Annotated in this window: 56 protein-coding genes and 1 pseudogene (1 of these 57 cut by a window edge); 16 read left to right on the top strand and 41 right to left on the bottom strand. The window is 60.0% G+C overall.

The features are described 5' to 3' along the window. The 4 genes in view from F4036_11030 to F4036_11015 are tightly spaced (at most 54 nt apart) and all read right to left on the bottom strand, a layout consistent with a single transcriptional unit that may run on beyond the window. Positions 1–2,215 carry the 5' portion of an AAA family ATPase gene (locus tag F4036_11030; GenBank protein ID MYK38272.1) on the bottom strand. It extends 515 nt beyond the left edge of the window, so the window shows 2,215 of its 2,730 coding nt (coding positions 1–2,215); the start codon lies at positions 2,213–2,215; its stop codon lies beyond the left edge, outside the window. Positions 2,216–2,265: 50 nt separating this feature from the next. Next, positions 2,266–3,528 carry a hypothetical protein gene (locus F4036_11025; protein ID MYK38271.1) on the bottom strand — a complete coding sequence of 421 codons (1,263 nt, stop codon included), beginning with the start codon at positions 3,526–3,528 and terminating at the stop codon, positions 2,266–2,268. 54 nt (positions 3,529–3,582) lie between these two features. Next, a complete protein-coding gene (locus tag F4036_11020) occupies positions 3,583–5,256 on the bottom strand; it encodes a hydantoinase B/oxoprolinase family protein (GenBank protein ID MYK38270.1) in 1,674 nt (557 codons plus the stop codon). After that, positions 5,253–7,361, bottom strand: a complete 2,109-nt coding sequence (locus tag F4036_11015) for a hydantoinase/oxoprolinase family protein (protein MYK38269.1) — start codon at positions 7,359–7,361, stop codon at positions 5,253–5,255. Before F4036_11015 ends, F4036_11020 begins: the two co-directional genes overlap by 4 nt. A gap of 129 nt (positions 7,362–7,490) precedes the next feature. Between F4036_11015 and pepQ the strand changes: the two genes are divergently transcribed. Next, positions 7,491–8,828 (top strand): Xaa-Pro dipeptidase, encoded by a 1,338-nt coding sequence (pepQ, locus tag F4036_11010; GenBank protein ID MYK38268.1) that lies wholly within the window; start codon positions 7,491–7,493, stop codon positions 8,826–8,828. A gap of 58 nt (positions 8,829–8,886) precedes the next feature. Here the strand turns inward: pepQ and F4036_11005 are convergent, their stop codons facing one another. From F4036_11005 to F4036_10995, 3 genes are all read right to left on the bottom strand, one after another. Next, positions 8,887–11,274 (bottom strand): TonB-dependent receptor, encoded by a 2,388-nt coding sequence (locus F4036_11005; GenBank protein MYK38267.1) that lies wholly within the window; start codon positions 11,272–11,274, stop codon positions 8,887–8,889. A 79-nt stretch (positions 11,275–11,353) separates the two neighbouring features. After that, positions 11,354–11,923 carry a nuclear transport factor 2 family protein gene (locus F4036_11000; protein ID MYK38266.1) on the bottom strand — a complete coding sequence of 190 codons (570 nt, stop codon included), beginning with the start codon at positions 11,921–11,923 and terminating at the stop codon, positions 11,354–11,356. A gap of 122 nt (positions 11,924–12,045) precedes the next feature. Then, positions 12,046–12,780: a class I SAM-dependent methyltransferase gene (locus tag F4036_10995; protein ID MYK38265.1), complete on the bottom strand. Its 735-nt coding sequence runs from the start codon at positions 12,778–12,780 to the stop codon at positions 12,046–12,048. Positions 12,781–12,891: 111 nt separating this feature from the next. Between F4036_10995 and F4036_10990 the strand changes: the two genes are divergently transcribed. The 3 genes from F4036_10990 to F4036_10980 are packed head-to-tail and all read left to right on the top strand — an operon-like array spanning position 12,892 to position 14,584. Beyond that, positions 12,892–13,239, top strand: a complete 348-nt coding sequence (locus F4036_10990; protein MYK38264.1) for a helix-turn-helix transcriptional regulator — start codon at positions 12,892–12,894, stop codon at positions 13,237–13,239. Then, the gene (locus tag F4036_10985; GenBank protein MYK38263.1) at positions 13,236–13,694 is read left to right on the top strand and encodes an SRPBCC domain-containing protein; all 459 of its coding nucleotides are present in this window, start codon (positions 13,236–13,238) and stop codon (positions 13,692–13,694) included. The genes F4036_10990 and F4036_10985 overlap by 4 nt, the downstream gene beginning before the upstream one ends. Continuing rightward, positions 13,691–14,584 (top strand): alpha/beta fold hydrolase, encoded by an 894-nt coding sequence (locus tag F4036_10980; protein ID MYK38262.1) that lies wholly within the window; start codon positions 13,691–13,693, stop codon positions 14,582–14,584. The genes F4036_10985 and F4036_10980 overlap by 4 nt, the downstream gene beginning before the upstream one ends. Before the next feature lie 24 nt (positions 14,585–14,608). Here the strand turns inward: F4036_10980 and F4036_10975 are convergent, their stop codons facing one another. Further along, positions 14,609–14,938: a TfoX/Sxy family protein gene (locus tag F4036_10975; GenBank protein ID MYK38261.1), complete on the bottom strand. Its 330-nt coding sequence runs from the start codon at positions 14,936–14,938 to the stop codon at positions 14,609–14,611. A 151-nt stretch (positions 14,939–15,089) separates the two neighbouring features. Between F4036_10975 and F4036_10970 the strand changes: the two genes are divergently transcribed. Continuing rightward, a complete protein-coding gene (locus tag F4036_10970) occupies positions 15,090–16,178 on the top strand; it encodes a Fic family protein (GenBank protein ID MYK38260.1) in 1,089 nt (362 codons plus the stop codon). Here F4036_10970 and F4036_10965 read toward each other — a convergent pair. The 7 genes from F4036_10965 to F4036_10935 all read right to left on the bottom strand — a co-directional run bounded on the left by F4036_10965 (position 16,154) and on the right by F4036_10935 (position 22,892). Beyond that, positions 16,154–17,296, bottom strand: coding sequence for an aromatic ring-hydroxylating dioxygenase subunit alpha (locus tag F4036_10965; GenBank protein ID MYK38259.1), 1,143 nt, complete (start codon positions 17,294–17,296; stop codon positions 16,154–16,156). The two genes, F4036_10970 and F4036_10965, sit on opposite strands and share 25 nt — an antisense overlap. Before the next feature lie 31 nt (positions 17,297–17,327). After that, on the bottom strand, positions 17,328–18,608 hold the full coding sequence (locus tag F4036_10960; protein MYK38258.1) for an MFS transporter: 1,281 nt from the start codon (positions 18,606–18,608) through the stop codon (positions 17,328–17,330). 451 nt (positions 18,609–19,059) lie between these two features. Then, complete coding sequence (locus F4036_10955) at positions 19,060–19,794, bottom strand: hypothetical protein (protein ID MYK38257.1); 735 nt, start codon at positions 19,792–19,794, stop codon at positions 19,060–19,062. A gap of 27 nt (positions 19,795–19,821) precedes the next feature. Then, positions 19,822–20,544 carry a hypothetical protein gene (locus F4036_10950; GenBank protein MYK38256.1) on the bottom strand — a complete coding sequence of 241 codons (723 nt, stop codon included), beginning with the start codon at positions 20,542–20,544 and terminating at the stop codon, positions 19,822–19,824. A gap of 148 nt (positions 20,545–20,692) precedes the next feature. Beyond that, the gene (locus F4036_10945; GenBank protein ID MYK38255.1) at positions 20,693–21,850 is read right to left on the bottom strand and encodes a Fic family protein; all 1,158 of its coding nucleotides are present in this window, start codon (positions 21,848–21,850) and stop codon (positions 20,693–20,695) included. A gap of 117 nt (positions 21,851–21,967) precedes the next feature. After that, positions 21,968–22,237: a hypothetical protein gene (locus tag F4036_10940; protein MYK38254.1), complete on the bottom strand. Its 270-nt coding sequence runs from the start codon at positions 22,235–22,237 to the stop codon at positions 21,968–21,970. A gap of 34 nt (positions 22,238–22,271) precedes the next feature. Beyond that, positions 22,272–22,892: a hypothetical protein gene (locus F4036_10935; GenBank protein ID MYK38253.1), complete on the bottom strand. Its 621-nt coding sequence runs from the start codon at positions 22,890–22,892 to the stop codon at positions 22,272–22,274. Between the two features lie 127 nt (positions 22,893–23,019). Between F4036_10935 and F4036_10930 the strand changes: the two are divergent. Together F4036_10930 and F4036_10925 are read left to right on the top strand one after the other, a co-directional pair. Beyond that, positions 23,020–23,211 (top strand): annotated as a pseudogene (locus F4036_10930) (cupin). A 73-nt stretch (positions 23,212–23,284) separates the two neighbouring features. Further along, complete coding sequence (locus F4036_10925) at positions 23,285–23,584, top strand: hypothetical protein (protein MYK38252.1); 300 nt, start codon at positions 23,285–23,287, stop codon at positions 23,582–23,584. A 24-nt stretch (positions 23,585–23,608) separates the two neighbouring features. Here the strand turns inward: F4036_10925 and F4036_10920 are convergent, their stop codons facing one another. Both F4036_10920 and F4036_10915 read right to left on the bottom strand, forming a co-directional pair. Then, positions 23,609–24,211 (bottom strand): LysE family translocator, encoded by a 603-nt coding sequence (locus F4036_10920; protein MYK38251.1) that lies wholly within the window; start codon positions 24,209–24,211, stop codon positions 23,609–23,611. Between the two features lie 83 nt (positions 24,212–24,294). Continuing rightward, the gene (locus F4036_10915; protein MYK38250.1) at positions 24,295–24,849 is read right to left on the bottom strand and encodes a hypothetical protein; all 555 of its coding nucleotides are present in this window, start codon (positions 24,847–24,849) and stop codon (positions 24,295–24,297) included. Positions 24,850–25,012: 163 nt separating this feature from the next. Between F4036_10915 and F4036_10910 the strand changes: the two genes are divergently transcribed. The 3 genes from F4036_10910 to F4036_10900 all read left to right on the top strand — a co-directional run bounded on the left by F4036_10910 (position 25,013) and on the right by F4036_10900 (position 26,839). Next, entirely contained in the window at positions 25,013–25,870 is an 858-nt protein-coding gene (locus tag F4036_10910; protein MYK38249.1) for a HEPN domain-containing protein, read from the top strand. A 258-nt stretch (positions 25,871–26,128) separates the two neighbouring features. Further along, positions 26,129–26,383: a hypothetical protein gene (locus tag F4036_10905; GenBank protein ID MYK38248.1), complete on the top strand. Its 255-nt coding sequence runs from the start codon at positions 26,129–26,131 to the stop codon at positions 26,381–26,383. Between the two features lie 51 nt (positions 26,384–26,434). After that, complete coding sequence (locus tag F4036_10900) at positions 26,435–26,839, top strand: hypothetical protein (protein MYK38247.1); 405 nt, start codon at positions 26,435–26,437, stop codon at positions 26,837–26,839. Between the two features lie 78 nt (positions 26,840–26,917). Here the strand turns inward: F4036_10900 and F4036_10895 are convergent, their stop codons facing one another. Next, positions 26,918–27,931 (bottom strand): LysM peptidoglycan-binding domain-containing protein, encoded by a 1,014-nt coding sequence (locus tag F4036_10895; protein MYK38246.1) that lies wholly within the window; start codon positions 27,929–27,931, stop codon positions 26,918–26,920. Between the two features lie 60 nt (positions 27,932–27,991). Continuing rightward, the gene (locus F4036_10890) at positions 27,992–29,152 is read right to left on the bottom strand and encodes a DUF4268 domain-containing protein (GenBank protein ID MYK38245.1); all 1,161 of its coding nucleotides are present in this window, start codon (positions 29,150–29,152) and stop codon (positions 27,992–27,994) included. Positions 29,153–29,295: 143 nt separating this feature from the next. Here F4036_10890 and F4036_10885 point away from each other — a divergent pair, with 143 nt between their 5' ends. Further along, positions 29,296–30,471, top strand: coding sequence for a hypothetical protein (locus tag F4036_10885; protein MYK38244.1), 1,176 nt, complete (start codon positions 29,296–29,298; stop codon positions 30,469–30,471). Positions 30,472–30,680: 209 nt separating this feature from the next. Here F4036_10885 and F4036_10880 read toward each other — a convergent pair whose 3' ends face one another. The 4 genes from F4036_10880 to F4036_10865 form a co-directional block, all read right to left on the bottom strand. Beyond that, positions 30,681–31,448 carry a hypothetical protein gene (locus F4036_10880; protein MYK38243.1) on the bottom strand — a complete coding sequence of 256 codons (768 nt, stop codon included), beginning with the start codon at positions 31,446–31,448 and terminating at the stop codon, positions 30,681–30,683. After that, positions 31,448–32,461 (bottom strand): DNA adenine methylase, encoded by a 1,014-nt coding sequence (locus F4036_10875; GenBank protein MYK38242.1) that lies wholly within the window; start codon positions 32,459–32,461, stop codon positions 31,448–31,450. Before F4036_10875 ends, F4036_10880 begins: the two co-directional genes overlap by 1 nt. 841 nt (positions 32,462–33,302) lie before the next feature. After that, positions 33,303–35,762 (bottom strand): hypothetical protein, encoded by a 2,460-nt coding sequence (locus F4036_10870; protein MYK38241.1) that lies wholly within the window; start codon positions 35,760–35,762, stop codon positions 33,303–33,305. An 80-nt stretch (positions 35,763–35,842) separates the two neighbouring features. Then, on the bottom strand, positions 35,843–36,316 hold the full coding sequence (locus tag F4036_10865; GenBank protein MYK38240.1) for a hypothetical protein: 474 nt from the start codon (positions 36,314–36,316) through the stop codon (positions 35,843–35,845). Positions 36,317–36,504: 188 nt separating this feature from the next. On the opposite strand from F4036_10865, the gene F4036_10860 reads away from it, so the two are divergent. After that, the gene (locus F4036_10860) at positions 36,505–37,746 is read left to right on the top strand and encodes a tyrosine-type recombinase/integrase (GenBank protein ID MYK38239.1); all 1,242 of its coding nucleotides are present in this window, start codon (positions 36,505–36,507) and stop codon (positions 37,744–37,746) included. Between the two features lie 420 nt (positions 37,747–38,166). On the opposite strand, the gene F4036_10855 is transcribed toward F4036_10860, so the two are convergent. From F4036_10855 to F4036_10845, 3 genes are read right to left on the bottom strand one after another with little or no spacing between them, the layout of a single operon-like run. Further along, positions 38,167–39,525 carry a hypothetical protein gene (locus F4036_10855; GenBank protein ID MYK38238.1) on the bottom strand — a complete coding sequence of 453 codons (1,359 nt, stop codon included), beginning with the start codon at positions 39,523–39,525 and terminating at the stop codon, positions 38,167–38,169. Continuing rightward, positions 39,522–39,764 carry a hypothetical protein gene (locus F4036_10850; protein MYK38237.1) on the bottom strand — a complete coding sequence of 81 codons (243 nt, stop codon included), beginning with the start codon at positions 39,762–39,764 and terminating at the stop codon, positions 39,522–39,524. Before F4036_10850 ends, F4036_10855 begins: the two co-directional genes overlap by 4 nt. A gap of 17 nt (positions 39,765–39,781) precedes the next feature. Beyond that, a complete protein-coding gene (locus F4036_10845; GenBank protein ID MYK38236.1) occupies positions 39,782–40,081 on the bottom strand; it encodes an AlpA family phage regulatory protein in 300 nt (99 codons plus the stop codon). 508 nt (positions 40,082–40,589) lie between these two features. On the opposite strand from F4036_10845, the gene F4036_10840 reads away from it, so the two are divergent. Next, positions 40,590–40,856, top strand: coding sequence for a hypothetical protein (locus tag F4036_10840; protein ID MYK38235.1), 267 nt, complete (start codon positions 40,590–40,592; stop codon positions 40,854–40,856). 116 nt (positions 40,857–40,972) lie between these two features. Here the strand turns inward: F4036_10840 and F4036_10835 are convergent, their stop codons facing one another. Further along, entirely contained in the window at positions 40,973–42,028 is a 1,056-nt protein-coding gene (locus tag F4036_10835; GenBank protein ID MYK38234.1) for a hypothetical protein, read from the bottom strand. On the opposite strand from F4036_10835, the gene F4036_10830 reads away from it, so the two are divergent. Beyond that, positions 41,890–42,423 (top strand): DUF433 domain-containing protein, encoded by a 534-nt coding sequence (locus F4036_10830; GenBank protein MYK38233.1) that lies wholly within the window; start codon positions 41,890–41,892, stop codon positions 42,421–42,423. The genes F4036_10835 and F4036_10830 overlap by 139 nt on opposite strands. Before the next feature lie 5 nt (positions 42,424–42,428). On the opposite strand, the gene F4036_10825 is transcribed toward F4036_10830, so the two are convergent. The 7 genes from F4036_10825 to F4036_10795 all read right to left on the bottom strand — a co-directional run bounded on the left by F4036_10825 (position 42,429) and on the right by F4036_10795 (position 47,314). After that, the gene (locus tag F4036_10825) at positions 42,429–42,668 is read right to left on the bottom strand and encodes a DUF433 domain-containing protein (protein ID MYK38232.1); all 240 of its coding nucleotides are present in this window, start codon (positions 42,666–42,668) and stop codon (positions 42,429–42,431) included. Positions 42,669–43,075: 407 nt separating this feature from the next. Continuing rightward, the gene (locus F4036_10820; protein ID MYK38231.1) at positions 43,076–43,393 is read right to left on the bottom strand and encodes a hypothetical protein; all 318 of its coding nucleotides are present in this window, start codon (positions 43,391–43,393) and stop codon (positions 43,076–43,078) included. Between the two features lie 9 nt (positions 43,394–43,402). Further along, entirely contained in the window at positions 43,403–43,840 is a 438-nt protein-coding gene (locus F4036_10815) for a hypothetical protein (protein MYK38230.1), read from the bottom strand. Further along, on the bottom strand, positions 43,822–44,187 hold the full coding sequence (locus F4036_10810; GenBank protein ID MYK38229.1) for a DUF4325 domain-containing protein: 366 nt from the start codon (positions 44,185–44,187) through the stop codon (positions 43,822–43,824). The genes F4036_10815 and F4036_10810 overlap by 19 nt, the downstream gene beginning before the upstream one ends. A gap of 8 nt (positions 44,188–44,195) precedes the next feature. Then, positions 44,196–45,251 carry an ATP-binding protein gene (locus F4036_10805; protein ID MYK38228.1) on the bottom strand — a complete coding sequence of 352 codons (1,056 nt, stop codon included), beginning with the start codon at positions 45,249–45,251 and terminating at the stop codon, positions 44,196–44,198. 193 nt (positions 45,252–45,444) lie between these two features. Beyond that, positions 45,445–46,233: a hypothetical protein gene (locus F4036_10800; protein ID MYK38227.1), complete on the bottom strand. Its 789-nt coding sequence runs from the start codon at positions 46,231–46,233 to the stop codon at positions 45,445–45,447. Positions 46,234–46,639: 406 nt separating this feature from the next. Next, complete coding sequence (locus F4036_10795; protein ID MYK38226.1) at positions 46,640–47,314, bottom strand: serine/threonine-protein phosphatase; 675 nt, start codon at positions 47,312–47,314, stop codon at positions 46,640–46,642. An 87-nt stretch (positions 47,315–47,401) separates the two neighbouring features. Here F4036_10795 and F4036_10790 point away from each other — a divergent pair, with 87 nt between their 5' ends. Beyond that, positions 47,402–47,827: a hypothetical protein gene (locus tag F4036_10790; GenBank protein MYK38225.1), complete on the top strand. Its 426-nt coding sequence runs from the start codon at positions 47,402–47,404 to the stop codon at positions 47,825–47,827. Here F4036_10790 and F4036_10785 read toward each other — a convergent pair. From F4036_10785 to F4036_10755, 7 genes are all read right to left on the bottom strand, one after another. Beyond that, positions 47,808–48,203 (bottom strand): hypothetical protein, encoded by a 396-nt coding sequence (locus F4036_10785; protein MYK38224.1) that lies wholly within the window; start codon positions 48,201–48,203, stop codon positions 47,808–47,810. The two genes, F4036_10790 and F4036_10785, sit on opposite strands and share 20 nt — an antisense overlap. A gap of 795 nt (positions 48,204–48,998) precedes the next feature. Further along, entirely contained in the window at positions 48,999–49,469 is a 471-nt protein-coding gene (locus tag F4036_10780) for a hypothetical protein (protein ID MYK38223.1), read from the bottom strand. A gap of 387 nt (positions 49,470–49,856) precedes the next feature. After that, the gene (locus F4036_10775; protein MYK38222.1) at positions 49,857–50,561 is read right to left on the bottom strand and encodes a hypothetical protein; all 705 of its coding nucleotides are present in this window, start codon (positions 50,559–50,561) and stop codon (positions 49,857–49,859) included. Next, on the bottom strand, positions 50,558–51,445 hold the full coding sequence (locus tag F4036_10770) for a hypothetical protein (GenBank protein ID MYK38221.1): 888 nt from the start codon (positions 51,443–51,445) through the stop codon (positions 50,558–50,560). The genes F4036_10775 and F4036_10770 overlap by 4 nt, the downstream gene beginning before the upstream one ends. Positions 51,446–51,511: 66 nt before the next feature. Continuing rightward, the gene (locus tag F4036_10765) at positions 51,512–52,039 is read right to left on the bottom strand and encodes a hypothetical protein (protein MYK38220.1); all 528 of its coding nucleotides are present in this window, start codon (positions 52,037–52,039) and stop codon (positions 51,512–51,514) included. Positions 52,040–52,116: 77 nt separating this feature from the next. Then, entirely contained in the window at positions 52,117–52,485 is a 369-nt protein-coding gene (locus tag F4036_10760) for a hypothetical protein (protein ID MYK38219.1), read from the bottom strand. Positions 52,486–52,525: 40 nt separating this feature from the next. After that, positions 52,526–54,280, bottom strand: coding sequence for a hypothetical protein (locus tag F4036_10755; protein ID MYK38218.1), 1,755 nt, complete (start codon positions 54,278–54,280; stop codon positions 52,526–52,528). A 1,960-nt stretch (positions 54,281–56,240) separates the two neighbouring features. Between F4036_10755 and F4036_10750 the strand changes: the two genes are divergently transcribed. Next, positions 56,241–56,663, top strand: coding sequence for a hypothetical protein (locus tag F4036_10750; protein ID MYK38217.1), 423 nt, complete (start codon positions 56,241–56,243; stop codon positions 56,661–56,663). Positions 56,664–56,866: the final 203 nt, after the last annotated feature.

Below are 56,866 nucleotides of genomic sequence, written 5' to 3'. Positions count from 1 at the left end.
AGGCCTCGCCATCGGCGCGGTCCTTTTCTCCGCAATGGTTGGCAAGCGCCAGCATCGCGTGTACATGGTTGCGCCACCAGAAACGTTTCTCCCGCCACAACCCCGGGGGATGCCTGTCGCGCAGCTTCCGGGCAATCAGTCCGGCCGCCAGGCGGTCGCCTTTTTCGACCGCCACGTGCAATGCCATGGAATCCGCGTGCCGGTCGAGGCGCTCCATGGACCGCTCCCGCGCCAGGCGCCTTGTCCGTTCAATGATGCCGTTTGCCGCTTCGATGTCCCCATGGAGGAGCGCGCGGTCAACCGTGGTTTCCAGTCCCATCGCATAGATTTCGAACCACCCGTCGTAGCGCGCCGTGTGTTCGAGAGCCAACTCGAACCTTCGCCAGTCGTCTTCGGTGAGTTCGTTTCGCCAGAAAAGCAGCGCGCCCAGGGCCACGTCCGACAGCGACTTGAGCCCGCTGTCGCTGCCGAAGTTGTCCGACGCCATCGAACTGCTTTCACGGGCATCGGCGAGCGCCTGGTTGATTCGGCCCACGTGAAAATTGTTGACCGCGGCATGCACGTAGCAGTAATTGAGGCCGAGCACTGAGTTGGCTTGGCGCATGTAGCGCATGGCGGCACGCAGGGTTGTTTCGGCGGTCCGGAAGCGTCCGCAGTAGATGTGCGTCACCACTCTCTGGCAGGCAAGCACGCCGTCGGTCACGCGGTCGGGTTCGCCATTGGGCAACGCGACCTGCTTCTGCCCGATCGCGTCGTTAAGGGCGGTCTCATCGTCCTCGTAGGCGGAGAGCAGCGAGCCGATATTGAGCGCGTCGCGCGCAAACCACTTGCCCCATTCCGGGTCGCCATCGGTTTGTTCGCGCTGTGCGCAGGCGCGGTCGAAGTGGCCCCGGGCCGACGCCACGTTGCCCATCTTCAACAGCAGATAGGATTTTGCGATTTCAAGCCGCGGGAACAGCGTGACCTGGTCCTCGGGAATGAGGTTCAGGAGGTTGCGCAGGTAGCCGATCCCGCCGAACAGGATGAGTTCCCAGCCGCCCGCCGACTCGATAAGGTGCGCCGCCCTCGGCATGTCCCCGGCCAGGACGGCATGCCGCACGGCGTGCTGCGTATCGCCATCGTGCTCGAACCACAGCGACGCCCGCGCATGCAGTTCCTCCACGTGGTCGGCTTCGCGCTCTCCCAGCAAACCCGTCAGAAACTCCGCGAACAGGTGGTGGTAGCGATACCATTCGCCCTCTTCGTCGAGCCGCACGATCAGGGCGCTGAGGTCGCTCAGCGAGTGGAGTATCTTCGAGGCGTCGGCGCCGCCATACACTGCGTTGGCGAGCTCAACGTTGAACTGGTCCAGAATGGCCGTGCGGGTGAGCAACTGCTGGTGTTTCTCCTCCAGGCCACGCACGACCTGCTCGGAGAAGAAGTGCGCGATGTGTCCCTCGCTTCCGGTCATGGCGCGCATGTCGAACGAGCCGCCGCCCACGTAGGCCAGGCGGGCAAGCTGCACGGCCACCGGCCATCCCTCGGTTGTGGACTGAATGGTCCCCAGCACTTCTTCGTTGCGGATGTTGCCCAGGGCCTGCTGCATTTCGGCATCGGAAAAACGCAGCATCTCGGCGCCGATTTCAATTCCCCGCCCGGTAAGGCAGAGCTGCGCAACATTGAAAGCGGGCCGGTGACGGGAGCTGATGATCAGATGGAGGTTGCCGGGGGCATTGTCGATCAGCTTGTCCAACAATTGGTCGATCGATTCGGATTCCAGCCGGTGGTAATCGTCGAGGATCAGAACCACGGGTTTGCCGGCCGCCTCGACCGAAGACAGGAAACGGACCAGAGCCGACTCCAGCGGCAGTTCGGTAAGCCCCTGTTCCGCGAACATCTCGAGCTGGCCCAGGTCCACGCCCGCTTCCGCGAGCGCGAAGATGGAATAGCAGAGAAAGCGGTAGGTGTCCGCATCCTGTCCGTCGAGGGTCAGCCAGCCGGCTCTGCATCCGTCCGCTGACAGCCGCTCGCGCCACTGCGTCAGGAGCGTGGTCTTGCCGTAGCCGGCCGGAGCAATGACGATGGACGCCTGGTAGTTCAAAAGATCGTCGAGCGAGGCGACCAGGTCGGACCGCTCAAGCAGGGAATGATGTCCCAGAGGCGGTCTCAACTTGCCGCGCAGCACCCAGGGACCGGTGCCTTTCGCGCTATTGCCTGATGTTGTTTTAACGCCCATGTGCAAGGGACGACCGAACGGGGGTCGCAGGGAGAATTCAGGTTATCAAATCATGTGGAACGCACCAAGACGCCCGCACGACGAAAACCACCACCCGCAATCACGCTCAGCGCAGCCGCAACGACAATGGAATCGAGCGCGGCGACGGTGGTCAGCGTAAACAAGCCGAAATGGGAGCAGGCTCCTACACTCACTGCCGCGATCCAGGTTACCAGGGCCTTCAGCGCGAGGCGGGGACGCTTGCTCAATTCCACTTCGTCGAAGCGTTTGCGGAACAGCAGGGTGTCGACCAGGTAGATGCTTGAGATCGGCGGAATCGTGATCCCCAGCAGTACCAGGTACTCGATCAGGTAGTCGCCGGCCCCGGCCAGGGCCAGAAACGTACCGAGCGTCCCCACTGCCACAATGAGCACTCGCAGATCCAGGCGTCGAAAGACTGTTGCCAACGCCAGCGCCCCGGAATAGACCGACAGCACGTTCGAGGACCAGGCGGCCAGTATCAGCAGCAGAAAAGCCGGAATGCCGATACCCAGCGCAATCATCACATTCAGCAGGTCCGGTTCGTTATAGGCGATGGACGGAATGGCGGTGCAGAACAGGAGAATCGGAAACGAAATGGCCAGCGCCACGAAGGCCGAGCCCAGCGCGGCGCGCCTGGACCGCGCGAACCGGGCGTAGTCGGGCTGGATCGTCACTCCGGCGATGTAGCTGCCCACGATGGCCGAGATGGCGGTGGTGAGCGTCATCGGAGTTCCTCCGGTCGGTTCGGTCCATTGCTCCAGTTGCGGCAGTGACATCCAGGCCGCCATCATCAGGAAACCCAGCATTACGGGAACCAGTGCCAGGGCCAGTTTGTCTATGCCCTTGAACCCGGTAACGGTGACGGCCACGATCAGTCCGCCACCAAGGACCATGTAGAGCTCTACCGGCCAGTCGATGCCGAATACGCTGCGGCCCATCAGGTTGGCGGCTCTGCCGAACAGCGCGCTGGTTACGCCGAACCAGCCGATCAGGGTCATGGAAACGACCGTGCTGGCGATTCTTCCGCCCCAGCGTCCGAACGCGAATTCGTTGAGCATGTAGGCCGACAGCCCGGACTTCTGACCGCAGAGTCCGGTAAGCGCGGCCATCGAGCCGAGAATGAAACAGCCGCAACCGAACGCGATTGCCGCATCGCGCAAGCCGAGGCTGGCGCCGAGATTGGCCGCCATCAGGAACGCCGGCACCGCGATGGTGCCGCCCACGATCACGAACGCGATGTGCCAGCCCGTATAGGTGGCCGAGGCGGGGACCTGAGACTTGGAAAAATCCATCCGCCGGCGTTTTCGACTCCTGGGGTCAGAAAATCCGCGGAGCTGCGCGGCGCCTCATCCACTGAACCCGAACACGTCAGCCGCCCGCTCGCAGGTCAGATAGCCGTTCTTGATGTCCTGTTCGATGTGCGCGCGCTCGCGTTGCCTGGGATCGCCGTAGCCACCGCCCGTCGCCGACACCAGCCGAATGCAATCGCCTTGCTCCGCGCGCACCATCGTGCACATGGAGTAGCGCTCCTCTTCCCCGGACTTGCGCAGGACCTTGGCGTAGTTGGTGGATCCCTCAAGACCCTCCTCTATCGACCACGGACGCGCTTCCGTGCGGCTGGCGGCATAGGTGAGAAACACTTCCGGCGAGACTACGCGGTAATCGAGAACGACGCCCTTGCCGCCCCGGTACTGTCCTTCGCCGCCGGCTTCGTTGTGGAACGCGTATTGCTCCACCTGCAGCCCGTAGCGGGTTTCGAACAGCTCCACGGGCACGTTGTAGGTTTCGCCGTTTCCGCAGCAGAACTGTCCGCTGTCGCCGTCGACGCCGGCCGAGGCGCCCCAGCCGCCCACCAGCGGCTGACCCATGACGAACAACTCGCCGGTGTCCGGATGCATGCCGGAAATGAAATTGGCCCCCACCGTGCGCTGGTGTCCCGCCGACAGCCGGTCCGACATGGCCGGAGCAAGGGCCTTCCACATCACGTCGATGGCGGCGATCAGGGACTCGTAATACAGCGACACCGGCGCCGGCGAGGTTGCACTGATGACCGTGCCCTCCGGACAGATCACTTCGAGTGGCCGGAAGCAGCCGCCGTTAGCCGGGATTTCGGTGTTGGTGACGGCCTTGAACAGACAGCGCGCGCCGGTGATCAGGCCTGTGTAGGCGCAATTGATCGGCCCCTGGGCCTGCTTGCTGGTGCCGGTGAAGTCCGCGGTGATCCGGTCGTTTCCGATAGTCACCGTGCACTGAATTTCGAAGGGGCCGTTACCGAGGCCGTCGCCTTCCACAATGTCCGTCGCCTTGAAGGAGCCGGCCGGCAGCTTGCGGATCTCTTCGATGGTCATCCGTTCGCCGTAGTCGAGAAGGTCCTCCATCGCTTCCAGGACGGACTCCACCCCGTACTTGGCGGCCAGTTCCCGGATTCGGGCCGCGCCGACGCGCGCCGCCGCCACGCCCGAATGCATGTCGCCAATGGTGGATTCGGGAAGGCGGACATTGTCCCGAATGATCTGCACCAGGGCATTGTTCAGCTCGCCTCCGGAGTAGAGCTTGAGGAACCGGAAATGCAGCCCTTCCTGGTAAATCTCCGTCGATTCCGTCGATACGCTGCCGGGCTGGGCGCCTCCCACCTCGGTCCAGTGCGCCTTGTTGACCGTGAAGGCGATGAGCCTCCCCTCGTGGAACACCGGAACGATGATCACGACGTCCGAGAGATGCGTCCCGCCGCCGCAATAGGGGCTGTTGGTAATAAAAGCGTCGCCTTCGGCGATGTCTCCTGGTTCCGGATAGTGGTTCAACAGGTCCTGAACGGCCGTATCCAGCGTGGCCAGAAAGGCGGTGACCCCGTTGCCCTGGGCCAGGAGATTGCCCCTGGCATCCGTGGCGCCCACTGCGAAATCGGTGGTTTCATAGATGATGGGGCTCATGCTGGTGCGGATGACCGCCTCGAACATTTCGTCTCCCACCGCCACGATGCAGTCCTTGATGACTTCCCGATCGAATGACGTGGAACTCATGCTCGTTCTCCTGTTTCCTTGCCCGGTTGTTTCAGCTCGATGTGGTAGTTGCCGTGACGGTCCAGGGTTACCTTTCGGCCGGGAGGCACCGGAAGCGTCACCGAGGCCTCCTGGATGACTGCCGGTCCGGCCACACTCATGGTCGAGTCGAGCAGCCCCCCGTCGTAGATTCGCGCCTCGTGACGCCCATGCGGATGAAAGTCCACCTCGCGCGTGCCCAGCAGCGCCTCTTCGAGCGTTTTCCCCGAAGGCTTGCGTTCCGCAAGTTCCGGCTTGTCCACTTCCACCGTCGCCACCAGGTGAAAGTTGACGATCTGGACCGGGTTATCGAGCCGGTACGTGTAGCGTTGCTCGTGGGCCTGATGAAAATCTTCGGTCGCCGCCTCCAACTCCTGCTCCAGCACTTGCCCGCTCAGCTTCAGGGGCACCTTGACCGTATGCTCCTGGCCCTCGTAGCGCATGTCGCCATGCTGTTCGAAGGTCAGTTCCCGAGCGGTGGAAATGACTCCGTCGCTTACGTAGTCGTCTTCGGCCTTGTCCCGGAGCTGCGCGAACGTGTCGAGAACCTGCGGGTGGTTTTCGGCGTTGAAGTAAAGGGGCCGGGTCTGTACATAGTCGCGGCGCAGATCGGTCAGCAGCATGCCCCATGCGGAAAACACCGACGAATTCACGGGCACGATCACTTTGCGCACCTTCAGCTCTTCCGCCAGGGGCAGGGCGTGCATCGCTCCGCCCCCGCCGAATGCGATGAGCGCAAATTCGCGCGGATCGTGGCCCTTGTTGGTGGACACCAGCCGCAGGGCATTGACCATGTTGGCGTTTGCGATCTGCACAACGCCGCGGGCGATTTCCTCGCGGGTGAGCGACAGAACGTCCTCCAGGGATGCGAAGGCGCGATTCACCGACGACCAGTCGGGATCGACTTCCCCGCCTACGAAGCTGTCGGGATCGATACGGGCAAGAACCAGGTTGGCGTCGGTGGTGGTGACGCGCGTGCCACCCCGGCCATACGCGGCCGGTCCGGGGTCCGCGCCCGCCGACTGGGGGCCCACATGGAGTTTGCCTCCCGCATCCACCCAGGCTATCGACCCGCCGCCCGTGCCGATTTCGACGATTTCGGACACCGGCGTCTGGATCGGGTAGCCGGGGGACTTCCGGGTCTTCTCGATGTGATACTCGGTGGTTACGCGGACCCTGCCGTTTTCGACCAGTGCGCACTTGGCCGTGGTGCCGCCGATATCGAGCACGATCAGGTTGGGTTCGCCGATCAGCTGGCCCAGGTACGCGGCCGCAAATATGCCGCTGGCCGGCCCGGACTCGACCATCGCGATGGGGTTGTGCTTGGCGGCCTCCGCTGTTGTGATGCCGCCGTTGGATTGCATCATGTAGGGGCTGCGTCGGAAACCGCCCTGCTCAAGGCTCGCCTGCAGCCGCTCGATATAGGCTTCGGCTATGGGATGCACGTAGGCCGCCAGCACGGTGGTGTTGGTGCGCTCGTACTCTCGCCATTCGCGCGATACTTCGTGGGAAGCGATGACCGAAGCCTCCGGCCACAGGCGCCGGATTTCCTCGGCGGCGCGCTGTTCGTTGGAAGGGTTGATGTAGGCATGAAGAAAGGCGACCGCGATCGCTTCCACGCCTTCGCTCTTGAGGTAGTCGATCTGCTCGGGAAGCGAACTCAAGTCCACGGGCTCTTGAATTTCGCCGTGATAGGTCGTTCTCTCCGGAATCTCCAGCCTCAGGTATCGGTCCACGAAGGGCTTGGGTTTGCGGAAATTGAAGTTGAACAGATCCGGCCGGTTGCCCCGTGCTATTTCCAGCACGTCCCGAAAGCCCCGGGTCGTGATCAGTGCGGTCTTTGCTCCCTTGCGCTCCGTGAGCGCGTTGATGACCACCGTGCATCCGTGGGCAAAGAAATCAAGCTCGGAAGGTTCCAGGTCCAGCTTTTCGAGGCTCGACATGACCCCGACCTCGAAGTCCGGTGGCGTGGTGTCAACCTTCGAGCAACGGACCTCACCGCCATCCTTCCCGACGCGGTAGAGCACGAGGTCGGTAAATGTGCCGCCCACGTCGCTGGCCGCGCGCGCAATAGGCCTAACCTTCATTAGAACTAGGTTAGCGATCAATGCCCGCGAGGAAACCCACCCGTTTGGGCAGGTTGATCGATGCGGTCAACGATGCAATCTTCGGTAGACTCCGGCAAGTGCGCAAGTCAGCGCTGATGGAGGCCGCAAATGCCTGAAGGCTCCGCACCCGGTTCCTGGGCGTCCCTGTATCGCGACCATATCGCGGAGTGGGACAAGCGGGTCGCCAGCGCGTGCGGCGCATGCGGAGTTGACGGGGTCGTCGTGTTCTCGGGCGCAGCGAAGTATCGCCACCGGGACGATCTCGAGTATCCGTTCTTCGCCGAACCCTACTTCAAGGCCTGGGCGCCGAACGCGTATCCCGACTCCGCCCTCAAGATCGTTCCGGGCGAAACCCCGGTGCTGGTCTGGTTGCAGCATGAAGACTTCTGGCACATGCCGGCGCCCGAGCCTTCCGGATTCTGGGCCCAATACCTGGAGATTCGCAGCGTTTCGGAAAAGGGAGACCTGCTGAAGGAATTGGGCGGGGTGTCGCGGTTGGCCGGCATCGGCGAGGAAGCGCACGGAGCAATGGGATTGGCGAGCGTCAACGACAAGAAGCTGCTTACGCACCTGGATTACCACCGCGCCTGCAAGACGCGTTACGAGGTCGCATGCTTGGAGGAAGCAAACCGCGTGGCGGCGCCGGGACATGCCGCCACCAGCGAAGCGCTGACGGGACAGCCGTCGGAGTTCGAACTCAACGGCATCTATTGCCGCTCGTCGGGACAGCGCGAGTCGTCGCTGCCGTATCAGAGCATTGTGGCCCTGAACGAACACGCCGCGGTCCTGCACTATCAGAACCTCGACACGCAGCCGCCCGAGCAGTTCCGCTCATTCCTGATCGACGCCGGGGCCAATCACAACGGCTATGCGTCGGACATCACCCGCACCTGGACGTCCCCGGGCGATCCTTTCGCTGACCTGATCGCGTCAATGGATGCCTTGCAGCAGACGATTTGCGAGGAGGCCCGTTCCGGAACGAGCTTCATCTCGCTGCACGATCGCACGCATCAGTTGCTGGCCGAAGTGCTGGCGGAACACGGAATCATTCGTTGCGCCGCGGCGGAGGGTTACGAACGAGGCCTTACGCGCACCTTTCTGCCGCACGGACTCGGCCACCTGCTGGGTCTGCAGGTCCACGACGCCGGCGGCCGCCTGGAGTCGCCCGACGGAGCCGAGCGCAATCCCCCGCCCGAGCATCCGTTCCTGCGCCTGACCCGGACCCTGGAGCCCGGGTTCGTCGTGACCATCGAACCGGGCCTGTACTTCATACCCGCCTTGCTGAACGAGATCCGCGACGGGCCCCTCCGCAGTGCGGTCAACTGGGAAAACGTGGAACGGTGGCAGCCCTACGGGGGAATCCGGATTGAGGACGACGTGCTGGTAACCGAGACCGGCAGCCGGAATCTGACCAGGCCCGCATTGGAGCGCTGCGGCATCGCCTAGCGGATACGTGCCTTCGGGAACCGGAGTACCCGCTCCCGATCCTGCCGCTGAGCACGGTTCAGGAGCCGAAGCTGCGCCGCAGAGTCAGCCGCCAGTTTCGCTCCGGCCGCGCCAGCACGACCACATCGCCGAAGATCTGTGGGAAATTGCCCTGGAAATAGAGTTCGTCAAGCGCATTGTTGACTGCCAGGATTACGCTCCACTGGCGGATGGTCCACGAAACCGATGAGTTCGCCAGCGTGTATGCAGGAAGCCGCACGGTGCGCGCCACGCCGGACCAGGCGGGGCCTACACGGCTGACGCTTAACGTGAGCGCCAGGTCGCGCGCCGCCTGCCAGGTTCCACCGGCGCTGACCACGAATTCCGGCAGGGCGCCGCGTTCGCGAAACCGGGTGTCTCCCGCGGGCAGGACGGTCACCACGTGACCGCCGTGCTGGTCTTCGGGGGCCAGGCCGGTGATCGCCGGCGGCGCGAAAATGAACCGCCCGGTAAGCGGTTCGCGATAGATGCGCGAGCGCGTGGCGGAAAACAGCAATCCAAGACGTTCGCTCACGGCGGCGCGCAAATCCAGCTCCAGTCCCCGGCCCAGCACCGCCAGATTGGCGTCGGCGAACGCCGAATAGTCGACGCGTTTCTGCTCATACCAGGCCAGGGCCGCCTGCAGACGCCCGCCCAATCCGGCAAATTTCAGCCCCGCCTCCCGAAGCCTTGAGGTTCCCAGCGGCCCCTCCCTGACGTTGCGCACGGAAATCTCTCCGGATTGTCCGCCCAGGGACAGGGCCTGCTCGGCAACGGTGACGTACGGACGCCAGCCGCCCAGCGTCACGCTGACCGACACGCTCCACGAAAGCTTGCTTTGCACGGTGGACGCCGAGGCGTTCGGCGTGGCCGTCACGAGTGGCCCGGGGCCGTTGGTCGAAGTCAGGTCGTAGCGGTCCCAGCGCGCGCCGGCCAGCACCGACCAGCGCTCCATGAAAGTCACGTCCGCCAGCGCCGCCACGCCCAGGTTCAGCCATTCCGTGGCGACATCCGAAGTGTGGGCTTCCTCGCCTGGACTGGCGAAGGCCGAGTCGCGCAGGTCGAGCGGGGACGGCGGCTTGCTGATGTCCCTGCGGTTGAAGAACTCGTAGGAGAAGTCCTGGCGGGCCCGCGTGTCGTAGTAGCGCAGGTTGGGCGCAAGGACCAGATCCACGGTGAGCGCCCGGCCCAGTTCAAGACCGCGAAACACGGCCTCCAGACGCTCCTCAACCAGCACCGTGCGGTGCTGCTGCGAAAACCCGTAGCTGGCCACGATGTGCCGGTCGGCGTAATCGAGGAACAGCTTCTGGCGCAACGTCACCCGGCCCAATTCCGCGAACACGTCGAAGTAGGCGGCCAGAGACTCGGCCGCGCCGCTGTCCGACGGAGCGCAAAGGCAATGTTCGGCGCCGATCGGCACGCGCCGCAGCGTGTCCGGGTTGAGCCGCAGAGCCTGACGTTCGGCCTCGCTGGCGAACGTCAGGCCGGTCTGCCCGTAGGGCTGGAACACGGCCAGCCGATTGCGCGGGCTGACGGCCAGCACTTCGCGCTGGCTGATCCGTCCGTCGCGGTCGCTGTCCAGGTTCACCAGCGGCTCGCCGGACAGGTACAGGCCCTCGTCGATGAGCTTCTGATCGACGCGGTTCCAGCCGGCGTTCTCCGCGCCGCGCCAGCGCTGATACTGCTGCCCCGCTTCGATCCAGACGTCGCCGCGCAGGTCCACCACCAGGGTTCCCTGCAGCATGAGCTGCCGCTGCCCCGGATGTTCCCGGTAGTAACTTCCGGCGTCCTCCCAGAGGCCGAACACGTGATAGCCTGCCGGTTTTCCGAACAGGCGCGCGGGACCGCCACGCTGTCCTTCGAAGCCATAGCGATTCCAGGAACCGACTCGGACGGCCACGTCGCCTCTGGGCGCCTCGATGAACCGGTCCTCGTCGGCGCGTGCGGTCTTGGGCACCAGGTTGATGTAGCCCGAAATCGATCCCGCACCGTGGATGGGCGTGGCCGGTCCACGTACAACGTCCACCCGGTCGGCGGCCCGAATGAGCGATTGCCATCCTCCGGCGCTGACCAGCCGGCGCATGCCTCGAAAGTGCGTGTCGGCAAGGGCGCCCCGCAGGTCGATGCTGGCCGCCAGCCCGAAGAACGAGGCCGTATGGGCGCCCGGGATGATTTGCGAGAAGTCCTCTACCGTCTCGACGCCATGCCGCACGAGCAGCTCTTCGCTCAGGGACGCGGTGGAACGGGGAGTTTCCCACGCCGTCTTGTCGAGGCCGAAAACCGTATCGCCGATGGCGGCGTCCAGCACCCCGAACGGGTCGGCCGCGCCTTCGGGGAGCCGCTCCCCCTCAACCACCAGTTGCTCGATTTCCGGTTCCGGTTCCGGTTGAGCCGTCAGGGAGGCCGGCGCGAAAAGCGCGGCCGCCACGAAGGCTGTGACAGCGGATGTTCGCGCTTCGACCGCGCTCGGGCCTACTACGCGCATCTGAGCCGTTACGGCCGTCCGGCTATTCGCTGGCGGCTTTTTCTTGTGCCTCGGCCGTCCAGGCTTCCCTTACCGCACGCCCGCGCTCAAGCAGGGGCGTGAATTTCTCATAATCCACCTCCTTCTCCCTGAGCTTGTCGATATAGGCCGTGGGTGTCAGGGGCGACTCCGCCCAATGGATAAACCGCCATCCCTCGGGCTTCTTGCGCAAGACCGCGCTCATCCGGATTTCCTCGCCCAGGGCGCTCCTCCCTCGCATCTTCATTTCGAAATGCATGTACCACACGGCGATGGCCAGATCGTCGGCGATGAGCTTGACCGAAATGTCATACATTTCCTCGCGCAGCGCTTCCAGCACCGGGTTCGGCAGGGGCGGAGCCAGATAGGCCCGGAGCGGCTCCCAACCGAGGAACCAGCGTTCCTGTTCCTCGGCCAGGTAGAAGGGCACCTCTTCGTCCTGGTCCCAGAGGTCCAGCACCTTGCGGAAGTCCTGGGTGTTCCAGACTTCCGCGGTGTGGTGAATAAAGGCCTTTATGGCTTCGATTTCGTCTTGCTCGGCAGCCTGGGCCGAATCGATCGAATGTGCAGTCATGGTCAATGCCACTCCCAATAGAAAAGTCGCCCGCAGCGACGCAAACACAGTGATACGCACAATTTTCCCCTTGCCGACGCCAAAACGGCAATCGTATACGGTTTCCGCGGCCAACAGACGCGTCAGGCGCCGGCTATGAGCAGGCGGTAGCCGATGTCGAGTTCCGTTTCGTTCAGAAGCGCTCCGTACTTGCGTTGCCAGTGCCCGGATTCGAGGTCGGCGCTCAGTTGCGCCAGCCCGGTCTCCGTTTCCGACAGCTTGGAGAACGTGGACATTGCGCCGCGCACCCGCTCGTCGAGATAGCCGTGGGGGCGTCGCCAGCAGGAGCCGAGAAAGCCGTCGGTGCAATCGTGCGGAACGGGGACCGTCTGCACTGTTACGGATCCGAGTTCGCGCTCAATGTCGCGGAACGAAGGAAATATCTGACGGTCGATCTCGAAGAGTTCCGGGAAATAGTCGGTCAACCAGAATCCCCGCGCTTCGGGGTCGCATGTCAGCACAACGACACGGTCGCGCGCAACGCGCCTTAGTTCCCGGAGCCCCTTCGCCTTGTCGCCCCAGTGATGGACGGACAGGATCGCCATCGCCGCGTGGAAACTGTCATTCCCGAACGGCAAGGAGTCCGCCGTAGCCTGGATCGCGGCGGCGCTGCCCTCCGGCCGTTGCGCGATCATCGTCATCGACGGCTCCACCGCAACGACGTGCCGGTCGACCGGCTCATACGAGCCGGCTCCGGCGCCGACGTTGATGACGGACTTCGCGTCACCCAGCGCTCCCCATATCGCCTTCTCGATGCGCGGATCGGGCCTTCTAAAGTCCGCGTATCCGCGCCCGATCCTGTCGTAGAGCGCCGTCATCGCGGCAGGATAACAGGCGCCCTGGGCGGCGGCCCAAGCTATGTTTGCATGAGCCGATCATATTCAACCAAATGGTTGCGTATCGGTTGGGAGGCCAATATACTCAACCACATGGTTGAGTATGATTTGAATCAGGTCTTCCAGGCGCTATCCGATCCAACCCGCCGGGCCATCATTGATCGCCTGGCGAAGGGGGAAGCGACCGTCAGCCACCTTTCCAGACCCTTCTCCCTGTCGCTCGCCGCGGTTTCGAAACATTTGGGCGTTCTTGAGCGCGCGGGCCTGGTGACGCGAGAAGCGCGAGGGCGGGAACGGGTGTGCAGGATCAACCCGGCTGCGCTTGAGGACGCCTGGGGCTGGCTCAGCTTTCACGAGCGCTTCTGGACTGACCGCCTGGATGCGCTCGAGGCCCAGGTCGGACCCAAAAGTGGCGGTTCGGGTTCGGAAGAACCGCAATGACAAAGCCCGAACAAGAGCAACCGCCCGAAACGGAAATCTACCTGACCCTGCATCGGGTGATAGACGCCCCGATAAAGACGGTCTGGGCTGCGTGGACCGATCCATTGGTCCTGAAACGTTGGCTGGCGCCCGGCAACGCCGTTGCGGTTCGCACGGTCGCGGATGCCGTGATCGGAGGGAAGTTTCTTATCGAATTTCGTGGCGCGGACGGACGAAGATGGCTCACCCGCGGCGTGTATCGGGAAGTCGTACCCTACCGGCGGCTGGTGCACACCTGGTGTTGGGAGGGTAGCGATGTCGAGACGCTTCTTGCCGTCGAGTTTGAGCCTGAGTTACCCGGCAAGACGCGCCTTACCCTGACCCATTCCCGGTTTGCGCAGGACGAGGCGCGTGACGAACACGAGCATAGCTGGATCTCGTGCCTCGCCAAGCTGCAAGAGTTGTCGGCCGGATGAACCGGATTGCTTCGATCTCTCGCCCGGACTGGGTTGCGAACGAGATGTACCCGTTCGACAGCAGGTTCTTCACTACCCCGTCCGGACACAGGATGCACTATGTTGACGAAGGCTCGGGCGATCCAATCGTATTCGTTCACGGCAATCCGGCCTGGTCCTTTGAATTTCGGCATCTGATCGCCGGGCTTCGATCCGGATTCCGCTGCATCGCTCCCGACCATATCGGGTTTGGCCTGTCGTCGCGAAGCGACCGGAGTGAAGACCATCACCCCAAGAGGCACGCAAACAGATTCGATTCGCTGATCGACCATCTGGATCTTCGCGACTTGACGTTGTTCGTGAATGACTGGGGCGGCCCGATCGGTCTCGACTTGGCACGCCGGCGTCCGGACAGGGTCAGGCGCCTCGTGATCTCCAACACCTGGTGCTGGCCGGTCGGTGACGACTTCCACTTCAAGTCGTTCAGCTTCCTGATGTCGAGCTGGATCGGACAATACCTGATAAAGCACCACAATATTTTCGTAAACAGGGTCATGCCGATGGCGGTAGGCGACAGCAAAGTCCTGACAGCGGAGGTCAGGGCCCACTACCGCAACGCACTGCCGACACCCGACGCCCGGGCCGCGAATGCCGCTCTGCCCGGTTACATTGTCGAAGCAGGCGAATGGCTTGGTTCGATCTGGCGCGAGCGGGCGACGTTTGCGGACAAGCCCTCACTGGTGCTCTGGGGACTTCGGGACATCGCGTTTCGCAAGAAGGAACTGGATCGGTGGAAGTCGGAGCTCTCCAACGTCGAGGCACATGAATTTCCGGACTGCGGACACTTCCTGGCCGAGGAAGCTCCGGAAAGGATCTTGCCCGTGCTTCGGGCATTCATAAGTCGGACGTAAGTGCCGCGGTCCGGCGCCCGGCGGTTATTTGGCCGGGAGGCTTGCGGCGAACGCGGCTGCTTCTTCCACCCAGATTTTGAGGTCCGGCTCGGACGCTATTCCGGCCGGTTCGACCAGCGCCCATCCCGTCATGACCCGGCCCGTTATGTTGGCGGGCTGGGTGTGCGGCCGGGCAAGCGTTTCCTCGTGCTTGTCCTTCCCCAGACGAACGATCAGCGAACCTTTCCATGTCCCAAGGCACATGTTGCCGTTGATCAGGAAGCAAACGCCCCCAAACATCTTCTTCTCTGAAAAACCCGCATGGCCGTCAAGCAACGGACGGATTCGCTCAATCAATATTTCGTCTTCAGTCACATTTCCTCCTTCAAAGGCTTCTCAACTCTATACCCCTGATGAGAATATGATGCCTATTCGAATCATAATATTGCGATAAATAGCAGATATGTGATCCGAATAGGGGTATTATTCGGATCATTCCCATCAAACCGAAACGGAAAGTTCCGTCATGCCCTACATCTGGGAACTCAAGGACTGGCCGCATTTCACCTGGAATGCGGAGGTTGTCCAGGACAACAGCTATCGCTACGCGCTGGCCGTCAACCGGCTTGCCCGCGAGGTGCAGCCGCTTTCCGAGCAGGAGCGCACCAACTCAATGATCGATCTGATGGTCGTAGAGGCTCAGAAGACGTCGCGGATCGAGGGCGAGATTATTGATCCCGAGGCCATTCGGTCTTCCGTTCTCAAGCAACTGGGTCTGGCCGCAGAGGATCGACGGCAGGATCCTGATGCTCGCGGAATCGCTCGTCTGGTCGTTCAGTCCCGCCAGGAATTCGCCAAGCCGCTGACCATTGAAACCTTGTGCTCCTGGCATCGCGAATTCCTGGGTGAACGGATGCTTAACGCGGGAAGCTGGCGCACGGAGCCGGTCTGGATCGTCTCCGGCGTTGCCGGGAAGGAGAAAGTGCACTTCGAGGGGCCTCCGGCTTCCAGGGTTGCCGGCGAAATGGAAACCTTCGTCGAATGGTTCAATGCCAGCAGTTCATTGCCGGGACCGGTGCGCTCAGGTGTCGCCCATTTGTATTTCGAGTCCATTCATCCGTTTGCGGACGGAAACGGGCGCATGGGCAGGGCGATCGCCGAGATCGCGCTGTCCCAGGAATTGGGCTACCCGGTATTACTGAGCCTGTCCGCCGCCATCGAACGGCAACGCAAGGAGTACTACCGGATGCTTAACCAGGCCAGCCGACAAAGCAGTATGGACATTACCGGCTGGCTGGAGTGGTGGACGCAGTGCGTCCTGAATTCTCAGGAACAGGCCAGGGATCAGATCGCGTTCGTGATTCGCAAGGCCGCGTTCTGGCGTAGCTACGGGAACCGCGTCAACGACCGCCAGGAGAAGGTGTTGGCCCGCATGTTGCGCGAAGGTCCCGAGGGCTTCAAGGGCGGCATGAGTGCGCGCAAGTACGTTGCGCTGACGGGTTGCTCGGGCCCAACGGCCACTCGGGATCTGTCCTATCTCACGAAAATCGGGGCGCTTGAGCGGCTGCCCGCTGGCGGGCGCAGCACGCGCTATGACTTGCGCTTGCCGGGATGATTAGTAACCGATTGGATTAGTGGAACGGTGTCGTGGGTCCAGGCGGTGGGGTTGGTCAGGCGGGCGGGGGACGGAATGGCGCAGTAGCGGTGGCCGCGGTCCAGCTCTTCCAGCGCCGCCAGGTCGATCTCACAACCTCTATCCCGCAGCCGGCCGAGGATCTCCCAATAGCCCTTGAGCATGGTGTCGTCCGGATCGATAAGAAGGTCGCGGTCGCCCGGCGGTGCAGGTCCATTCTTCGGCAACTGGGTCTCGGCAAGTGCGCGATCCTCGTTGACGTTCTTCATGTTGCGCGCCATATACCCTTCGTCGTGCTCGGGTTCGGCCATGAAATTGCGGGTAAACAGGTAGCGCATGGCGGTCGTTTGCGAGTCGATGGGCGTGGACATTTCGTAGAACGTGGCGAATATGCCCGACCCCTCGCCGCCGATCTCCAGATGTCCCTTGAACGTGAATCCGGACACATGGAAGGTAAGCGTCGAGGCGATGTGCTTCTGTTCTTCGCGTATCTCGCTCCAATCACCCTTGGGCTGCTCAAACGGCGTTCGTATGTGCGATGAAATGCTGTAGTCATCCGGACGAGAGATGTTCTCCTTCGGCGTAAAGCTGCCGATGAATTCCTGCCCGTGCACGATGGGAACGTGGGTTAGATCGATGTTCGCGAACTTCGCCCAGTGGTAGTTGGCGTTCCAGACTTCGCCGTATTCAAGCGTCCGCCAGCCGGGAGTTTCGATCTCCGGCATGTCGGGTATGGGCGGGGCGGTGTCCGGGCTGTCCCCCAGGAACGTCCAGATCAACCCGTGCCGTTCCTCGGTCGGGTAGGAATCGACCCTGGCGCCCGGCGGCATTGCAAAATCGTCGCCCTGGGATGGGATGGAAGTGCAGCGGCCATCGCCGCCAAACCGCCAGCCGTGCTGCGGACATTGCAGAGTGCCGTCGTCAAAGCACTTGCCCTGGGCCAGGCTCACCCCCCTGTGCGGGCACACGTTGCTCAGGCAATGCGCTTTTCCGTCGCCGTCCCGGAAGAGCACAAAGTCCCGGTTCAGCATTCGCACTTTCACCGGTTCGTCCTTCAGTTCGCTGCTGAACGACGCGACGTACCAAAGATTGATGTACATGGCTGGAACTCCCTTCGGGTGCGATGCTCGACTAAGGCGCCGAGGCAGCCGTTCTCCTGACAATCAGCGCCCAGGCAATGACGACAAGGTTAGCCAGAATCATCATGACAAAGGGCGCGGTTGCGCCGATACCGTCGAAGATCCGGCCGCCGACGAGGGTCCATGCGGCGATGCCGACGCCCCCGAATACGCCCAGGAATCCAAGCACCGCGCCGCGCGACGGCTCGGGCGCCTGTTCTCCGGCCAGGGCATTGTTGGTGATGACGATGCTGATTTCGCCGGCCGCCAGAACAATCACGCCGGCGAACGCAAGAAGCGCAAACGGATCTCCGACCACCCACAAGGCGCCGTATCCGACCGTGGCCAGCACGAAGGCGAGGACCATTACGCTGACCTTGTGGAACCTGTCGTTCAGGTAACCCGCCACGTAAGCCCAGGCCACGACGGCAACCTGGTGAACGGCCAGCAAGGCGCCGGCCCGGAGAGTTGCGTCTCCCATCGACATTCCGGCGTCCAGCGCGGACCGGGCCACCCACAGCGGAAGGAAAATGCCGATGATGGCCAGGTCGCCGCGGCCGATGAAAGCGGCCCCGTAGGTGAGGGCCAGAGTGCGGTTGCGCAGCCCCAGTTTGAGCGCCGTAACGGCGGAAGCGAGTGGGCCGGCTTCTTGATGTGCGTCTCCCGCTGATTTTTTCTTGAGGCCGAGGCCCAGAACGATGGCCGACAAGAAGCAGAGACCCGCCGTGATCCAGAAAACCGCGCGGCCGGCCGCCGCCCCGTCGAACCCGGCGTTCTCCAACATGGACGGCAGTCGGGACATGACGACGGTCATGATCATCACGCCGATCCCGCTGATGACATTGAGCGCGCCGATCACCTTGCCCCGCGACTCGCCCCGGCTGTAATCGACGGCGACGATCGTGAACATCACCAGCGCCGTGCTGCTGCCGATTGCGAAGACGGCGCGAAAAAGCGTCAGCTGCGTCGTGGAGTCCGCGAGCGGGTAGAGCAGATACCCAAGCCCCATCATGAAAAACCCGGCGGCGTAGAAGGCCCGACGGCCCCACCGGTCGGACAGCCCGCCGATCAGGCACATCGTGACAATCGCCACGCCTTCGTGCACTGCAGCCAGGCGTCCCGTCACCGATCCGATGTCCGACGGCGGCAGCGCCAGGATGTTGATCAACAGATACGGCTGGATGAGATTGATGTAGACCAGAAGACTGAGCGTCGTCAGGCTGGCAAACACGGCCGCCAGCACGTGCCGGCGCGTGACGCCCTGCGCCAGGCGAATAGACCCGATCCGCATCATTCGGCGCGCCGGCAGATGAAGCCGCCCGCGTTCGGCACGTTCTGTTTCGCGACCAGGGCCAGGCCCTGAATGACAATCGCCGCCAGGAGCATTCTTGTCATTGCTTGATCCCTAAAGAAACGATATGAAACCAATTGAATCCATTTAGGACTAGAATCTAGAATCAACTTTCCTGAAGGCGTTGTTCCGGACGAGTTTTTTCTGAAGGAACATTCCCGGGAGGGTTGATTTGATCTCGTCAACAATCCTGATAGTAATCCTATGCGCCCTAGCGCTGGTCGTTATTGCGAAAGTTTTCGGCTACCTGTTTGAGCAGCGCAACCTGAAGCGCCAGCGCGAGCGCAACCGAGACCGCCTGAAGTTCTACAGAAGCCAGGAGTGGGAAGACTAGGAACGGCGAACGACGCTGCCCGGAACCGCCGCACCAGGCTTGCCCCCGGTGGTCGGATCGTTAGAGTCCGTCGCTTAACTCAACCAATTCGTAATGGGTCTGCATGTACCCGTCGACCTGACCCTTGAGAAACACGTAGTCACCGTCGTTTGTGGTCCATACGTTGTAGATCGGGTGTTCTTCGGGCAGGCCCCCGACCGCCACGAATTGAAAGTGATGCGCCGTAAACGAGCCTGCACCCACCGTGATGTCCTCATCCCCGTGATAGATCACCGTAGGCCGGGCTGTCGCAATGGTCGGCCCTGTCGCACCGCGATGATCGGTCGACGACAAAAAATGTTCAAACGTCTGCGGTTCACCGGGTTTGGATAAATCCACACCGGCGCAGACCCAACCGTCATTCTGAATGGCATGACCGCCGAAGACGGGGCAAATACCCGAGTACGGCACACGTTGAGACAACCGGCCTTCCGTGGTTGTGACCGTCTCGCACTCGGCAACCCCATGGGCAAAGCGAAACCAGCCCGAGCCGCGGAATTCATCCCCGATGGTGATGCGGACAAAGGCGTCAACAGGTGAAAAGCCGCTGTCGACGGTGAGCTGGACAAAACGCAATACACTGGGCCGGTCATCGATTTCACCGTGAGACATCAACGACCGGCGGCCATCGGAATGCCGCGTCAGGGTCCACACTTCCCGGCCCCGTTCCTCACCCATGCGGTCCGGCTTCCTGGAGGTGTATAGCAGGCGCCCCTTGCGCGCCACATGGTCGCGCTGGTGGTACTCCTTGATCATAAATGAACCCCCCTGGCCGCCAGTCTTTTATCCAAGTGTCTTTTCATATTCCACCAGTTCGTAATGAGTCTGCATGTACCCGGCGACTCCACCCTTGAGGAAAGTGTATTCCCCGTCTGTCGATGTATACACCTCATAGGGCGGGTGTTCTTCGGGAAGGTCGGTGTTGGTCGGCACCTGGAAGTGATGGGCATCAAACGTGCCGGCGCCGACGGTGATTTTTTCGTCACCCACATACACCAGGTCCAGACGCAGGGGGTAAAGCATCGGGCCGGTCGCACCTCTGTGGTCGGGCGAGCACAGCAGCAACTCGTCAATGCTTTGCTGGCCGGGACCTTTGCTCAGGTCGTAGTGGGAAAAGTGCCAGCTGTCGCAGGCGATGGCATGGTTCTGAAAAGACTTCAATGGGCCGTGTTTGTGGTCCATACGCTGGGACACCCGGCCTTCCAATGCGGTGTACGTTTCACACTCCGTATAGTCGTCATGGAATTTAAACCACCCCGTGCCCATGAACTTGTCGCCGACGGTAAGCCGGACGAAACAATCCTGGGGCATCCAGTTTTCGTCCACCGTGTAAGTGGCATCGCGCATAACGGAGGGGCGGTCGTCGATTTCCGTATGAACGCCAATGGTGCGGCCACCCCAGCCGTATTTGGTGATGGTGAAGAACTCCCGGCCGCGTTCCTGATCCAACCGTTCAGGTTTTTTCGACGTATAGGCGATCACACCCCGGACGACGGTGTGATCGATTTGGGTAACCGGCAGGCCCGTGCTCGCATCGTTCATGTGGGTCCCTCCCGAAACCGGTTCCCGACCGGTTCCTGTCATTGATTGTTGCCCCGCGCCATCATACGCTGGCCGTTGCGGTTGTCTACGGACCCCATGCACGCACGACGTGTCAATCTACCGGGTAGAGTCGTGGAAACCAGCGTTCCACGACATCGAGCGGGAAGCCCAGGCGCACTGGAGCGCGCGGGCCATTGGAAACAAGTAAGCCTTTCTTCAGCAGTGTGGAGAGTATCTGGCGGCTGCGCCGTTCCTGGTAGCCGGTGATTTCCGGCGCCCGTCCGCGTGCGAACTCTCCCATCAGCAGCGCCTCGCGAAGCAGGGACATGGAGCGCGCCGGTAAGCGCCCGGCGGCTTCTTCATCATCGGTGTAGAGTTTCATTCGCCGCAATAGTTCGCCGGGTTGCAGGAGCGAACCCATGAACTCGACCTGGTCTATGCAGGTTCGCAGGAAAAACACGCAGAATTTTTCCAGCTGCGCTGCGGATCTTTTTCCCCGGCCGTCGTAATTGCCTTGCCTGGGCGCGTCGGCGCCCGCGAGCCTGTTCTTGTATTCGGTCACGTTGCGGGCCAGCCCGCGCGATATGGACCAGAGGCTGCTGCCGACGCCGGAGCGCAAAAGCATGGCGTGTGACATCAGTCGAGCCACTCGTCCGTTTCCATCGTAGAAGGGATGGATCCACAGGAATCGATGGTGCGCCGCCCCTGCCGCGATGATGGTCCGCGTCCTGGACAGCCAGTTCCTTGTGTAGGCGGTTTCAAAATGATTCAGAAAGCGCGGCAGGTCGGCTGCGGGCGGGGCGATGTGCCGGCCCACCGCCACTCCACCGTCCCGGATTTTTCCGGGCACAACGCGCACCTCCGCGCCTGTGTCCGGGTTTTCGACCCGGAGCAACTCGTCGGGCAAACGTTGGCAGAATTCGTGGTGGATCCATTGGATATACGCGGTCGATACCGGCAATTCCCGGGGATCGTCACCGTTGTCAATCAATCTTTGCACTTCGATATGCGCGCGGGCTTCCTTCTGCAGAGCGCGCCTTTCAGGGTCCGGCGAGTAGTTGTCCTCCAGCGCTGCCTCGATGTCTCGCGGGTGCGTATCGTGTCCCTCGATGAGATTCGAGTAGTAGCAATTCATGGAGCGCACGAGATCCCCGATGCTCTCTCGCACGGTATGTTGAATCCGCCCTGCAAGTTCGCTTGCCTTCGCCACGAGTTCCACGGCAAGGTCGGTCATGCCCGCCTTGTCGTCGCGGGGCAGCATTGGTTCCATCATTATCGGAAGCACAGTGCCGGTCATTATGCCGGTTGGCGTGCCGGAACGCAATATATATAAATCAGTAACTTAGAGTTTTCAGATGCAGATAATATGGCAATTGAATGCCGGTATCTATGCCGGTATAGTTTTTGCGCTCCATGTGCCGGCGCCTGGCGATGCGGGTTTCTCGCCGATCCGCTTCAGTGCAAAACGACCCAGGCCGAACTTTTCGCAGCCAATGTCGTAAGCATCTCCGCGGTCGTTGTAGGTCGAGACTAATTTTCCGTCATGGAACATTGCGATCCTGCCAAAATGATCGCGTTCCAATTCCTTTTCCATGGACTGATACGCCTTGATGTTCTTTCGAATCTCAGCCATGGCTTCGTCGAAACTGGTCTTCATTTCAAAGCCTCCATGCAGCGCAATCCCCGCAGGATCAGGCGGGCAAAGGGAGTTGGAAGAAAGGTTTGCTGTCTTCTTGGAAGTGGTGGAACAGGCTTTGCAAACGCTCGTTGAGGACAGGATCGTTGAAATTCACGTACGCTTCTGCACTCTCGGTATCGATTTCAACACGCAGAGCCGTATCGTCCATCACCAGGAAATGGTAAGGGAACGCTTCCATCGGATCGTTCCGACTGGCAGCAACCGTCACCGTTCCTTTGACGGCGGCCCCGGCATCCACCAGTGCTTTCAAAAATGGATGACTTTGGGGCTCACCCTCAGTATCCAGCCCGTCCTTGTCCGCGACGACTATTGAGAGCTCGGTGTTTTCTCTGCCCAAGAAGTGGATTGCCGCTCTTGCGAGTACGGGATCTGCGTACGCCAGCACACTACCCGTTTTGCCAGGCAACTCTTGCAGCAACCGGCCGGTGCAAATGCTGATCCTGCGTCTCGCGCAATGGAGAAACTTGTAGAGCAGATAAACGGCATGAGCAGGCTTGCCGTTGCTGATAATTCGAGACTCTTGCTTTCCGGCAATCTCGTCAATCAGTCTGAAATACTCTTGCTCGTCCTTCGTCGTATTTCCGGACAGAAAAATACTGCGTGCTGTCGTCATGATTTGATCCTTCAAAAAGCTGCACCGCGCCCCGGAGGGTGAGTCCAGCTTATAGAGCGGTTTTAGCAATTGCAAGGACATTTTCCATGTCCAATTGGCATGTAATTCAGAATCCGGAGCGCGACCGCTGGCGCCCGGCATGTGCGCCGGTTTCCCGGCGGGAGGTGAGGCGCATCACCTGGTCAACCATACCGACAAGGAAGTTGTTTACCTGGAGATCGGTGACCGGACAACGGCTGACGAGGTGAACTATCCAAATGACGATCTTCTGGCCGTGATGGGCCAGGATGGACGCTGGCGATTCATGCGCAAGGAATAGTCATTCATGATCTCGGCAATGTTAGGATCGAAACAACCATGGACACCGTTGCCGGCGAAGGAGGATTACGCTCATGAATGAACTATTACTTGGCATGTTGGGTGTGTTGCTTGGCTGCAGTTTAGGTCTTGCAGGCATATTCCTCGGCGTGCGTTACAGCAGGGCTCCATCCTTTGGCCGGCTGTTCAAGCGAGTCTATCTGGGCATTGCTTCAGCCGTGATGTTCGTTCTCGTGTTTCCGACATTCATGTTCCGAGTCGTGTTTCCCGATGCGGCCTGGGTAAACACAAGGCTGTGGATCGCGTTAGCTGCCCTCGCAGTAGTATTCCTGATGCCTGTCGGCTTCCATTGGTGGACGTCTCGAAAGAGTTGATCCAAGCAGAAGGAACTGGGCAGGCTACCTGCTGAGCAGAATTCGCAGGCCCAAAGCGCCGAGCACAGCCGCGGCGGCGCGATCAATGTAGATTTTTGCCTGCATGTAACGCTTTGCGACGGCTTGCGTGCTCATGCCGAAGGCGAGTGCCGAATAGAAAGCGATTTCCACCAGGAAGTGGTTTGCGACGATCACGATACTGTCGGTCACACCAATACCGGCAGGGAAGACCGTGACTAGAACAGCGGCGGCGAACAGCACGGATTTCGGATTGAAGAGATTCACCAGAAACCCTTGCCGGAATGCGCGCCTGCCCGGTTTGATTACGGCCTTGGCAGGGTCGCCAGCGCTCCTCCACATCCTGTATGCGATGTACAGAAGATAAGCAGCTCCCGCGACTTTGGCGCCGACGTACAAGAAGGGGAACAGCTCGAAGACCACGCCAAATCCGAGAAGCGCCATCATCGTCCAGATTGCGGCCATCAGACCGAGTCCGGCGCCTACCGCGATTCCGGCGGTGCGTCCTGCGCTCAACGCGGTCTGGGTCGCCATCAGCATCGCTGGCCCGGGACTCGCAATAGCGACTATCAGGACAACGTTGAATGTTACGAGTTGGGCCCAAGTCATGTTTTGTCTGCTCGGCTAGCCACTGTAGCGTTCTGGTCCGAAGGTTGACTTGCGCTGCAACCCGCGGATGCTCTGCCATGCATCTACTTGTCTCCCGCCTTTGGCAACCACTGAAGCTCGGCTTCGATCCGTCTTCGATAGGCCGTATCAATCTGCCGCGGTGCCCGACGAATATATTTTTCTGCAGCGTCTCGTGCGGTCCCGGTCAGCTTCCGAAGGTACCGGAGTACGTCTTCTACGCGAGGTTTCCCATTGTCGCCATCATTGAAATTTGGCGGTAACTTTGTCCAGATAACCGAGTCGACATTTATTGCACGCGCCCACTCATTCAACTCAGGGATCTCGTCGGGAGGCTGTTGTCCCCTCGACCAACTGCCGATGTGATCCGGGTTCTTTGTTCCTTCCCGCTGCTGCAGCTGTTTTATCGCGTCTTCGAGACTATCGCCGTCCATAAGAGCCCATAGCGACCGCACGGGGCGAGTTGCGGGCGAGATTACCAATGTGATTCGACCATCTGCGGATTGTCGCGCGAATTCGACTGGAACCAGCGGGCCGTCATTAAACCAGTACCGCTGGATTGGTAAGTTGCGAGGATCCCAGATTAGAGAACCCCAGCCGAGACATGCGATATTGGTCATTACTCGCTCCTGAATTGACACCAGCAATAGGCCAGGAGATGCGCGGATACGAGATTGTTAAATCCCATCGGGAGTCACCGTTCTTGACCAGGTTCGTATCATATTTTCTAGGCTAAAGTCGGAATTTAATCTTGTCGGTGTGCGCTGAAAGGCAGAAATCATAATGTCGCTAAACAATGCAGACGTATGGGCAGACTTAAGGTATGCCCTCGATGAACTGGAAAGAACGCCGCTCGATATACATGGCCGCTTGAAGGATGCAGCCAACTTGTATGAACAACCAGAAGACGAATTCTCCAAAAGGCTCCTTCAGATTGCACTACTCTCCATAGCATATTCAAATGCTAAGGCAAGGTCGGACGCGCGGAATGCTCACGAAGCAATCGAGAAAGGCCTCAAGGCGATTCTTATAGACGGCGGCCTGTCAGAGAAACAGGTTCGTTCTCGCGGGCACCAGCTACACCAACTGTTGGAGGATGTTCAACAACACAACCCGACGGCATTCAATGAACTAAAGCGATGTTTCGACAGCACTATTCAGTTACTGGAAAGTGTCACACCTCTCAGGCACAGCACAAACATCCTGGACTATTTTCGGGAACATGGAAAATCCGAAATATTTATAGCCAATCGGTACGCGAGTATCGAGGGCGCTAACAACACGCCCGGAGGAATGATCGGCTTTATCTATCGGGAGATGATACGTGCGCTAATGTCGCTCATATTCGGCGGGGTCCCCAAAGACGTAATCCAACGAATCGAGAGAGAGGCAAGTAAAGCGGTATTGACCGAGAGCAAACTTGACCCGGCGTGGGACGCAACGGAATGGTTAAAGCGGGGATCTGTTCGCCCACGACTGGAAGTCATCGAAAACCTAAAGAACAATAGAGTGCTTCGGGCCGCTGTGCGGAGGTGTGCGCGGGAATCCAAGGATAGCTCGATTCAGTATTGGGCCAAGATGCTCAGGCACAATCAAGTAACCGCTAGAAGAAAGACGCGAGCTGCGCAGCGGGTTGGGTAAAACTCGATATATTCCCCCTTGTTAGCTATTGCTAACTACTGTCCTTTCTGGCAGTATTTTGTTGCCATGGACGCGGTGCCGTCTGTGCGAAATGCTTATGGCCCACATTTTGGGAAACCGAAATGCGGGCTTTTTTCTGAGCCAGACGTGTGAATCTCGCAGCTGTCAATAGATTTCTAAATCGTTCTATTTACGGGAACGTCGGGGCAGGGTCGATCTTTAACCCTGCGTCGTTGGAGACAATCTCGGAGACTTCACATGACGACACGCGCCGATCAGGGCTTGAAGCAAGCTCGTGAGAATCTGAAGGCTTACGAAGAACACCGAGCAGAACTCGAAGCCAAACACTTGGGCAAGACGGTATTGCTCAGAAACCGCCGGCTTGTTGAGATATTCGACGACTACGACGATGCTTTCTTCACTGGTTGTGAGAAATATGGTCTGGGCAGTTTTTCCGTTCAGTTGATCGGCGAGAAGGCGGCGTGTTTCGGCGCCATGACGCCCTACATCTAGCTAGCTGTTTCTTAAATGTCGTTCCTCAGGGGCCGGATAAGAAACGGCCAAATGATTGTGGACGTGTGGATGCTTCAGCCTGATGTAAGAGATCCCGGCAAGCATGTGGGACGACGCAAGTTTCGAGGGCTAATTGACACGGGTGCAAATTTCAGTGCTCTTTATGAGGACGAAATCAGCAGGATTGGATTGGTTTCTGCTGGCCAGCGGCCGGTGGCCGGCGCCGATGGGTCGACAGGCCGAGTTGATCCGGTATACCCCGTTAGCCTGGTGCTTGGGTTTTCAAGTTCAGGTGACGGCGATATAGATGACTTCCGATCCACGCGAATTCGAATGTCGCCAATGCGACTCAAACATCCGGACTTCCAGCTCTTGGTGGGGATGGACGTTTTGGAACGCTATCGCCTTTGCATGACCAACGGAAGGTTTGAGTTAAGCGCCCCAACTTTGCAATAGTGCTTTTTCTCAGTTCGGGTGGACCGATTCTGGGGGGAAGATCACTGCCATTGCCCCTTCAGCGCCCCTGGTGCTTCATCACCACGATGCGCGCTTCGCAGACCGGGCGTACTCGACATGTTTGGCGTGAGTTTCCGCTGTCACGGGCAGGGCAGCCGTTGCTATCTTTGCCCGGATCGCCTCCATCCTCTCTCGCGTCAGGCTTCGACTCGACGTAACGCGAACGGAGAAATCGATGTAGCGGTGCAGCTCCGTCAGGCTCATGCAGACGACGCCTCGCATTCGCCAGCCACGGAACCGCTTTGCCTTCTCCTCGTGCTCTTCAAACCGCACGAACTTCTCCTCCGTCTTCAGTTCGGCGTCGCCCACGAACACGACGACGGGCCGGAATTCCCAAGGTTTAACTACGCCGAGTTTGACCAGGGCCTTCGCGTGTCCTTCGTTCTGCAACAGTGGATTGTAGAAAGGAAACCGCTTCGACTTGATTCCCATCATGCGGGACCAGCGGCCCGCTCTGAATGTTTGCGTCCACCTTTGCTGCCCGGGGCTTGCGAATATCCACCCGCCCATGTCCTTGGTCTCGATCACGAATACGCCGGCGGGCGATATGAGGATGTGATCGATCTGTGCTGTCCCTCCTCCAGAGCGAAGCAGCACGTTATTGAGCAGCGGCCAGTCCCGGTAACGCCTCGTCAACACCTTTTGGACACGTCGCTCGCCGGCGTTTGCCTTAGGCGCGGATGTCCGCAATACCGGAGTGGGTTTCGAACCGTGTCGATGCAGCGCCTCTGTCGGCGACGAGACTCGGGTATCAGGCGCCGAAGTTGGGGTCCTGCGTTTGCGGCGAAACAGAAGTAACAGTGCCACCACGACGAGTGCTGCTCCCAGCCACCCGCTCCAAGCGACAGCTGCTTCGTTCCAGCCAGGCGTAACCACCGCGTCATGGACGACGATTCTCTGACCCGCCTGCACATAGTCCGCTTCTTTGATCCGATTCCATTCCTGCAATTGCTCGACGGTGACGCCGTGCCGCGCGGCAATTTCCGAGAGGGTCTCTCCCGGTTCGACGTGCACTACTGTCGTTTCGCTCATTGCCCGTAAGCGATCGCTTCCCTCGGTAACGGCGACACGGATGCGCGATGCGTATGAGACTCAGCGGGTATCGCTCCCACTACCTACTGAAATGCCGCCCTGTGACCTCAAGCGCCGGTTCAGACGCGCGAGCGGTTCCGAGAACGCGTCCTCCAGCTTGACGAAGTGCTGGCACAGCCACTCAATCATGTCCGGCCAGTTCTCGTCATTAAATCCATCGAACGGATGTGCGTGAGATATTCTGCTCGCCTTCTTGTCGTCCAGCCTTTGCCATTTGAGTTCCGCGCCAAAACGCTCTTCGATTTCCTGCCTCTCCCGTTCAAGCCGATCGAAAATCCATTTGTTCTCGCTTGCCTCGGCACGCGCGAGGTAAAGTTCAACGCGCGCCTCGCTCTTCAAGAAAATCAGGCTGAATCCGCAGCCTGACACGCCGGTGGCGCTGCTCAGCCAGTGATCCTTCGAAGGGCTGATGTTGGCGTATCGTGAAATGTTGCGGGACCGCAGCTCCTCCAGCGTACTTGTCCAGAAAGCCCGCCGCATCTCCTGGCGGCGCTTTTGTGTGCCCTGTACCGACTTTTCCTCTGATTCCTTCGCGGCCATTCCGATCATGTAATCCGCAGCCTCGGGCGTCGGGATGATCTGTTGCAGGTCGATCAGAAGCTCCTCGCCGAAGCTGTAAGGCATCACCCGAAAGCACTGCGCCTGAACTCCGTGTCCGATCAGCCACAGTACGGTCGCCGTGACTTCCTTGCGAAAATTCGCCGCGACCAATATCAACCGTTGTTCATTGCCCGCGTTCAGTACCGTGTCGTCGAGATCTTCGATGTCGAGGAATTCGCACAGGTTTGCCACTGCGTTCTGGCCGTCTAGCCACCGATCAAGGTACTTCTGATAGATTTCAACGATCTCCGCCTTCTTGAGGCTTGAGCAATAGGCCACGTACTTGAGTGCCTGCCACACGACATCGCGGCCGGAATCGTCGAGCTTGTTCTCAATGACCACCAGCCGGCCTTCCTTGTCAAGCGCCAGCAAATCGAGCCGCTCGCGGGTGTCCGCGAAGCCGTCGAATTCCTTCTGGATGACCAGTAGTTCCTCGCCAAGCGCCTCCGGCGTTTGCACCAGCCACTCCTGAAGATGGGGCCGCTCTTGCAGATTCAGATCGTTAAAACGCCGCTTTTCAAGCCGGACGAGGCGATTCTCCGACAGGTTCACCTTAAACATAGGGGCTCATATATTGAGGTTGAAGGACGGCAGATTATGCCTCTTGGCTGACCCTTCTGAATCGCTGTAGGCACGTAGCTAATCGACGATTGGATCGAATGTAATATCAAGATTGTTAGGAAATCCTGTCCAAGAAGCGCCTCATGTTTTTCCACATCGACGAATCGGGCAATACAGGGATGAACCTGTTCGACACGAGCCAGCCGAGACTCAGTTACGGTGTGCTCTCCAGCGCTCTGAACGTTGATTTGCTAGGCAAAGGCGTGCATAGAAGAATGACGACACGCTTGGGTGTTCCTGTTTTGCATGCCAACGAGATGGGCGTGGGCGGCATGGTCAAGATCGCGGATCAGTTGCGCGCGCTACAGAAGAAATTCCGTTTTTCCTTTGACTATTACTACATCGACAAGCCGACGTACGCACTCGTGCTTCTATTCGATGCCGTTTTCGATGCCGGACTCAACAAGGCGGTCAAATGGGATCTCTATTGGACACCCTTGAGATTTGCGGCCATCCACTTTCTCACCCAGCTTGTCGACGAAGAATTGCTCAAGAAAGCATGGGCGCTCTGTATCACAAAGAAGGACAAAGTGAACCAGGAACGCATAGTTGATCTATTGAGCGATCTGAAGGCCAGAACAATTCGCTCCGACTTGCAGCCAAGAGTAAAGGAGTTGTTTATCGACGCCTTCGAGTTCGGAACCAGAAACCCTTTGGCGCTTGACTTCGGAATTTTCGACAAGAAGCTCGTTTCACCTAACGCGGTAGGGTACCAGTTCGTCGTACGCGCGATTGCACGAAGGTCTCGAAGGCGCAGGTGGAGGGGGCGAACGTCGATCAAGATAGATCGTCAGCAGGAATTCAACAATGCGCAGATCGAAACCCACTACAATCTGACTAGGATTGCCGAAGGGCTGGAAAAAGCGGGTGTGGCCGTTCGCGAAGCCTACTCCTTCCATCCCATGTTTCGCGACTTGGACGCGAAACATGTGCAGTTGAGAGATTTGCCCATTGAGGCTCCGGAAGTGAAGTCCAGCGAGCGCAGCATCGGATTGCAGATCGTCGATCTATATCTGTGGATTACCAACCGGATGGCCAAAGGCGATCAATTGCCGGCTGATCTATTGAGAGTGGCTCGTATGTTCTTGAGAAACGGTGTCTTTGACAGTATCTCCCTGGAAGGAATGGCACAAAGATTGCAGGATTTCGAGAAACAGCTCCCCGCATACGAGGATTTGACCGACGAGCAGCTGGACTTCGCGAAAGCCGACATTGACCGACACCGTGAAAAGGTTGTGGAGTTGTTGGCCAGTAATTAACTAGGCAGTGCGTCCTGTATTCAACGATATTTGGGTCGTCATCGGCATCGCTCGTTTCCGAGGGGTTATGCGAAGGCCCCGTCGATGATCCATGAGTAGATGAAGTACCAGGACAGGGTGGGCAGCAGAAAAGCCACCCAAAGTGGCCTTTCTCACGACAAAGAGTCTTCGAGAATTCCGGTTTGGTTCAAACTCCGACAGGTTTCGATTTACCACCTGCCAAATTTGTTAATGGCTTGCCCGTAGACGATTATCTCCGGTGAGAAAATGCGGGTTTCGAGTGCTGCTTCTTCGAGAAGAGCCATAAAAGGACCTTTATTTATATTGAATAAAACTTCGCGATAGTGTCCCGCGCTACTGTTTCGCATTTCCAGTTCCCCTACGTTCCTACCTGCATGTCGGAACAATACCTTTTGATCGTCGAATTGGCCGGCGTGACGAGCCTTTGAATTCTCCACATTGAATCCGTCGCCCATAATTCGCACAACATCGTCGCTCCAATAGACGTGATAAGCCCCATCGTGCCAAATTGTGAGATAGTTGACTTCCGTGCCATTGAATACAGCTTTGCGAAGGAATCCGCGAACCAAGACTTTACGCTGAAACCGATCTTTGAGTTCGCGCATCGGATATTTCAATACTTCTTTGGCGGCGGTCTTGTTGGCTTGATATTCTTCAAAGCGTTCCGGGAAAGCGTCAATGCAGTGGACAAGAAGTCCCCCGATGCCATTGAGAGTCTGGAATCCGTCATCCGTAAGAAACCGGTTCCGTCTATATAAGAAAACTTGCCACTTTCCTCGTCCCGCCTTGACGGAGTGGGCGTCTCCCGCTGGGTCAATTACATCCTTCTTTGCCTTTAGGTCTCTTTCGTAGTCTCGTGGTAGCCCAAGTAAGAGAGCAAAGCGTTTTGCGGCTTGAATACCTCGTTCGCGATATGCCCTGCCTTGCTCGGGGGTGCCTCCCCGCCTACCAGGCATCAAGGGTGCCGCCAGATCAGCAATTCATGGGACCGCTTAATATGCGAACCACCATTTAATTCAGCTCGATTCTCGCCAATCCGCGTGTCTCCTTGCCCAAAGGTGTATTGCCAGCTTGGCTCATCAATGTTGCAGTCGGAATACCAATCGCGGACTATTTCGCAGTCGTTGTAGGAAAGCACAAAGCCGCCCTTGTGTTCGAGCAATAGATCCCGCAGTTTCTCGTGGTCGAAGCCTTTATGGTGAATCGGGAAATTGCGGTGTGGATACATACCGACGAAAGTCTTGCCTTCATCCAAGTAGTACGGGGGATCACAATAGAGAAAATCCTTCTTGTGGTTTGGGATGGATTTCTCAAAGCTCATACATTTCACCGAGAGGTTTGGTGCCCGGAAATCCTCGGCCTTCTTTACCATCTTCTCGTACCGGTTCGAATTCAGATATACGTCGGAAGGCCAGCCGAGAAAATGGGGTCCGTAGGATGTATTGGAGTTGAAATAGTAGTGCGCAGCCAAGTCCTTCTTTTCCAAAGTCTCCCCGTGCTTCCAGTGCCGTAGCATCCGCTTCTTGACTACGGCGAACGTGTCCCTGTCCGGCGAAAAATTCCGCATTCGCCTAGCGAGCGCCTTCGGGTTTCGCAATTGCACCTGCCAATAGGTGCAGAGGATGTCGAAAACGTCGTAGCCATATACCCTAATCCCCAATTCGTTGGCGCAGGCGATCTCTACTGATCCGCCGCCTAAAAATGGCGCGGCCATCCGCTCTAGGTTGGAAGGAAAGCGTTCGACAATGTAACCGACCGCCAGACTCTTCCCCCCCGCATAGCGCAACGGCGAGGCGAGGTACCGTTTGTAATCAAGCTTGCCATTGCTGCGCAGTGAACGAAGGAACGCAGCGTGCGCTGCCTCGCGTGATTGTCTTTGCGAGCGGAAGGGGAAAGAGGCTTGGGAAGGAGAGGGAAGGTTTGTCGGCAGTGCCGACCGATCAACTCTTTGTGTAGCAGCGTGTTCCATCACGCGCACCTCCAAACACAAACACGTTCAGCAACTATATACGCTAATGAACCGCGAGTACAACCCAGAGCGGTAGCGCCTGTAAGTAACTGTAAAAGCGGGGATTTTATCTTGGCGATCAGGCTCGCATAGCGTAGCCACCTGACAATCATGCGGCGGGCAATGTACGCCATCTGCGGGAGCGTGTCCGGTTCACGGATATTCTGGCGGTCTGCAAACCCGTTGACGTTTCGCGGCAGAATACTCATCAGTGGTTTAGCCCTTCAGAATGGCGGGTTTTTACCAGTTATGAGCGAGGTGCTTGGGTCGGCGAATTTATTCAGCGATTTTAGCGAGCCAATTTAGGTGCTTTGCCAGTTACGGTGGTCGTCAACCTTTAATTTCGTCGAGGAGTTGAGGTCGTTTCTCAATGCAAGCACAAATCCTGCGAGAGCACTCTCTTTCTCTTGATCGGAACACTTGGCCCCAATCGCAAGGGTAGCGAGAAACGCGTTCCCTGCTTTAATCACCTTGTCTGGACAGTACAACCACGCGAGACGGAATTCTTCAAGAAATCTCTCCTTCTGCTTCGCGTCCTGGGGACTCACGTAGAATCCACGAAGTGAGTTAAGTAGGCTTACGTATCTCTCCTCTTTGCGCTTATACCTCTCCCAGCGCCGCTTGGCCAATTCATTTAAGCACCACACAGCGATAGCGCCAACCAGGGGGATTATCACCGTAAGCAGTGGGCCAATATCCTTCAAGAACTCAGACATTTGTCACCTGACCGATGAGCGCGTCGTCCCGCTGATTAACAATTGACATTGGGAGATTGCATAGATTCTTGGACGATTCCTCCCACCTAATGTCGGCCAAGACAACACTTCTTCCATTTCTTGCCACTTCCACATGGGCACGGATCGTTTCGACCAATCTTTCCCCTAGAGGCCCTCACATTCTTGATGCGGCGATTACGAAGCCTCTCGGCTTCTGCTTGCAGTCTGGAGCGGGAATGTTCAGGTATGAGGTTTGCAGTTACCCATTGCCAAGACGCGTCCTCAAGGACATCGTCCTCACCATATGTTAATTCCAGTAGAAGACGATTCTCATCAGAATTTATGAGCGCAACAGCGCGCGCATGATCCAACGCCATGTCCGCATCTCTCAAGGATGTGGGGCTCTTCCAACAAAACAAAGTTAGTCTTACATCTCCATGTGAGGAATAAGGCGCTGCGCGTTTAACACTAAGTTGCTTAAGCTGTTCCTCAATATGCGACGAGAGAATTTCACGCCAATCAGTGCTTATGTCCAAAAGAAACGCGGCCACCCGCGACCGACCATACTTCTCCCCGTCCGTGAGCAATTCAATTACTTCGCCAATGCGAGACGGTATTTCTTGGCCCAACCAACACGTGATTGTAGGATCCTTAACTCGCTCGGAGAAAAAGCGATCCAATTCAGAGCGATAGCCAAAGAGCCTCAAAGCTATTCCGTCAGGACCACTCAAGCTTTCCATGTAGTGAACGTAATGATTGTGCTTCAAGTAAAGCCCCAGATGATCAAGCTCATCGTTACACTCAACTGCCTCAGATTTAGTGGCCTGCATTCGTTGCTCTATAAAATGCAGAAAAATTAGTGGGCTTGTGAAGACGTCAACGAACGCTCTTAGGTCATCTAAAGAAACCGACCAAACGGGCATGTCTTCTGTTTCCACGCCGATTTTGGACAAATGTAGCAATCGGGCGGCAAGTTCCGTAAATGAATCAAGAGTTACAGCAACAATGGTGATGTGACGGAAATCCGCTTGCCGTAGTTCGCCAACCTTTTGGTGACTGTGATCGAATATTGAAACGCAGTCCGAACTACTAAGGTAATCAAGAAATCGTTTGCCTTGATTAGCAGGCTTTACAACGAGGTTTTCAAGAGACGCAATGTGAGAGGGAAAATCGACAGCTGGTGATGTGTAACTGAAGGCGCCACCACGGCACTCGAAGACAAACAGGTGATCATCAAAAACAAGCAATCCATCAGTTTCACACCATCCTTTCTTGCCAGATCCAGTAGCAGATTTATAGAAGACAGAGCGCCATTCAGTCGCGCCTGGCAGCATTTGCTTGAAATACTCAAGCGGTAATCTCTCGCTTAGCTCACTTTGATTCTGGTTCCATTGCTCTCGATACTCGGGCTTGTGCCTTGCAACAATTCGCTGGATGACGCGGTACAAGTTATCGAAAAGCGGATGAATATCAAAGCAGTAAAAGCGCCCGTCAACACGAATGAAGGGACGTTTGAAAATTGGCCAGATGCGCAGAGGCCAGCCCTGATAGTCCCCTTCGGCAAAGAACTCCTGATCTTCTCCTGGTGACCATGCCAAATCATTTAGAAGGTCACGAGGTAAATTTGTTATCTTTTCGACATCGTAAAGATCTAGACCAAACAGGCGTCCGAATACATCACCCAATTGACGCTCCAGACCTTCTTCCTCGATTGCTTGAGACCAAAGTTCCCGAAGATCCTCCTTGCTACAGTCCGAAAGATCTCCCTGCTCTTGTTTCACGGTATGGAGTAGCCCGCCATCAATGCTCTCAAACTCCCTCATGGCATCGCCCATACCGAAAATAGATGCGTCCCTAATGTCTACAAACGCATTAACAAATTCTTCTCCGCGAATGCCTAGGACTTCCTGCAAGACTTTCGAATGAGGTAAAAACAAGTCATTGAGATAAGCAGGTATGTGAGACTCGTATTGATGTCCACGCACATTGCACCAGAACAGTTGAGCCTCCCATTTGAGTTGATACATGTTCTGATCAAAACTGGCGTCTTTCAAGCGTTCCTTAGCAGCCAATGCTCTTGGATAATCAAAACTGACTTTCCAAAAAAGAGTTTGTACATTTTCTTGAAGGATTGACCAATCTTCGTCTGTCACTTCTGTTCGTTGTTGATGAGACGGCGGAACAGATGCAATCAAACTTTGAATGTAGTCAACCATGCGCACAGCTAGGACATCCTCAATGTCCCTCTCAGCCTCCGGCTTGAATTCAGCGTAGTGCAGCATCACGACTTGACGTGCGCGTAGCAACAACTGGAGCGGCGGCAATTTCGATACAAGCAAAGCAATCTCCCTAACTAGTTGATCGATCTCAGTCACGATCCCGGGGTACTGCTTTGCTAAATTCTGCTGAAACTCATCAAATTCAACCTCTTGCCACCGAGATTGCCATTGCACAAGCTTGCCAAAACGAGCTACTCGAATTGGTCCAGCCTCAAACACCTCATCGGCCTTTACCAAGTGCTTCTTGTATCTCTTCTTTGCGCTCACTTTTTAATTCGATTGGGTTGTGGAATCACGTTAAACGCCGCAAGAGCGTTCTGCTGTTTTCTCCGAACCAAGGATCGAGATTACGATCTCGTCATGGATGAGAACAGCTTGTCCTGAATTCTTTTGAGGGCATCCATCTTTGACTGCATGAATTGTTTATGCGCGTCGCCGACAATTACCTGCTGCATTCCTAAGTCATAGTAGATGATCGCCGAAATGCTTTTTCCGTCCTTATCTTTCCCCACCGCCCATTGATCAACGTCCGCCGCGACAACATTACTCAATGACTGCAGCGCCGTAACGTGGAATTGCATTTCTTTGATCGCTTTGTTGATGGCTTGGCTCCGTTCTTCACTCCATTCATCAGATGCAAGAGCGATCACTTTGGCAAGAGATGCAATGAGTTTTTGCAAATGCGCGACTTCGGATTGATGTTTAAGAAGACTGATTCTATTTTTCTCTTGAATTCGCTGGTGCCTCAGCATCAAATAGGCGACGAGTGCTGTCAGACTAGTAGCGGCGGTTGCCAGATATTGGGGAAGAAGTTCAAGCATCTGTCAAAGAGGTGATCTAGTGCAATCGTCAATGATCGATTGGCGTGATCCACAAGAGTGAGGAGTGGGCCGTGAGACCACTCAGCACCGTGGCACTCCCGAGCCATCTTTCCGTCAGTTCGGGGAAATAGCCCTGAAAACAAAGACATTTCGGAGCAACCCGTGTATCATTTTCGGCACTCCGTGCCATGCCGAGCCGCCGAATTACCTCAAAAGGGCCACCGAAAGGGCCACCGAAAGCGGAACCATCGAACCCGCCGCCCCGGCCCCCACGCTTGTCCGAAACGTTCGTAAAGTCCGTCTCGCAGGCCGGACAGTACGGCGATGGCCGTGGCGGACACGGACTGCGCCTGCGGGTCCGCCAACGAAGCGCCTGGCGTTTGTCCAAGACCTGGGCGCAACGGCTCCGCATCAACGGCCAGCTCGTCCAGTTGGGCCTCGGCACTTGGCCCATTGTATCGCTGGCCGAAGCGCGCGAGCAGGCGCTAGCCAACCGGCGCATGGTGATGCGGGGTCGGGATCCACGGCACTACGCCAAGGTTCCAACCTTCGCGGAGGCCGCCGAAGCCGTGATCGGCCTGCATGAGCCGACCTGGAAGAGCGGCGCGCAGGAAGCCCGGATTTGGCGATCGAGTCTTACGCGCTACGTTTTTCCGACCATCGGCCCGAAACCGGTCAATGAGATCACGACGGCGGACGTGCTTGCCGTACTCACCCCCATCTGGCAGCGAGAAACCGGCCGGCGGGTACGCCAGCGCATCGCGGCCGTCATGCGCTGGAGCATCGCCCAGGGCCACCGTCCTGACAACCCGGCCGGGGGGGCCGTTACCCAAGTGCTGCCGCGGCGCATCGGCGCCCGGCGTAATTACCGTTCGCTTTCCTACGCGGAGGTCGCCGGTGCCGTCCAAGTGATCCGGGATAGCGGCGCCTACGAAGTCACCAAGAAGTGCTGCGAGTTTCTGGTGCTGACCGCGGCGCGCAGCGGAGAAGCCCGCCTGGCCCGTTGGAAGGAGATCGATTTCGAGAACGCTACCTGGACGGTTCCCGCAGAGCGGATGAAAGCCGGCAGGCCGCACCGGGTGCCGCTGTCCGATCGCACCCTCGAGCTGCTGCGCGAGGCGCGGGCTTTCCGCGACCACACCGGCTTGGTGTTTCCCAGCGAGCGTGGAAAGAAACTATCCAACATGACACTTTCTAAACTGCTGAAGGACCTCAACATCGCTGCGGTCCCGCACGGATTCCGGGCCAGCTTCCGGACCTGGGCGTCCGAGCAGACGGACGCGCCGCGGGCCGTCATGGAAGCCGCTTTGGCGCACCGCCTGGGCGACCAGGCGGAGCAAGCGTACGCGAGGAGCGATCTTTTCGAGAAGCGGCGCCAGTTGATGGCGGCATGGAGCGCCTACCTGGCCAAGCCGAACCCGGCGGCCTGAGCCGAATGTCCGGTAAGCGCGCGACGGTCGACGAGCACCCTTCGCGCGGCGCGACCTGGAGCGTAGCGGAAGTTGTGGGCTTTAACGGCGGAAGGAGTTGAAAGGGAGGGATGCGATCGGAGTAAGTAACGGCGCGCCTTTACCCACACTCCCTTGGTGTTGGCAAACGGACGGATTGGCGCTATTGGCGGCTTTCAGAGCGTGATTTTCCGCGGTTGTTACGTCGCCGTACTCGCCGGAATCCGGTAGCCCTTGACGCCGGTTTCGGCATCGCGTCCCATGCGCTCGGTGATTAGCCGGCGACTTCCAAGTTTCCTGTTTGTAGTGGCGCAAGTGGCGCAAGTGGCGCTTTTTTTATAGAGCGAGCTCACCCGCGCGTGCGTAAGGGGGGTTATAGGAAAATTGCGCCACTTGCGCCACTCACGCCACTCGAAGGCCGCTCCAGTGTCGGCGGCCGCCTGTCGACTTGAATGGCCGGAAGCGCGCCTCCTTCAGCCGCTGGCCGAATGTCCTCGGACTGAGTTTGCTGCCCGTGTAGTCCACGTAGGACTGAAGCAGGACGCTGGCGCGTTCCTCGCAGTCCCGGCCAACCTCGCAGCAGTCCGCGATCCACTGCTGAAACACGTCCTGCTCGTCGCGGTAGTCGGTCACCGCCGCTTCCATACACGGCGGCAGGGTGCGCAGCACGTTTTCCAGAAACGCCCGGCGGCCTTCGAGTATCCACCGGGTCACCACGCCGTCGCGGGCCAGATCCAGCATGCTCGCCTTGAACTCCGGATCCCGCTCCTCCGCCGGCACGGCCGGCACTTCGAGTAGTGCCATACGCCGGAAAATGCCGCTGTCGGGCGCGGCCCGGGGCTTCGTGTTGCCGGTCACGATCAGGCCGCCGCGGAACCGGACCTCGAAGCTGTTTCGCCTCATAAAATTAGCCTGAATACCCTCCCCGCTCACCAGGGCGTTCAGTTCCGCGGATTTCCACGCGGCGCCTTTATCGGGCAGTTCCTCCACTACCGCCAGGCGCTTGCCGTCCAGTTGCGCCATCCATTCGCGGTGAGCCTGCTGATATCCGGCGGCGCGCTCACCCGACAGGACGCGAGCATGGCCGCCGAACGCGATGCGTAGCGATTCGGTAAACGTGGATTTGCCGCCGCCAGGGCGGCCCTGCAGAAACAGGAACCGCTCAAATATCTGCCCCTGGGCCGTGAACGCGGAGTAGGCCCACGCCTGCAGCCACCGCGCCAGATGCTTGCGCTTGGCGAGCGTGCCGCCAGCGGCGCGCCCCAGGAAATGCGTCACGTAGTCCGCCCACCGCGCATCCACATGATCGGCTGGCGCGGCCGCTAGGCAGGTCGCGTGCAGATCGCGCGACGGCACTGTGTGATTTTGCCCCGTCTCGCGCTCATGCCATCCGCCGGGCCAAGCGATCCCGTCCTCGGCGTCCCAATGGCGTCGCTCCATGCGCCAGGACGCGCGGGTGAGGGCGGCCGCCACCGAATGGCTGCGCCTGAGTTCGCCGCCGGCGGTGTTCAGTAGGTCCTCGCGAATATCACCCTCCACGGGGCGCCAGTCGCCGTCCTCGTGAAACTCGCGCCATGCGCGCGTCCGCAGATCGTAGAGGTATCGGCCCCCGCGCTGCTTGGCAAAAGCGGTCCCCGCTTCGATTTCGGTTTTGGGGTCGCCGCCGGCCTTGCGCTTCGACGCACCGGCCGTCCCCTTGCGCAGCCGCTTTAGTTGCTGCTCGACCAGTTTCTCGTCGCTCAGGCGCCGCATGTCGTTCATGTGACCTCCCGCACGAGCGCCTCGCGCTCGTAATCGTTCAGCCAGCGCCGCTTTTCCGCCAGGCGGTAGGGATCACGAATCAGCGCGCGTGCCAGTCGACGCTGCTCCGCCTCGAATTGCCCATCCTCGATCCGCTGAACGAACTCGCGGCCGGCGGCGGCCACCGCAAGGCGGTAGGCGGCGTCGAAAACGGTTCGATGGGAGGGGATTCCAGCCAGATTTGCGCCGAGGGAATCCAAGGCTGTCAACTGGGGAATCACGGATGGTCCGCCGCCGTTTCGGCCGGTTCCTGGCTGCGCCCGATACGCCGCACGCGGCCCGGTTTCCTAGCCGCCAGCCACTCGTCCAGCTGGTCGCTCCGCCAGCGGACCGAGTTGGGTCCGACGGCCACGGGTGCTGGAAAACGACCTCGTTTTATCCAGCGCCACAGCGTACGCCTCGATATATCCACGCGCTCCAGCACGCGCGCCTCGCGCAGGAGGAAAATTTGCGTCTCCACAGTCCACTCGGCCTCCACCGGATTGGTGGGGCCGCCGCCGGCGGACACCGGCGCCATTACCACGCAGCAACGCAGACAGCAGCCGCGCCGCCAGGCAGCAGCCCCATTGCTGGGGGGGGTCTATGCCTGCGCGGGGGCCGGTTTGTCAGAATCTGTACCGGCGGACGCTATTGGATCCTGCGCCCCGTGGTGTGTCTCCGCATCCGTGCGGTCTGCGCGCTCCGTTGAACCCGGAGTATAGCATGCCGCATCCGGTCGGTCGCCACGTTGCGGGGCAGGGCGGCTACCCTTTGCCCTATGGGAACCCCCATGCGCGAAGCCCGCCGCCCGTGACCGAGGAGGATCTGGCCCGCTCCTTGGGCAACGCCCCGCATCCCATCCTTTTGGCACTGGCACGCTGGATCGAGCTGGCGGCCGGGGAGCATCGTCGCCGAGGCGAAGCGGGCCGCGCGCGCCCCGGAACGGTAACGTTGAGAGACGCCCCATATCCCAATGCGGCTTCGCTCAACAGGCGACGGATAGGGAATATGGATGCAAGGTGTGTTTTATGCACTATACTGTTTCCGTGACTCCGGACCGTTTCAAATACCTCCGCGGGCGCCTGGGCATGACCCAGGGCAAGCTGGCCGCGGCCATGTCTTACAAGCGCCGCGCGATCGTGAAGTTCGAAAACGAAGGGCCGGTCAACCGCCGCGCCGGTCGGATCCTTTACCTGCTTTTGCAGGTGAAAAACCTTCGCCGCCGGATCCGCCGCCTTGAGCGGGAACTGAGTATGGCGCGCGCCGAAAGCGCGGGCTTGCGCGAAGTGCTGAAGTTGAGGGGCCAAGCGTGACGCCGGCGCGCGCATTCTCGAGCTGGCGCTGGCGGCGCTCGCGATCCTGATGTAAGCGTATGTCCGTGGCGTTCCAAGCGTTACCGCTTCTTCCGCCGCGTCAGCCACACGCCGCTCTACGCCTCAGGGCTCAGCGCCCAGTTCCGCCCGCCGACCTCCAGCGCCTCGATCCGCTCCGGCGCCGTGCGCCCGGCCGGATCCTCGCCCCGCGCCAGCGCGGCCGCCAGGATCCGGATGCGCGACAGCAGTACCGGCCGATAGTCCAGCTGCTCCACCGACACATTGATGTGCCTCGTGTCCGTGGGCGGGTCGTGGTGCAGGTGGCCGTGGATATTCACCCAGCCGTCCGGCAGATGGACCTCCTGGATCGGCACATGGGTAAAAACCAAGCTGGGTTCGCCTTCCACTAACAGCATCGCGCAGGCTTCATCGAAGCCCTCCACCCGCAGTCCCCCGGCGCCGCTGAAATCATGATTGCCGGGCACCAAGACCTTGCGCCCCGGCATGGCGCGGATGCGGTCGAAATTCGCCTCGGTCATCCCGCGCTTCATCGCGATGTCACCGCACACGACGATCGCGTCGTCCTCCGCCGACCAGTCGACGGTCCGCGCCCAGTGGTCCAGCAGGGCGTTGTCCATGTGCCCGACATCGCGGAAGGGCCGGTCGCAATAGCCGATGATGTTGGCGTGGCCCAGGTGGAGGTCGGACCACACCCAGACCTGCCCGGCTTCTTCGTTCAGCCAGCGTTCAGGCAGATCCCGCAAGGCACGGGCCATCACGGGAAACGTGCGCGCGCGGCGGCCCACGGCGCCCTTGGGAGGCCATGTCAGCGCGGCGTGGTAGATCGCCCGGAAGGAATGTTGCGGATCCGTCATCGGGAAATGCCTGCCCGAGGCGCGGCGTACCGTGCGCCGCCCCCGGGAAAAAGGGCGGGGAGAATAGCACAACGAGGGGCTTATCGGGGCTTTAGTAGGAGTCGGTCCGCCGCGTGGGCGAAGCTCTCCAGGCGGCCAATCAGGGCGTTGTAGCGGGAATGACCCCCGCCGGCTTCGCAAACGGCCGCATACAGCCGGAGACTCGGAGTCTCGATCGCATCGGCCGTTCCAGGAGCCCGAATTCCCGCAGATGGGTTGCGGCCACCGCCACGAGCAGCGCTTCCTTTGTGACCTCATGCCAGCTCACAACAATTAGAATCTCGTCAACTGCAACACGGGACGTCAAAGTCATGCTCACCCTAGATGACGTCATTGAGCGCAACCCCAAGAAGGTCAGCGGCACCTGCGTGTTCCGCAGCAGCCGCTTGCCTGTTATGACGCTGTTCAACAATCTTGAGGCGGGTTTGTCGATTGATGACTTTCTGTACCACTATGAAGGCATCGCCCGGCGCTACATCGACATGTGCTGCTGCCGGAGAACCGCGCGCGGGTCGCTGCCATCGTCGAGGCCGACCGCGCAAGGGATCGCGAGGCCACCGAGGCACTCAAGGCCATGGAAGAAGCGCAAACACCCGAACGAACGAGTCCTAGCCTGGTTCGTCAATTTTTTGTCCTTCGCGGATTCTGCATGACAGCATCATTCGCAGGCCACCCGTCCTTGTTCCGGTCCATCCTGCGCTGACAACGCGTGCCTGGCTTGCCGGATCAGCGCTTCCGCCTGCTTCCGGCTGACGCTGGGGAAATCAACCAGAAAATCCTTGAGGCTTTCTCCCGCCTCCAGGTAATCCCAAAGCGTGCCGATGGGTACCCGGGTTCCCAAGAACACCGGAGTGCCGTGCATGACGTCTGGATCGGTATGTACGACGTTGCTTTTCATCTGCCTACTGGACTCGCTCAACTCCGGCATAGGTTACCTCTCTTCGTCTACCAATCCATGGGTTCGCCGCGATATACACTGGGTCGCTCATCATTGGGCGGCAAAATGGCACCCAGTTTTGCGACGAAGGAGGGGCACGTATCCCTTGCCGCCGCCCACAGCCGATCCAGATCAATGGAATCGCGTTCCTTGATGAGGTGCCGGCTCAACTTGTCAAGCTCTTCGAAGTTGATGCAGGGCAGCTCCCTGCGGACCGCCTCGGATACCCGGCTCGCATGCAGTCCAACACGCTATAACGAAGGTGCGAAAAATAATTGACACAACTATTGGGCCGATACGGTCCGCAGGAGCATGGCCTCAAATAACGTTCCATAAATGGACCTAGGGAACGTTAAGGGTTCGACAGGCTAGGGATCGCTCGCCGCTTCCGGTATCTCGGTCTCGATCAGCCTCAGCTGCAATTCAATCGCTTCTCGGAAGGAGTAAACAATCCTGCGGTCCGCAGGATCCTCAAAACCTGCCTCCCGGAGCGCGGCCTGGATTCTCCCGGTATTGGTGACTTCCTCTTCCAATACCCCGCGCATGATCTTGTAGAAGGCATGCACCTCCTCGTCGCTGAGGCGCTGCGTGGCGAGCAGGCCGTTGACCAAGGCGTGCAGCACGGTCGCCCGGCCGGCCTGATAGGCGGCTTGGGTGGCCTGGTCGGTGGACAGGGGTGCTGACAACTATATGCCTCAATTGAGAGACTTCACAATGGAAGTTACGGCAGTAGCAAGGAGGCGGGGGCGTTCTAAATCGCATCTCCATTGCTCTTGCTGGAAGCATCCACCCGTCGCCGCATCCAAGAGTACGTCCCGCATGTCCTTTGTATCGTCGTGTGATTTCTTGATACGCCTATAGCGTTTCGCCAGCACGCTGTACTCGGTCAAATACACTTCCTGGGCGACGATAATTTGGGCTTCCAAGTGTTGTCGAGCACTCACATCCGAATTACTGGAAAGCCAGTAACGAGTCGTCAAGTCAAGAAAGGCATATAAGGCACGGCGCAATCTATCAACTCGAAAATGGAGACCCTGGACGCGAACTTGCACCAAATAGTTGCCAATCCAACCTACGAGAGCCGCAATCACCGCGCCGACAAGGCCGGAGAGGACTAGGGACTTGGTGTCCACGCGGGCTCGTGGGGCGGGGTTGGTGCAGTCGCCTCTTCAATGTACTTCTTGGCCAGTCTTGCAAAATCGCGCAACGGATCGTCCTCGGCGGACACGATTAGACGCTCTTCAAGAAACTCCTTGGGCAGGATGCCCGAGCGCACAAGGCCTCCAAACGCCTCTTCAAGGAAGGATGAGCCGACGCCGGCGACACCATCAAGAGTGACCTCCAAGTATTCGGACTCGCCCAACTCCCTTAACCGCGGGGCCAGTACTTCTTCCCGGAACTTCGTTCCGTTGTACGGCCCGTCCTCGGGAAAGCGACCAGCCGGATACTTCGAAAAGTCTACGGCTATTGATATTTTCATGATTTCTCCTAAACAATCTTGCGCAATCGCCATTCTATAAGTGTTCCAAGCAGCGGATGTGAATGCTTGTATACGCGGTGTGGACTGTCTTCTGTGAGAGGTTCAAACACGTATTCCCCTTTCAGACTGATTACCCTGTATTGCCCGCGATCCAAGTACTGCAAATAGCCACGGACATCCCGCTCAAGGCCGTGTCCTCTGTATTTCTCATCATGCCGGGTGCGCTGCAATTCATGCGCCGCGCGGATCATCATAGCGTGGTCCTCTTGCACAATCTTTCTTATCTGCTCGCTAAACTTGCGGGGAAGTGTGGCCGGAATGCCGGCTCCTTGATCGTAGATCATGACTGTGACTGAGTCCTCATCGACCGAAGCAGATAACCACCAGTGTGGACGATGGCTCCGCGTGTCCTTGTATGCGTGTTGAGCCACGTTCGTCATTGCTTCCGTCACCGCGTTATAGAGGTGAATTCTGCCGGGCATCGGACCAACCATTGGTTCCAGATCGTCCAATCGGAGCCGGTCAATGACTTCGCCCTCGGCCACCTTCCCTGTGCGAAATTTCACGTACCGTGTGGTACGTTGTGGTTCCGCGGGTGGGGGATTTACGGACAAGAGCTCGAAGAATCCCATGTCGGCCAGCAGGCTTCGGACACTCGGGTCCCATTGCGGCACGTCGATCGAACGGAGACGGCCCCGGCGCGGAAGATTGTTCCACCGATCCAGTTCCGCAGCGAGAACGAGAGCCGCCGATGGCGATAGACTGCGGATCTTGCGGAAATCAACGTAAACGACGTCGCTTCTTTTCCTCGTGGTTCCTTCCCGGATCTTGCGAAGAGTGTTGACAACACCATCGAAGTTTGTTTCTAACGAAAAATCCTCTGGGCAAACAACCGTCATACGCGGAACTACCTTGTGGGAGCCGATCTGAATGGGGGAATGACTATTGCCACTCACTCTTCGCCCAAGGGCGATGCGGATCTCCTTCGAGGCAAGGCGCCGACGATTGGATAAGCGCGCGTGGATGCGATTCCACTCGCGCATCTTGCGGGTTGGCTTCTTCACGCGAAGACTACGCTAAAGAGGAGGAAGGGAAGGGGTGCGGAAGCTGTCAGAGGCGGACGGCGGAATGGGCGGGCGGTGCAGGCGGATTACGTAGAACCATTGTCGTACTACCAAGAAAAGATGAACGATAAGTGCAATTATCGGTCATCTTTCACGACCGTCATCAAGCGGCAACGCCCAGCAATCTCGTCCGCTAGAGATCCATGACGATGACCCCAGGCTGTGCCGTTACCACCCGGTCCGGCTCGAACCCGTCGGCCTCCGGCATCTCGACCGGATACTCTGCCGGGTTGGCGATGCAGCGGGTTCTGTCCACCATTAGATCGTACGGCCCCCAAACGTTGCCGCTGACCCACAGCTGGGCGCCGACCTCGCGAACCAGAATCTCGTGGTCGTTCACGTAGTAGCCGGCCAGCGACGCGCCGCGTTGCCGTAGCGGCATGGCGTCGATGACCGGGGGCCAGTGTGTGACCACGACCTCCAGGAAGCCGGCGTAACTGCGGATCTCGTCGCTCTGAGCCTCATGCAGCCTCACGTGCTGCTCGATCGACCAGAGTTCCTCCTTGTTGAGCGCGAACCGGAAATCGGTGACCACTTCGTTGATCCATTCGAGGTAGCCGTAATCACGGCGCGAGAACAGATCCGAGTACCACGGACCGCCCCAGATCCGCAGGTCGTCGATGACCTCGAACTCGCCGGCCAGGTAGTACAGGTTGTGCAGGTCGGCAGCCAGACAGCGCCACTCGTAGTCGACCTCCTCGTGCGGAACCCTGGTGTGGTACTCCCGGTTGCCGGGGACGTAGACCACCGGCGAGATCATCGTTTCGCGCTCGATGAATGCCCGGGCTGTCATCCCCGCGCCGACGTCTCCGGCCAGAATCAGCAGGTCGCGATCGAAAACCGGGCAGAATTCTTCCAACGGGTCCGGCATGTGGCCGGGGCGTTTGTCCAGGTGGAGATCGGAGGCAATTTGGATGCGCATGGGGACTGCGCATTGTACGGATGCCCGTGGCCCGAATCAGGACCGAAATCCTCCGCAAATGGCGACAAATGCACATCGCATTCCGGGCGGTTCAGCGGGCCGCTATTGGGTTGGGTCTCAAGGACTGTCGGGGTCGAATCGCAATGCCCCGAGCCGGCGCCGGACTGTGCGTCCAATAGGTACCATGCCCACGCCGGTTTTGTGGCAGCGTGCGGTTATAAGCAGTTTCCCGGAAACTGCTTATAACCGTGGATTTCGGCTGGTCGACAGGTTCAGCGCACACACCCAAGCGCAGGTCGACGAGCAGCGGCCGTGCGCCAGTGCCTGCAACGGTCTGGTGCGCATGGCGCTGTCCTCCCGCCTATGGGTCTCATGCCAATGGGATCCGGGATAGCCAAACACCCCCTTACCGAGCCAAGCGAACCGCCGCCGCCGAGATATTGTCCTGAAAACTGCTGCCGCGCGATCGGGCGAAATCCACCAACTCCCGCAGTGCGCCGGGCAAGTCCTGAGCAGCGAACACGGCTTCCAGCTGTAGGCTTTCCACGCTCTCCCAGAGCCCGTCGCTGCACAGCAGGAAGCCGTCACTCTGCGAGATGTGCGCAGAGCGTACTTCGATGCTCGGCAACTCCCGGCCGGCTCCCAGGCACGCATACATTCCGCCTTCGGGGTAGCTGTGGTCCGTCGTGCGGTCCACGAAACGGCCGTTTTGGAAACGGTACAGCCGGCTATCGCCCAGGTGCGTCCAGGTGGCTCGACGCGCCGTCGCATGCAGCAGCACGCAGGTAGTGCCCGGGTACAAGTCGTTCTCCGCCGCGGCATGGATCCGCGCGTGCGCGTTCGTAACGATGGTTTCAAGCAGTTCTGCAGTTTCCGGCTGCGGGGAGGTATCAAACGCCTCCCGGGCCGCATCGATGGCTGTCTGCGCGGCGAACGCCCCGGCAATATGGCCGCCCAGCCCGTCGGCCAGCACCGCCAGGCACGCGACATCGTCCCACAGGACCGCCACGCGGTCCTGCTGTTCGCGCCGCCCCCCGATATCCTGCAGGCAGGCAGCTTCGATGGTTTCTCGGATGCTCATCGGCTGCTCACCTCTACTTGGCCGGCTCGGCAGCTACGATCACCGGCATAGTGCATTTCGGACCCCATAAAGTGCTATGCTTCCGGTATGCGTATAACCCCGATTGAATGGAGTAGTAACCAACACCGATGGGCGCTGATCCGATACTACCGTAACCCCTCCGACACCGATCTGGTAAGCCAGCACACCACGCCGCGCGAGGCGGTGCTGCGATGCCAGGAATGGATCCAAAGTGACCCTTGGACGTATCCGGAGGGCGATGGTGTCCTGAATCATTTCTACGATGTCGAGGCGCGCGACAAGGCGAGCGCCCTGGACCTGGTCGTGGCGCGAAATCGGATCGCGGCCGAGGACTTCGCAGCGGGCCGCTTGTCCCGATTCCCTCGGTTCGACGAGCCAGACGGCAAACTGTTGGAACCGGGCGATGACGACGATGATTCGGACGAGCCACTTGCGCTGCCGATGCCGACCACGGCAGAGTTGCTGCGCGGTCTTATGCACCGTCTTGCTTAGCGGATGCTTTTCGATTGGCCAGCGGGATGCTTGGCCATCCGTCAGCCAGCGGCCGTCCTTTACGCCTTGAACGCTTCCGCCTCGGAATCCGCTGTCCCGGCCACAGGATGTCCTCGAACGTCAGCGGCTGCCGCGCAAAGCCCAGGCGCATCGCCGGCGTCTCCCCGTCGGTTCCGACGAACACGAAGTTGTGGGTGGCGCGGAAGATCGCCAGATACTTCTCCAGCATCCGCGGGTTGTAAGGCGCATAACCGTGCCAGACTCGGTTCTGCCCGCTGGACGTGCCCACCGGGCGTTCCAGGGCGGAGAACAGGCGCCGTGACTTCATGAACACGTTGTCGATCCGCGCCAGCCTCGCCGCCAGGTACATGTCCACCTTGCGGTTCTCGTCAATCGACTCGTTGGCCGTTAGTCACGAAACGGCCTTGTGGGGTTCGTTGATCGTGGGGACCGGATGCTCGATCCACTCGTCGTCCCACTTCCCGTAGGTCTGCACTTCCTCGATCCGCTGCTACATCATGCGGCGGGCCACCTCCCTGCTGTTGCGCCGGACGCTGGGCGGCAACGTCCAACGGAAACACGCTCTGGCCTTTTACGCAGTTCGAGTCCCTGCGGAGTAAGTTGGCCCGAGATCGAGAAGCGGCAGATCCCGCATGGGTTGAGACCATGAGGCGGGATCCGGATGCCCTTCTCGAGTTGGGCCTGTCCGTCGGGATCAAACCCACGATCGATGCTGCAAATGACCGGGTCTATGAATCCACAGGCGATCCGACGCCATTCCTATCGCGAGACACCATCACCGATGCGGCCTATAGCAATGTGCCCAATCGCAACGAAGCGGACTGCAGCTCCGAGAACCGGATTGGCGCGGAGGGCGAAGATCGGCATAACGGCGCACCGCGAGTCTAGCTGCATAATCCCGGCTATTCCGCCGCCTGCTGGATCGGCAACGTCAGGTTAGCCAGCCTCACTGTGCCTGACGGACGATGCGCGCAATGGGAGCGGGCGAAGCACGCCGGCCATGAGCGGATTTGCACCGCCAGCCTGGCTTCGCGGCATGCTTAAAGGAATCCGACAGATCCACTTTCCCTTCCGCAGGAACTGTCCGATGCAAAGGAGCACAGGCCTTGGCAAGGCCGCGTTGTGCCGCCTGTTGGGTCCGTTTTCCCAATCAATCGTCGTCGGCCAGGCCGGCATCGGTTTCTTCGCCCGACCTGAAGGCCTCGATCTCAGCATCAATGTCCGCAATGCGCGATTCCAGCCGGCTGCGCTCTGCAAGCAGCTTGGCTTTTTTCGCCTTGTCGGGTGTTTCGCCGGCTACGCGTTCGGCGACCCTGTTGCGGAATGAAATGAATTCGCTCCGATTCCACTCTCCCTCGTCCCACTCTATGGCGCCATCTCCCGCTACGTAGCCGAGCCGCCAAACGTAGTAGAAGTTCTTCACGGAACCCGCCGGGTTCTTTTCGATGATGGCGGCACCTACGGGCAATTCATTCTCGCCCGTGTTCAGGAAAGCGCCTTCGAACGCGTATCCATTCTTCTTTTGGGCATCAACACCCGTTACGTGCTTGCCCCAGCCTTTCCGGCGTCCCGACTCACGGGTCGGATGGTAGGTGACGATGACGGTTTCTTGTTTATTCATTGGTTGCCTCCTTTCAGGCTATGACCTTTGCATAGGGACACCAGGGTCGAAATTCAAATCTCAAGGCATAAGCGGCGGTAGAAATCGGGCCTCCGTCACCGTCAAAATGAGTGTTTTAACCATTACGAACCCACAAGCAATCCAGCTTGAGAGCCGGGATGCACCCTGACCGGTCAGGTATCGGCTACTGGTGCCTTAATTCTGTCCAGCGTGTCCTGCCTGATTGGGCAGGTGCCCCGCACCAGAGACTTCGACGGTCGGCAAGTCTGCCCCAGCCGCACCGGCCGGCGAGGTCCGAGCAACGAACGCAGCCTCTGGGATTGAATTGCTGCGCAGGGAGGGGCGATCAGCGGCTGTCTGCGCTCGCGGGATTGCCGATTCTTCCTGCTACCACCCTACCGGTTCGCCCCGGTTCGCGCCGGGGCGCTCGTCCTCAGGCGGCAGGTAGGCGTCCAGCTGCCGGACGATGCCCGGACAAGCTTGTGTTGCCGCCCACAGGCGGTCGTAGTCGATGGCGGCATGCTCCTGGATCAGGTGCCTGCTCAGGTCCGCGAGTTCATCGAAATCGATCCCGGGCAGTTCCTTGCGCGCCGCGTGCGAGATCCCTTTCGCCCGCAGGCCTACCCGCTGGATCGCAAAGCAAACCAAATCGCACAGCATCCGATCTCCGTCCAGGTCCTTGCGCGTTCGACCCGCGGACACTTGGATGGCCCTGCCGGCGTGCCCGCGCATCAGCCTCAGCGGCGTGTCGTCATCCACCGCCAGGGGAGGCTGGTGCGCCGGTTTACGGTGCGGGTACAGCTGTTCGGCCTCGGCAACGATCCGGTCGCGGATGAGACCGATCAGCGACTCCACCGTGAACAGGTCGACCCTGCGGCCGCCGAACAGCGCAGAGATGTCCTCCTGCACTTCGATCGGGTCCGGCAAGGACACATCCGCTTCCGGATCGAACTTCACCAGCAGGTCCACGTCGCTGTCCGGCCCGAAGTCCTCGCGCAGCGCCGAGCCGTACACCGCCAGCTTGACGATGCCGTGCGCCTGGCAGAAGCGCTTCAGTTGCGCTGCGCAGGGCAGAGGCACGTCGGGGTTCATAGTCCTTCGCTATCGGGCCGGAATCCGATCCGGCTCACCAACTCCCGTGCCCACGGCAGGGCGCTGGGCGGTTTGCGCACCAACCGCCCGATGGCCCATTCGCCGGCGTCGGTCCACTGGCCTCGGGAGCTGTCCAGCAGGCGCACCCGGCTGAAGGCGCCGGCCGTGCGCACCAGGTTCTCCCGGCTGGCCGTCCAGCGGCGGCGAATCTCAGAAATTGGAACGTTGTGGCCGGTCCGGGTGGCCACGCGGTAGCGCACGCGGGCGATATTGATCGCGGAGGTGACCGTGCCGATGAACAGCGCCTGCACGGCGTAGCCGTTGTCCCTTGCCATCTCGATGAGGCTAGGGCGGCTCTTGCCGGAGTAGGTGGATTCCAGCCCGAAGGAACGGCGCTCCAGGAGGCAATTGCCGATGCGATCGGCGACCAGCCGGCCCGCGGCAAGCTGGTCGGCCGGATTGTCGTAACTGCCCAATTGCTGGGCGATGCGGTCCGGGTCGAAGAACGGCTCCGGCAGGGCGCCGGCGAAGTGCCGGCATAAGGTGCTCTTGCCGGCGCCGTTGGCGCCGATCACCGCCAGCAGCCAGGGAGAATCCGGTGACTGCCATCCGGGACGGATGCGCAGCTCTGAACGGCTCGGGCCGGGGTCCGGGGTAGGGTCTGGAGCCGCGACTAGGTACGGCCGGCCATCCGAACGGGTCCGGGGCAGCGTTACTCTGGCAATGCGCCTGAGCTCCACCGTCCCGTCGGGCAACTCGCTATAGACGTGCTCGTCATCGTCCTCGCGCATGTGAACGAACGCCTTGCCCTGCGCCCGGCACAGGTCGCGGGGATCGGGCAGCGGCGCGTCGAACAGCGCATCGAAATCCGCTTGCGAAACCATGCCGCCTAGCCCCTCCACGTACCGCTGGTCGTGTCGTCGCGGCTCGGCCGCGGTGGTGCTGCGCCGTCAGTGAAGTGGCGCGGCCTCCGCCATGTTGATCGACATCCTGGGCATCAGCGAAACGGCCTCGTTGAGCATGGCCCGCGCTTCGCCCTCGTACTCGCTTCGATCCACAGCGTAGCGCCCTTCGCCCTGGACGAGCGCGTCCAGCGTCATCCACAGAGCCAGTGCGAGGGCGCGCAGGTCGCCCTTGTAGAGCACCGCCAACTGGAGCTCTTGGTCATCGAACGATGCCTTCTCCGACCACTCTGACAGATCGATCTCGAACAGCGGCTTGTCCCCATCCAGGCCCATCCGGCGAAGAATACTCATCGACATCACAACGGTCTCCTCGAAGGTGCCCTCCGGATCCACCGCATGGTGGCTCATCCCTGCCAGTTGCGCGCGCATGGCCTGCATGTAGGGCGCCGCCGTCGAGTCCGACTCGAACGACCGAAGTATGACGTCCAACGCCATCCTGAGGGCGTGCGGATAGAAGGTTCGCAGGTCCTCCGGCGTCAGGCAACGTATACGATCGGGGTTAATTTCGGGCATAAATACCTCCTGTAGGTGGTCTGGCCTCTAAGCTCCAGGCTGTTCGCCTGAGTGGAATTGATCGGCTGGCCCAAATTTTATTTCTGGGAATCACGGCTTTTAACCTTCATACGCTCCCGTTGGGCGGCGAAGTGGATGCGGGCCCGCTCCCGCAGCTTTTTGCGAAGCGAGGTCGCGGGGCGGAAAATGATCTGCCTTCTTGCGGGCAGGCTCTTCCCGGCGAGCGCTCCGTGTAGCCGGCGCGCCGGGAGGACGCGCTGGCCAAAGATTCCCAGGCCGCGGAACGACAGTTCCTCGCCGGCGGCCAGCCTTTCGGCCATTTCGTTGAACAGCTCTTCCAGGAAAACGGTGGCGGCGCGGCGTGACCAGCCCAACTGTCTCATGAGTTCCCGCCGAATTTCTTCACGGGTGAGGGGGTTGTCGGTCCGTACTTTTTTCGCCGTCATGTCAGCACCGCCTTGTTCCCGGACCAGTGTGTTGGACTTGTCATCGCCACATCCTCCAGGTCAGCCACACGCCGGACTCGGCCTGCGGACTCAGCGCCCAGCTGCGCCCGTCCACGCCCAGCGACCCGGACAGACCCGAGCGCCATACGGCCTGCAGCGCGAACTCATGGCGCCCTGCCCTTCGGATCAGCGCCGCGGAAAGCCGCGACTCGCGCAGGCTCGCGTTCTCCCACAGGCTGCGCCCGGCACTCGCCAGCGTCCGCCAGTGGTCGGCCTGCAGATGCGCGGACAGCCCGTGACGCAGCGCCCTGCCGTACGCCGCGGTGATCGCCGCGGACACGGTCGATGGCGCCCGGAACGCCCTCGATCCGGTCAGGGATCCGGCGCCTTCCGGCTGCATGGCAAGGCCGGTGCGCAACGTGAACCCTCCCTGTCGCCAGCCCGCCGTTGCGCCGATCGCATTGCCGGCGGCCGCCAGGTCCATGTGGAACGCACCGTTTTCGAGCAGCCTGCCCTGATACGCGCCTGCCGCGTGGGACACGCCGTATATCCCGTTTCGGCGCTGTACGGCGCTTAGATTCGCCGTAGCGGCCAATGCGAAGTTCTCGCGCGCCACCGGACGGGCGAACCCGTGGCCGAACGTCCGGCCCGTGTAGTCCGCGCCGGTGATGGTCGCGCCGGTGATCGGGCCGGCGATCGGGCCGAAGATGCCGCCGGCGATCGCATCACCGGTGGTGGGATCCATCAAGCCGCCGTTGGGCGTGAACAGGCAGGTCAGCGACAGGATGCCGTGGCCCCAGGTCGAGTTGGTCGTGGACGTGAACTCGCGACCGTTGGAATAGGAGAACGTGCGCTCGGTGGACGTGTCACCGTCGCGCGCAGCCATGTTCTCGGCGCAGTCGAACGCCAGGTTGCGGAGATCCAGGATGTCCATGTCCGGCCACACCGTCCAGACGGTGTCGAGGGCGGCGGAAACCTGGGGGGTGGCGTGCGACGTGCCTGCGCGACCGGCGTGGCCCCACGGTGCAAACAGGCACAGCGGGTCGGCCGCCCCGCAGATGGAACTGCTTGCGGAGGGTGTGCGACTTGTGCCGTCGCCCACGTAGCCTCCGACAATGATCCACAGTACGATGTCCGTGTGCCGTAGAGCCAGTTGAAACTCGGGAGTCTGGAGGTTAGGCGTGCGCACGCGGCTATCGTTGCTTGCCGCTTGCACGATCAGTGCCCGCTGCCCTTCATGGGTACCGTCATGGCGTCGTCCCAATATTCCGGGGCTGTTCCAGTTCGGCCCCCATTCGCCGGGTTCCGGTAAGGGAATATCCTCGTAATCGGGAGCGCCTGAAACGGAACTGATCAGATCCTCGCCGTGTTCCGCAAGTGCCCGATAGTACGGCCCCACCGTATCGTCACCATCTGCGTCGTAGTCGTGATACTGCGATTCGGAGGAGCGCACCGCGCAGTCGGTGAATGTGGCCCATACGCCTGCACCATGCGTCTCTGGCGTGTGGGCCACATCATGTGTCCCGTAATCGCCGATCCACACCCGCGAATTGCCCAACTCGCGCCCGTCGTTCTTAAGCCAACCTCCGAGCGCCTCGAACCCCGGGGTAAGCGCACGGCAGGGGTTCGGATCGAACGCTGCCAAGTCCGCCAGGCGTTCCTCGAACGTCGGTTCGGGCGGCGGCGGAGGCGGCGCGACCGGGGCCGGCGGCGCGGGCGGATTGTCGGTGCCGCCGGAGGATCCGCAGGCGGTCAGCGCCAATGCGCTGATAGCGATAAAGAAAAACTTGCGCAATGCCGTGTCTCTTTCCAAGTATCTGCAATGGAAATTCCCGGCAAGGTGCCGGGCCGTGGAGTAATCACGCAGGAATTAGCGGAAAACCCTGCTTATTCGCCACGGCGGCGGGAGCTACCCGCGCACCGGTTTCACGGCTATTACATTCGGCAGGTAGCCCGACTTAGGCTTCCTGCGCGATTACTCCTACTGACAAGCGTAGCACAAGCGCGGCACTCAATTTGATCCGAAGCTTCCTCAATGCGGGCGTGGATCCAATGCCCAGAAGAAGCACAGGGAAAGTCATTCCGGATCCAGTTCTCGGCGGCAGGCATCACCCGGAAGCTGTGGATTGCGAAGCGGATTCATCCTCGTAGCGGGTCAGCCAAAGAGAGTCCGGCTCCCCCGCCAGAGTTACCATGGATCTGCTTGTTCAGCGGCCCGTATCGTTGCGCTTCCTCCCCGACCCGCTCCGCCATGGTGACGCTTCAGATCGCCTCCGGCCTCTATGGGGAATTGCGCCCGAACTCCTTCCCGGCCAGCCAAGATTTTGGCTCCGTAGCAGACCGAGATCCGCTGACCTTGACCGGCGGTATCGGCACGTACAGGACAGCGTCGACTATTGCTCTAGCTCATATTCGCCGTGTTCTACCTGCATCCTCTCAAGGATGACAGCACCAAAAAAAGCACACCCCCGCGTGCGGGGGTGTGCACCGACTACTTTCACCCCTCTGTCGGCAAGTGGGGAAACGACATCGCTCTGGTGGCGCTGTAACGCTACGAACGATTTCGGTGCTGAAACATCCCCAGCAGAGGGGAAAACACCACTACAAGTATATCAGGCCCCTTGGACCCTCCGCGATTGTGACAAAAGAACTGCCCCACTCGCGGTCCGGCGTTTGCCGCCCAGGCCCGGGCCCTGCAGCGAGGTTAGTTCCTACAGACTGAGCGGGACTTTGAGGTAAAGCCCCCGGAACCATCGCTCGGGAACACACGTACGGCGAGGAGAATTAGGTTCAATAAATACAGTTAACAAACCTTAATCAATGGCCACTTTGAGAACGTTTTCCAAATTTTCTTCGGGTTTCCAAAGTCCCTGATCTTCCCTCCGGAACCGGTCCGCCGGAGCTGAGGCAAAAGCACCCGATCAGGCGGTTCCGCGCCGCGTACGGGTGGGTGTAGCCCAGCGAGCTATCCGGTTGTTGCAGGTTGTACGCCAGCGGATTGCGCGGTCGTGGCATCAGCGCCGAATGCCTGCTGGCCTGATGAATCCTGCGAATTGTGTCCACCGGCCGACAGGACCCACGACGCGCAGGGGCAGCCGTTTCGGCCTGTACTGGCGATGCGCGGAGCGCGGCGGTCCCCGTAGCGACCGGTGGGGCGTTTCGCTTGCGGAAATCCAGGCCGCGGGCAGGTGGCGCTCCGCGACGATGCCGGCGAGATGCGCCCGGCCCTGGGACGGCGCGGCCGCGAGTCCGCGCTCCGGGCGAAAGCGAACCGGCGAGTAGCCGCGCCCGTGCGGGGGCGCCGTCTGGCCAGCCGGCGACCGTCCCGTTCGGGATTGCTTCCACGTCTGCCGGCAAAGGCGCAAGGGCCTGGCCGGCTTCCGACCCGCGAGGCATCCGAAGAGGCCCTGATCTCCCTCCGGGTCCGAACGCAACCCGCGCTGAGGTCGCCGCTGCTTTCCGATCGCGCGTCCCCGCCGTTCCCGGCCCGGCCCGTTTTCGGCCCCCGACCGGTCCCCCGGGACATCGCCCGACGGCCGCGCGCAATCCCGAGCCGAAACCGGTGCGCAATTCAGGCTTGTAGACAACCCCGTTCGTTCGGACCGTTGGTCCGCGAGATGCGACGGGTTTACCCAATTTAGGGGACGCGCCAAGGCACGCATTTCCGCTATCGTGCGCACCGTCATGGCCATTGACTTCCGTGCCGGTTTCGCGACCCGCTCCGATTTCAAGCGGGAAGCAGGGGGGCTTTCGGCGTGGACGCTGTCGGGGTCCGGTGCCGTGCGGGCTTTTTCGGCGGCGGCAGAGCAACGGAAGGCGGGCAGCGTCGCCGGGACCGCTGGATCCCTGTCGGGTGGTCGTCCTTATCGCGGGGCGTGCTGACCGCCTTCCTTTGCTCTGCCGCCGCCGTTGCCAACGCCGCCTCCACCGACGCGACCCTGAGCGCATTGTCGCTGAAGGACGGGGAAGGCGCCACCGTGGCGATCTCCCCCGGCTTCAACGCCGCGAGCGTGCCGGCGAGCGCCACGCTGCGGAAGGACACGGGGTATTTCGTGGTGTTCGGCTCGACGGCGTCGGACGCCGGCAACGACTACGAAATCCGGGGGACGGAGTCGGAATCCCTCAACAGCGCGGTGACCGGCTGGCAGCCGATCCGACCCATTGATCTTGCTCGGTAAGGAGGCAAGCTCATGTCTACATCAGGATCCGTGATTCAACTCGTGCAGGCGCGCCTGGAACAGGCGATACGCCGGCGCCGGGAAAATCCGTCTCGTGCGGATATTCTCATTCTGCCCGCGCTGGCGCTCGCGCTGGACGCCTGCGGAGGCGGTGGGTCGCAAAGGCCCACACCACCCCCGCCTCCTCCGCCTCCACCTCCGCC

It is taken from the genome of Gammaproteobacteria bacterium, assembly GCA_009845905.1.
In the GTDB taxonomy this organism is placed as follows: Bacteria; Pseudomonadota; Gammaproteobacteria; order Steroidobacterales; family Foliamicaceae; genus Foliamicus.
The sequence above is the reverse complement of the archived record's forward strand: the minus strand, read 5'-3'. Positions and strand labels throughout refer to the sequence as shown.

Excerpts from the sequence above, each read along its gene's own strand:
- F4036_11025 (MYK38271.1), bottom strand. The coding sequence starts at position 3,528 with ATGGATTTTTCCAAGTCTCAGGTCCCCGCCTCGGCCACCTATACGGGC.
- F4036_11020 (MYK38270.1), bottom strand. The coding sequence starts at position 5,256 with ATGAGTTCCACGTCATTCGATCGGGAAGTCATCAAGGACTGCATCGTG.
- F4036_11015 (MYK38269.1), bottom strand. The coding sequence starts at position 7,361 with ATGAAGGTTAGGCCTATTGCGCGCGCGGCCAGCGACGTGGGCGGCACA.
- pepQ (MYK38268.1), top strand. The coding sequence starts at position 7,491 with ATGCCTGAAGGCTCCGCACCCGGTTCCTGGGCGTCCCTGTATCGCGAC.
- F4036_11000 (MYK38266.1), bottom strand. The coding sequence starts at position 11,923 with ATGACTGCACATTCGATCGATTCGGCCCAGGCTGCCGAGCAAGACGAA.
- F4036_10995 (MYK38265.1), bottom strand. The coding sequence starts at position 12,780 with ATGACGGCGCTCTACGACAGGATCGGGCGCGGATACGCGGACTTTAGA.
- F4036_10990 (MYK38264.1), top strand. The coding sequence starts at position 12,892 with ATGGTTGAGTATGATTTGAATCAGGTCTTCCAGGCGCTATCCGATCCA.
- F4036_10985 (MYK38263.1), top strand. The coding sequence starts at position 13,236 with ATGACAAAGCCCGAACAAGAGCAACCGCCCGAAACGGAAATCTACCTG.
- F4036_10980 (MYK38262.1), top strand. The coding sequence starts at position 13,691 with ATGAACCGGATTGCTTCGATCTCTCGCCCGGACTGGGTTGCGAACGAG.
- F4036_10970 (MYK38260.1), top strand. The coding sequence starts at position 15,090 with ATGCCCTACATCTGGGAACTCAAGGACTGGCCGCATTTCACCTGGAAT.
- F4036_10965 (MYK38259.1), bottom strand. The coding sequence starts at position 17,296 with ATGTACATCAATCTTTGGTACGTCGCGTCGTTCAGCAGCGAACTGAAG.
- F4036_10960 (MYK38258.1), bottom strand. The coding sequence starts at position 18,608 with ATGATGCGGATCGGGTCTATTCGCCTGGCGCAGGGCGTCACGCGCCGG.
- F4036_10955 (MYK38257.1), bottom strand. The coding sequence starts at position 19,794 with ATGATCAAGGAGTACCACCAGCGCGACCATGTGGCGCGCAAGGGGCGC.
- F4036_10945 (MYK38255.1), bottom strand. The coding sequence starts at position 21,850 with ATGGAACCAATGCTGCCCCGCGACGACAAGGCGGGCATGACCGACCTT.
- F4036_10940 (MYK38254.1), bottom strand. The coding sequence starts at position 22,237 with ATGAAGACCAGTTTCGACGAAGCCATGGCTGAGATTCGAAAGAACATC.
- F4036_10935 (MYK38253.1), bottom strand. The coding sequence starts at position 22,892 with ATGACGACAGCACGCAGTATTTTTCTGTCCGGAAATACGACGAAGGAC.
- F4036_10925 (MYK38252.1), top strand. The coding sequence starts at position 23,285 with ATGAATGAACTATTACTTGGCATGTTGGGTGTGTTGCTTGGCTGCAGT.
- F4036_10920 (MYK38251.1), bottom strand. The coding sequence starts at position 24,211 with ATGACTTGGGCCCAACTCGTAACATTCAACGTTGTCCTGATAGTCGCT.
- F4036_10915 (MYK38250.1), bottom strand. The coding sequence starts at position 24,849 with ATGACCAATATCGCATGTCTCGGCTGGGGTTCTCTAATCTGGGATCCT.
- F4036_10910 (MYK38249.1), top strand. The coding sequence starts at position 25,013 with ATGTCGCTAAACAATGCAGACGTATGGGCAGACTTAAGGTATGCCCTC.
- F4036_10905 (MYK38248.1), top strand. The coding sequence starts at position 26,129 with ATGACGACACGCGCCGATCAGGGCTTGAAGCAAGCTCGTGAGAATCTG.
- F4036_10900 (MYK38247.1), top strand. The coding sequence starts at position 26,435 with ATGATTGTGGACGTGTGGATGCTTCAGCCTGATGTAAGAGATCCCGGC.
- F4036_10895 (MYK38246.1), bottom strand. The coding sequence starts at position 27,931 with ATGAGCGAAACGACAGTAGTGCACGTCGAACCGGGAGAGACCCTCTCG.
- F4036_10890 (MYK38245.1), bottom strand. The coding sequence starts at position 29,152 with ATGTTTAAGGTGAACCTGTCGGAGAATCGCCTCGTCCGGCTTGAAAAG.
- F4036_10885 (MYK38244.1), top strand. The coding sequence starts at position 29,296 with ATGTTTTTCCACATCGACGAATCGGGCAATACAGGGATGAACCTGTTC.
- F4036_10880 (MYK38243.1), bottom strand. The coding sequence starts at position 31,448 with ATGCCTGGTAGGCGGGGAGGCACCCCCGAGCAAGGCAGGGCATATCGC.
- F4036_10875 (MYK38242.1), bottom strand. The coding sequence starts at position 32,461 with ATGGAACACGCTGCTACACAAAGAGTTGATCGGTCGGCACTGCCGACA.
- F4036_10865 (MYK38240.1), bottom strand. The coding sequence starts at position 36,316 with ATGCTTGAACTTCTTCCCCAATATCTGGCAACCGCCGCTACTAGTCTG.
- F4036_10860 (MYK38239.1), top strand. The coding sequence starts at position 36,505 with ATGCCGAGCCGCCGAATTACCTCAAAAGGGCCACCGAAAGGGCCACCG.
- F4036_10855 (MYK38238.1), bottom strand. The coding sequence starts at position 39,525 with ATGAACGACATGCGGCGCCTGAGCGACGAGAAACTGGTCGAGCAGCAA.
- F4036_10845 (MYK38236.1), bottom strand. The coding sequence starts at position 40,081 with ATGGCGCCGGTGTCCGCCGGCGGCGGCCCCACCAATCCGGTGGAGGCC.
- F4036_10830 (MYK38233.1), top strand. The coding sequence starts at position 41,890 with ATGACCCCCGCCGGCTTCGCAAACGGCCGCATACAGCCGGAGACTCGG.
- F4036_10835 (MYK38234.1), bottom strand. The coding sequence starts at position 42,028 with ATGAGGTCACAAAGGAAGCGCTGCTCGTGGCGGTGGCCGCAACCCATC.
- F4036_10825 (MYK38232.1), bottom strand. The coding sequence starts at position 42,668 with ATGAAAAGCAACGTCGTACATACCGATCCAGACGTCATGCACGGCACT.
- F4036_10810 (MYK38229.1), bottom strand. The coding sequence starts at position 44,187 with ATGAAAATATCAATAGCCGTAGACTTTTCGAAGTATCCGGCTGGTCGC.
- F4036_10800 (MYK38227.1), bottom strand. The coding sequence starts at position 46,233 with ATGCGCATCCAAATTGCCTCCGATCTCCACCTGGACAAACGCCCCGGC.
- F4036_10795 (MYK38226.1), bottom strand. The coding sequence starts at position 47,314 with ATGAGCATCCGAGAAACCATCGAAGCTGCCTGCCTGCAGGATATCGGG.
- F4036_10790 (MYK38225.1), top strand. The coding sequence starts at position 47,402 with ATGCGTATAACCCCGATTGAATGGAGTAGTAACCAACACCGATGGGCG.
- F4036_10780 (MYK38223.1), bottom strand. The coding sequence starts at position 49,469 with ATGAATAAACAAGAAACCGTCATCGTCACCTACCATCCGACCCGTGAG.
- F4036_10775 (MYK38222.1), bottom strand. The coding sequence starts at position 50,561 with ATGAACCCCGACGTGCCTCTGCCCTGCGCAGCGCAACTGAAGCGCTTC.
- F4036_10770 (MYK38221.1), bottom strand. The coding sequence starts at position 51,445 with ATGGTTTCGCAAGCGGATTTCGATGCGCTGTTCGACGCGCCGCTGCCC.
- F4036_10765 (MYK38220.1), bottom strand. The coding sequence starts at position 52,039 with ATGCCCGAAATTAACCCCGATCGTATACGTTGCCTGACGCCGGAGGAC.
- F4036_10760 (MYK38219.1), bottom strand. The coding sequence starts at position 52,485 with ATGACGGCGAAAAAAGTACGGACCGACAACCCCCTCACCCGTGAAGAA.